This is a genomic window from Streptococcus pluranimalium, assembly GCF_047785745.1.
In the GTDB taxonomy this organism is placed as follows: domain Bacteria; phylum Bacillota; class Bacilli; order Lactobacillales; family Streptococcaceae; genus Streptococcus; species Streptococcus pluranimalium_B.
On record NZ_JBLOJT010000006.1, the window covers coordinates 1 to 48,723 of the forward strand.

42 protein-coding genes, 2 tRNA genes and 2 pseudogenes are annotated in these 48,723 nt (G+C 36.0%); 17 read left to right on the forward strand and 29 right to left on the reverse strand.

What is annotated here, in order from left to right; translation table 11 throughout:
- Positions 1–78: 78 nt before the first annotated feature.
- From ftsH to ACMZ6U_RS01885, 7 genes are read right to left on the reverse strand one after another with little or no spacing between them, the layout of a single operon-like run.
- Positions 79–2,037 (reverse strand): ATP-dependent zinc metalloprotease FtsH, encoded by a 1,959-nt coding sequence (gene ftsH / locus ACMZ6U_RS01855; protein ID WP_416105960.1) that lies wholly within the window; start codon positions 2,035–2,037, stop codon positions 79–81.
- A 24-nt stretch (positions 2,038–2,061) separates the two neighbouring features.
- Complete coding sequence (gene hpt, locus ACMZ6U_RS01860) at positions 2,062–2,604, reverse strand: hypoxanthine phosphoribosyltransferase (protein ID WP_416105961.1); 543 nt, start codon at positions 2,602–2,604, stop codon at positions 2,062–2,064.
- Positions 2,585–3,889, reverse strand: coding sequence for a tRNA lysidine(34) synthetase TilS (gene tilS / locus ACMZ6U_RS01865; RefSeq protein ID WP_416105962.1), 1,305 nt, complete (start codon positions 3,887–3,889; stop codon positions 2,585–2,587). The genes hpt and tilS overlap by 20 nt, the downstream gene beginning before the upstream one ends.
- Complete coding sequence (locus tag ACMZ6U_RS01870) at positions 3,886–5,169, reverse strand: serine hydrolase (protein ID WP_416105963.1); 1,284 nt, start codon at positions 5,167–5,169, stop codon at positions 3,886–3,888. The genes tilS and ACMZ6U_RS01870 overlap by 4 nt, the downstream gene beginning before the upstream one ends.
- A complete protein-coding gene (locus ACMZ6U_RS01875) occupies positions 5,170–5,289 on the reverse strand; it encodes an SP_0009 family protein (protein WP_104967028.1) in 120 nt (39 codons plus the stop codon).
- Positions 5,289–5,660: an FtsB family cell division protein gene (locus ACMZ6U_RS01880; RefSeq protein ID WP_104967027.1), complete on the reverse strand. Its 372-nt coding sequence runs from the start codon at positions 5,658–5,660 to the stop codon at positions 5,289–5,291. The genes ACMZ6U_RS01875 and ACMZ6U_RS01880 overlap by 1 nt, the downstream gene beginning before the upstream one ends.
- Positions 5,647–5,919 (reverse strand): RNA-binding S4 domain-containing protein, encoded by a 273-nt coding sequence (locus ACMZ6U_RS01885; protein ID WP_104967026.1) that lies wholly within the window; start codon positions 5,917–5,919, stop codon positions 5,647–5,649. Before ACMZ6U_RS01885 ends, ACMZ6U_RS01880 begins: the two co-directional genes overlap by 14 nt.
- Positions 5,920–6,481: 562 nt before the next feature.
- On the opposite strand from ACMZ6U_RS01885, the gene ACMZ6U_RS01890 reads away from it, so the two are divergent.
- Positions 6,482–7,702, forward strand: a complete 1,221-nt coding sequence (locus ACMZ6U_RS01890) for a replication initiation protein (RefSeq protein ID WP_416105964.1) — start codon at positions 6,482–6,484, stop codon at positions 7,700–7,702.
- A gap of 36 nt (positions 7,703–7,738) precedes the next feature.
- On the opposite strand, the gene ACMZ6U_RS01895 is transcribed toward ACMZ6U_RS01890, so the two are convergent.
- The 10 genes and pseudogenes from ACMZ6U_RS01895 to ACMZ6U_RS01940 form a co-directional block, all read right to left on the reverse strand.
- Positions 7,739–8,290, reverse strand: a complete 552-nt coding sequence (locus ACMZ6U_RS01895; RefSeq protein ID WP_416105965.1) for a helix-turn-helix domain-containing protein — start codon at positions 8,288–8,290, stop codon at positions 7,739–7,741.
- 137 nt (positions 8,291–8,427) lie between these two features.
- A complete protein-coding gene (mfd, locus tag ACMZ6U_RS01900; RefSeq protein ID WP_416105966.1) occupies positions 8,428–11,946 on the reverse strand; it encodes a transcription-repair coupling factor in 3,519 nt (1,172 codons plus the stop codon).
- Positions 11,939–12,508 (reverse strand): aminoacyl-tRNA hydrolase, encoded by a 570-nt coding sequence (pth, locus tag ACMZ6U_RS01905; protein WP_416105967.1) that lies wholly within the window; start codon positions 12,506–12,508, stop codon positions 11,939–11,941. The genes mfd and pth overlap by 8 nt, the downstream gene beginning before the upstream one ends.
- A 66-nt stretch (positions 12,509–12,574) precedes the next feature.
- Positions 12,575–13,690, reverse strand: coding sequence for a redox-regulated ATPase YchF (gene ychF / locus ACMZ6U_RS01910; protein WP_416105968.1), 1,116 nt, complete (start codon positions 13,688–13,690; stop codon positions 12,575–12,577).
- Between the two features lie 82 nt (positions 13,691–13,772).
- Positions 13,773–14,230 (reverse strand): annotated as a pseudogene (locus ACMZ6U_RS01915) (helix-turn-helix domain-containing protein).
- Between the two features lie 119 nt (positions 14,231–14,349).
- Positions 14,350–14,553, reverse strand: a complete 204-nt coding sequence (locus tag ACMZ6U_RS01920) for a DUF951 domain-containing protein (protein ID WP_416105969.1) — start codon at positions 14,551–14,553, stop codon at positions 14,350–14,352.
- Positions 14,554–14,631: 78 nt separating this feature from the next.
- Positions 14,632–15,768 (reverse strand): DNA polymerase III subunit beta, encoded by a 1,137-nt coding sequence (gene dnaN / locus ACMZ6U_RS01925; protein ID WP_416105970.1) that lies wholly within the window; start codon positions 15,766–15,768, stop codon positions 14,632–14,634.
- A gap of 153 nt (positions 15,769–15,921) precedes the next feature.
- Positions 15,922–17,289 carry a chromosomal replication initiator protein DnaA gene (gene dnaA, locus ACMZ6U_RS01930; protein ID WP_416105971.1) on the reverse strand — a complete coding sequence of 456 codons (1,368 nt, stop codon included), beginning with the start codon at positions 17,287–17,289 and terminating at the stop codon, positions 15,922–15,924.
- A 201-nt stretch (positions 17,290–17,490) separates the two neighbouring features.
- On the reverse strand, positions 17,491–18,258 hold the full coding sequence (locus ACMZ6U_RS01935) for a ParB/RepB/Spo0J family partition protein (protein ID WP_416105972.1): 768 nt from the start codon (positions 18,256–18,258) through the stop codon (positions 17,491–17,493).
- Between the two features lie 50 nt (positions 18,259–18,308).
- The gene (locus ACMZ6U_RS01940) at positions 18,309–19,457 is read right to left on the reverse strand and encodes a S1C family serine protease (RefSeq protein ID WP_416105973.1); all 1,149 of its coding nucleotides are present in this window, start codon (positions 19,455–19,457) and stop codon (positions 18,309–18,311) included.
- Positions 19,458–19,757: 300 nt separating this feature from the next.
- Between ACMZ6U_RS01940 and rlmH the strand changes: the two genes are divergently transcribed.
- On the forward strand, positions 19,758–20,237 hold the full coding sequence (gene rlmH / locus ACMZ6U_RS01945; RefSeq protein ID WP_416105974.1) for a 23S rRNA (pseudouridine(1915)-N(3))-methyltransferase RlmH: 480 nt from the start codon (positions 19,758–19,760) through the stop codon (positions 20,235–20,237).
- A 49-nt stretch (positions 20,238–20,286) separates the two neighbouring features.
- On the opposite strand, the gene ACMZ6U_RS01950 is transcribed toward rlmH, so the two are convergent.
- Positions 20,287–20,360: transfer RNA gene (locus ACMZ6U_RS01950), tRNA-Arg, on the reverse strand.
- Positions 20,361–20,492: 132 nt separating this feature from the next.
- Here ACMZ6U_RS01950 and ACMZ6U_RS01955 point away from each other — a divergent pair.
- A tRNA-Glu gene (locus ACMZ6U_RS01955) sits at positions 20,493–20,564 on the forward strand.
- Between the two features lie 78 nt (positions 20,565–20,642).
- Here ACMZ6U_RS01955 and ACMZ6U_RS01960 read toward each other — a convergent pair.
- The 3 genes from ACMZ6U_RS01960 to ACMZ6U_RS01970 all read right to left on the reverse strand — a co-directional run bounded on the left by ACMZ6U_RS01960 (position 20,643) and on the right by ACMZ6U_RS01970 (position 25,879).
- A complete protein-coding gene (locus ACMZ6U_RS01960; RefSeq protein ID WP_416105975.1) occupies positions 20,643–23,243 on the reverse strand; it encodes a YfhO family protein in 2,601 nt (866 codons plus the stop codon).
- A gap of 71 nt (positions 23,244–23,314) precedes the next feature.
- A complete protein-coding gene (locus tag ACMZ6U_RS01965; RefSeq protein WP_416105976.1) occupies positions 23,315–24,937 on the reverse strand; it encodes an ATP-binding cassette domain-containing protein in 1,623 nt (540 codons plus the stop codon).
- A gap of 69 nt (positions 24,938–25,006) precedes the next feature.
- On the reverse strand, positions 25,007–25,879 hold the full coding sequence (locus ACMZ6U_RS01970) for a YitT family protein (RefSeq protein WP_416105977.1): 873 nt from the start codon (positions 25,877–25,879) through the stop codon (positions 25,007–25,009).
- A gap of 368 nt (positions 25,880–26,247) precedes the next feature.
- Between ACMZ6U_RS01970 and ACMZ6U_RS01975 the strand changes: the two genes are divergently transcribed.
- The 3 genes and pseudogenes from ACMZ6U_RS01975 (at position 26,248) to ACMZ6U_RS01985 (ending at position 29,112) form a co-directional block, all read left to right on the forward strand.
- Positions 26,248–26,838, forward strand: coding sequence for a GNAT family N-acetyltransferase (locus ACMZ6U_RS01975; protein ID WP_416105978.1), 591 nt, complete (start codon positions 26,248–26,250; stop codon positions 26,836–26,838).
- A gap of 10 nt (positions 26,839–26,848) precedes the next feature.
- On the forward strand, positions 26,849–27,871 hold the full coding sequence (gene trpS / locus ACMZ6U_RS01980; protein WP_416105979.1) for a tryptophan--tRNA ligase: 1,023 nt from the start codon (positions 26,849–26,851) through the stop codon (positions 27,869–27,871).
- Between the two features lie 426 nt (positions 27,872–28,297).
- Positions 28,298–29,112, forward strand: a pseudogene (locus ACMZ6U_RS01985) (IS982 family transposase).
- A 71-nt stretch (positions 29,113–29,183) separates the two neighbouring features.
- On the opposite strand, the gene ACMZ6U_RS01990 reads toward ACMZ6U_RS01985, so the two are convergent.
- The 6 genes from ACMZ6U_RS01990 to ACMZ6U_RS02015 all read right to left on the reverse strand — a co-directional run bounded on the left by ACMZ6U_RS01990 (position 29,184) and on the right by ACMZ6U_RS02015 (position 36,251).
- Positions 29,184–30,302 (reverse strand): aminotransferase, encoded by a 1,119-nt coding sequence (locus ACMZ6U_RS01990; RefSeq protein ID WP_416105980.1) that lies wholly within the window; start codon positions 30,300–30,302, stop codon positions 29,184–29,186.
- A 98-nt stretch (positions 30,303–30,400) separates the two neighbouring features.
- A complete protein-coding gene (gene arcD / locus ACMZ6U_RS01995) occupies positions 30,401–31,810 on the reverse strand; it encodes an arginine-ornithine antiporter (RefSeq protein WP_416105981.1) in 1,410 nt (469 codons plus the stop codon).
- Positions 31,811–31,841: 31 nt separating this feature from the next.
- On the reverse strand, positions 31,842–32,789 hold the full coding sequence (gene arcC / locus ACMZ6U_RS02000; RefSeq protein WP_416105982.1) for a carbamate kinase: 948 nt from the start codon (positions 32,787–32,789) through the stop codon (positions 31,842–31,844).
- 101 nt (positions 32,790–32,890) lie between these two features.
- Positions 32,891–33,904 (reverse strand): ornithine carbamoyltransferase, encoded by a 1,014-nt coding sequence (gene argF / locus ACMZ6U_RS02005; protein WP_218653835.1) that lies wholly within the window; start codon positions 33,902–33,904, stop codon positions 32,891–32,893.
- 118 nt (positions 33,905–34,022) lie between these two features.
- Positions 34,023–35,258, reverse strand: coding sequence for an arginine deiminase (arcA, locus tag ACMZ6U_RS02010; protein ID WP_416105983.1), 1,236 nt, complete (start codon positions 35,256–35,258; stop codon positions 34,023–34,025).
- Positions 35,259–35,543: 285 nt separating this feature from the next.
- Positions 35,544–36,251, reverse strand: a complete 708-nt coding sequence (locus ACMZ6U_RS02015; protein ID WP_416105984.1) for a B3/4 domain-containing protein — start codon at positions 36,249–36,251, stop codon at positions 35,544–35,546.
- 184 nt (positions 36,252–36,435) lie between these two features.
- On the opposite strand from ACMZ6U_RS02015, the gene ACMZ6U_RS02020 reads away from it, so the two are divergent.
- The 4 genes from ACMZ6U_RS02020 (at position 36,436) to ACMZ6U_RS02035 (ending at position 40,670) form a co-directional block, all read left to right on the forward strand.
- Complete coding sequence (locus tag ACMZ6U_RS02020; RefSeq protein WP_416105985.1) at positions 36,436–37,116, forward strand: Crp/Fnr family transcriptional regulator; 681 nt, start codon at positions 36,436–36,438, stop codon at positions 37,114–37,116.
- 9 nt (positions 37,117–37,125) lie between these two features.
- The gene (locus ACMZ6U_RS02025; protein WP_104968771.1) at positions 37,126–37,611 is read left to right on the forward strand and encodes an arginine repressor; all 486 of its coding nucleotides are present in this window, start codon (positions 37,126–37,128) and stop codon (positions 37,609–37,611) included.
- A gap of 335 nt (positions 37,612–37,946) precedes the next feature.
- Positions 37,947–39,428: an IMP dehydrogenase gene (gene guaB, locus ACMZ6U_RS02030; protein WP_416105986.1), complete on the forward strand. Its 1,482-nt coding sequence runs from the start codon at positions 37,947–37,949 to the stop codon at positions 39,426–39,428.
- Positions 39,429–39,800: 372 nt separating this feature from the next.
- Positions 39,801–40,670 carry a GRP family sugar transporter gene (locus ACMZ6U_RS02035; RefSeq protein WP_416105987.1) on the forward strand — a complete coding sequence of 290 codons (870 nt, stop codon included), beginning with the start codon at positions 39,801–39,803 and terminating at the stop codon, positions 40,668–40,670.
- Positions 40,671–40,685: 15 nt separating this feature from the next.
- On the opposite strand, the gene recF is transcribed toward ACMZ6U_RS02035, so the two are convergent.
- Together recF and yaaA are read right to left on the reverse strand one after the other, a co-directional pair.
- Positions 40,686–41,783: a DNA replication/repair protein RecF gene (gene recF, locus ACMZ6U_RS02040; protein ID WP_416105988.1), complete on the reverse strand. Its 1,098-nt coding sequence runs from the start codon at positions 41,781–41,783 to the stop codon at positions 40,686–40,688.
- Between the two features lie 3 nt (positions 41,784–41,786).
- Positions 41,787–42,167 carry a S4 domain-containing protein YaaA gene (gene yaaA / locus ACMZ6U_RS02045; RefSeq protein ID WP_416105989.1) on the reverse strand — a complete coding sequence of 127 codons (381 nt, stop codon included), beginning with the start codon at positions 42,165–42,167 and terminating at the stop codon, positions 41,787–41,789.
- 84 nt (positions 42,168–42,251) lie between these two features.
- Between yaaA and yfmF the strand changes: the two genes are divergently transcribed.
- The 7 genes from yfmF (at position 42,252) to ACMZ6U_RS02080 (ending at position 48,717) form a co-directional block, all read left to right on the forward strand.
- A complete protein-coding gene (gene yfmF, locus ACMZ6U_RS02050; RefSeq protein ID WP_416105990.1) occupies positions 42,252–43,499 on the forward strand; it encodes an EF-P 5-aminopentanol modification-associated protein YfmF in 1,248 nt (415 codons plus the stop codon).
- Between the two features lie 2 nt (positions 43,500–43,501).
- Positions 43,502–44,776 (forward strand): EF-P 5-aminopentanol modification-associated protein YfmH, encoded by a 1,275-nt coding sequence (gene yfmH, locus ACMZ6U_RS02055; RefSeq protein WP_416105991.1) that lies wholly within the window; start codon positions 43,502–43,504, stop codon positions 44,774–44,776.
- A 72-nt stretch (positions 44,777–44,848) separates the two neighbouring features.
- The gene (locus ACMZ6U_RS02060; RefSeq protein ID WP_416105992.1) at positions 44,849–45,718 is read left to right on the forward strand and encodes a helix-turn-helix domain-containing protein; all 870 of its coding nucleotides are present in this window, start codon (positions 44,849–44,851) and stop codon (positions 45,716–45,718) included.
- Positions 45,719–45,724: 6 nt separating this feature from the next.
- Entirely contained in the window at positions 45,725–46,267 is a 543-nt protein-coding gene (gene pgsA, locus ACMZ6U_RS02065) for a CDP-diacylglycerol--glycerol-3-phosphate 3-phosphatidyltransferase (protein WP_416105993.1), read from the forward strand.
- Between the two features lie 11 nt (positions 46,268–46,278).
- The gene (locus ACMZ6U_RS02070; RefSeq protein WP_416105994.1) at positions 46,279–47,106 is read left to right on the forward strand and encodes an energy-coupling factor ABC transporter ATP-binding protein; all 828 of its coding nucleotides are present in this window, start codon (positions 46,279–46,281) and stop codon (positions 47,104–47,106) included.
- The gene (locus tag ACMZ6U_RS02075) at positions 47,082–47,924 is read left to right on the forward strand and encodes an energy-coupling factor transporter ATPase (protein ID WP_416105995.1); all 843 of its coding nucleotides are present in this window, start codon (positions 47,082–47,084) and stop codon (positions 47,922–47,924) included. Before ACMZ6U_RS02070 ends, ACMZ6U_RS02075 begins: the two co-directional genes overlap by 25 nt.
- Entirely contained in the window at positions 47,917–48,717 is an 801-nt protein-coding gene (locus ACMZ6U_RS02080; RefSeq protein WP_416105996.1) for an energy-coupling factor transporter transmembrane component T family protein, read from the forward strand. Before ACMZ6U_RS02075 ends, ACMZ6U_RS02080 begins: the two co-directional genes overlap by 8 nt.
- The last annotated feature ends 6 nt before the right edge of the window (positions 48,718–48,723 follow it).

The window sequence follows — 48,723 nt, forward strand, 5'->3', positions numbered from 1 at the left end:
GTAGCTGACATCAACCCACTACAGTTGACAAAGAGCCGCTTTTCTTTAAGAAGTTTAACTATTACTCAGTTTTCATTCTTATTCTTCTGCCATTTTTTCTTTAATTTCATCGTATGATAGCGCATGTGCTTCTTTTTCATCATCTACCTCTTCAGGCATTTTCCCTGTTTCATAGATTGACTTAATTTGAGCAGCATCCAATGTTTCGTATTTGAGAAGCGCTTCTGCAATTAATTTATGGGTTTCACGATTTTCATTAATGATATCTGCTGCTTTATTACGAGCATCATTAAGGAGATCACGGACTTCATCATCAATCATCTGTGCCGTCTCTGGAGAGTATGATTTTTCTGGGGATAATTGTCCAGCCATCATTGAATGGCTACCTTCATATTGAACAGGACCAAGTTTATCACTCATACCATATTCAGTTACCATAGCACGAGCCATTTGACTAGCTTGTTCAAAGTCATTAGATGCACCAGTCGTTTGAACGTTGAAGATAATTTCTTCAGCAACACGTCCACCCATGAGTCCCGCTAATTGCTCTTTCATATCATCTTTAGAAAGGAGCATCTGATCTTCTTTAGGAAGGGCAATCATGTAACCACCTGCACGTCCACGAGGTACAATAGTAACCTTATGAACCACACGAGCATTTGAGAGTACCAAACCAACAATAGTATGACCAGCTTCATGGAAAGCTACCAACTCACGATCACGTTGTGATACTGACTTATCTTTCTTAGAAGGTCCTGCAATAACACGATCTTCAGCTTCATCAATATCTGAAGCATCAATAACCTTTTTATCGCGACGAGCAGCAACAAGAGCAGCTTCATTAAGGACATTTTCGAGGTCTGCACCGACAAAACCAGGTGTTTGTTGAGCAACAACTTTCAAATCAACATCATTTGCTAACGGTTTATTTTTAGCATGAACACGTAAAATTGCTTCACGTCCCTTAACATCAGGTTGTCCTACAAGAACCTTACGATCAAAACGTCCTGGACGTAATAGCGCTGGGTCAAGTACATCACTACGGTTTGTGGCAGCAATAACAATAATGCTTTCATTACCTTCAAAACCATCCATCTCAATCAACAATTGGTTAAGGGTTTGCTCACGCTCATCGTTTCCACCGCCCATTCCGGCACCGCGACGACGACCAACAGCATCAATTTCATCAATAAAAATGATTGCTCGTTCAGCTTTTTTAGCATCTTCAAACAATGAGCGAACACGGCTAGCACCAACACCAACAAACATTTCAACAAAATCAGATCCTGAAATGCTAAAGAAAGGTACGCCTGCTTCACCAGCAACAGCTTTAGCAAGAAGCGTTTTACCAGTACCTGGAGGACCCTCTAATAAGACACCTGCAGGGATACGTGCTCCAAGGGCTTTATATTTTCTAGGATTTTTCAAGAAATCAACAACTTCTACAAGTTCTTGTTTTTCTTCTTCTGCACCAGCAACGTCTGAAAATCGGACTTTAACGTTACCTTCACTTTGAGTTTTAGCTTTATTTTTACCGAAACTCATTGCTCCTCGGGCACCACCACCTTGATTCATCATCATGCTAAAGAAAGCAATCACAATAACCAAGGGTAAGAAACTCATAATAATAGAAATCCAAGTTCCACTAGAGCTCTCTTGTTTTACTTTGATATTAACGCCTGCATCATCTGCTGCCTTTTGAAGGGTATCCAAAGCAGAATCGCTGTACAAAATGGTGCTTGTAAAGTTTTTAACATCACGACTAGCATTACCTAAAAAGGATAAGTCTGTAGATGATTTTACTTCCTTGGCTTTTTTATATTGACCAGTTACTTCTAATACAGTTCCACTAGGTTGATAGGTAATTGTTTTGACATCACCTTTTTTTAATTGCTTAACTAAATTTGAGTAGCTAATACGTTGGGTTTGAGAATTACTTCCACTGAAATAATATTGAAAAGCTGTTACAACTGAAACAATAATAAATATATATAGTAGGGAATTCTTCACAAAACCGTTATTGTTTTTATTATTCATTAAACGGAGTGACTTTCTAACTTTTTAATTAGTGTAGATTTCTTCTTTAAGAACACCTACATATGGGAGATTGCGATAATTTTCATTGTAGTCTAAACCAAAGCCAACAATAAACTCATTTGGAATGTCGTAGCAAACGTAGTCGGCTTCAATCTCAACAATACGTCCTTCTGGTTTATCAAAAAGAGTAGCAATTTTAACAGAATTGGCTTTACGATACTTAAACATATCCCGTAAATAAAGAAGTGTACGACCTGTATCAATAATATCTTCTATAAAGATAACATCACGACCCTCAATATTGGTGTCCACATCTTTAAGGATTTTTACTTCACCACTAGATGTTGTTCCGCCATGATAACTAGAAACAACCATGAAATCAACTTCTACGTGGGCATCGATATGTTTGATGAGTTCTGCCATGAAAGGAACAGCACCCTTTAATACACCGACAAGCAAAGGATTTTTTCCTGCATAATCTTTCGTTAATTGCGCACCGAGTTCTTTTGACTTGGCTACAATTTCTTCTTCTGAATAAAGAACTTTTTTAATATCTTTTTCTAACATAATCGTTCACCATTCTACATTTTTGAATATACAATTTGCCTTTCATTATATCATGATAATAGGGATTACTCAAATATGTTTTTCCTTGGCATATCACTGCTACAATAGACTTATCTTGTTCAATAATAATTGTCTTTTGTCGATCTTTTTTATTTATTTTCTCATCAATGAAGAATCGTCTCAATTTTTTAGAAACATTTTTAACCAGAATCCTATCACCTGGTTTACGATGTCTTAGAATAACTGGATTTTTTGATGGTAATAAAATAGAGTCGGCATAGCCTTCTTGTTTTTCATCATAACAAAAAAAATAATCTTCTAAAGTTACCAATGAGCCATATTTTAACAAAACTTCTGACGGCTGACTATCAGTCTCTGGACTGATTTTAGAGATACTAAACCGCTCCTTACTTTTTTTAAAGTGATAATTATTTTTCAAGTGAAAATCGTAGCTCTTGTCATTCCTTAGATTAGACAATAGTTGCTTAAATTGCAATTGTCCAATTTGTAGATCAGGAAACTTAGCTAAGTATTCTTCTAATAAAAAATGTTGGACAGCCGGTGTTTGTTTCTGAAAAACGTTACAATTTTGCGTATCCATATCCTTTGTCAAATCTTGTAAAGCTTTCGTTAGCAGGTCTATTTCTTGACCATGCTTTAACAGCGCTTGCTTGATATTGGAATTTTCTTGCTTTAGTTGGGGTAGATAGTGATTCCTAATACGATTTCTCAAATAGTCATTTTGTTGATTACTATTATCTTCAAAATGAAAAATATTTGGAAAGTCTTTTTTAGAAAAGTTTAGTAGGGGTCTAATCAATTCTCCGTTAGCAAAGATTTGTTTTTCTTTTATACCTGATTGGTAACGAATCTTGCTTCCACGGAGGATTCGCATAAAAATCGTTTCTGCTTGATCATCTGCATGGTGAGCAGTCACCAATGCCGTGTAGTTATCTTTTTCCATGATTGTTTTAAAAAAAGAATACCGATAATCACGCGCTTTTTTCTCAGTAAACGTCCCCTTAAAATGACCTAAGTAAAAGGGAACATGGTGTTTTTTCGACCAAGCTTTTAAATAATTCTCTTCAATCTCGGATGCTTCTCGCTGATGATGATTGACATGAGCAATAGCAATAGCAATACCTAGTGTTTCACGTGAAACATATAAAAAATGCAGTAAATTCATTGAATCTACCCCACCTGAAACAGCTATGAGAACTTTTTGATGAGTGGTGAAAAATTGCTTTTCTTGAACGTGGTTTAAAAAGTCTGTTGATGTAATCATTTTAAAATCTCATAAATGTCGTCTGCAATCGCCGTTATATCATCATAATTTGCTTTATTGGTCATTATTGTTATGATAAATGGCGATTTTGTGTAGATAATGGCTGCATCGTGTTTGTAATCGTAGGCATCTCCAATTTTGTGAGAAACTTTATCTGAAATATTTTTTGAAATCCGCTTATCATCAAACTCCGTTTTCGATAAATAATTAAGAACAAAACCATTTTGACGATAGAGAGCTTCTAATATTTTATTGATTGTTTCTGGTGAAACATCACGTTTTTTCATATCCCAAGATGTTCCTGAAATAGCCATCATTTGGTTTTGAAAATCTGCTCCAAACTGATCTGTAACATAGTAAGCCAACATGTTGCTAGCAACATTATCCGATTGTTGAGCAACTTTCTTCATTAACTCATCAACAGTGTATTCTTTGTTGTCAGCTTTTTTAGGAAGGCTACCGCTACCACTTGGATCATAAGCTCCATAAAAGTCATTAACTTTCGAAGTATACTTAAACGTCGTTTCCTTGTTAATTTTGCCTTGATTGATTGCTTCTTGTGTGTAATACAGGATAGGTAGTTTGGCTAAGCTAGCCACATACATGGATTTATCGGCATTAATACCTGCCATCTGTCCTGTTTCCAATTGTTTAATACTAATACCATAGTCAGCTTTTTGATATTTTTGAGTCAAAAGTTCCTGAACTTTTTCCATTCTAGTATCTTGGATGGAAATCAGATGCCCTTCAACCCAACCATATTGATCCAATTGATAGTAAGTACCTTTATGAGTCGTGGCTACGGCAGTTACAATGACTTGTGTATAGTCCTTAGGTTTCTTAGTGACTTCTTTGGTCCCTTTAACAAAAGGGCTGTCATAAATCTTATCAATCTTTCGCGTCCAATAAGTAGCTGACATTGGCGTTTGGTCTAATACCACATCTTGGTAATAGTGTGTTTCGTCTGCTAACATGTAGGTTTGATCCGTTAAGTGGAACACAGGTAAACCAAATTGATTCACTTCAATAGACTGAATCTGTAAGGAATCATCTGGTGATAATGTTTTAGCAGGAATTTTTAAATCAGAATCCTTGTAAACTGGTATAGATGTTTTCAAGACTGGATTTTTAGGTATTTGCAGATTCGTTTTTGGTGAGGCTGCTGTCTGTGACAATTGATACCTTTGGGCATCAGTTAGCTGTAAATCAACCTCAGTACTAATAACCGGAAGTGTTTGAAAGAAAAAAGGAAGTAGCATAAAAAGGACTATTTTCTTCATTTAATCTTTCTCTTCCTCACTTTCTACCTGTCTTAAAGCATTATTTTTTGCTGAGAGTTCCTCTAGTTTTTCATCAGAATACTGTAAAAACTTCTCGATTGTTTCAATTAAATTTTCCATTATTTCGGTAATAAGTCTGGAACAGGGAAAATCATCTCCCCTTCCTTAGAATAATAATATTTTGCCCGAGCATACTTAGCGGCAAAGTCATTGTCTTTTAAACTATCAGCTAATTTCTTTTTATCTTCAACGTCTTTAGAAATGGACTGGTAATCCTTTTTTAACTGGATGACACGGTCTTTTTTTTCTTGTAACTTATGATAGCTACTTATGAGATTATAAGTTGGTAATATGAAAAGAAGCATTACAATGAGCAACAAACCACCCATAAAGCGATGACGTTTGGCGTTTTCTTCCAATTCATAACGACGTTTTAGTTTTTCATCTTTAATATAATGATTGTTAAGTTGTACAACATTAGGTTTCTTCATTGGCTTCTACTCGCTTTTCGCTAATGATTTCGTACATTTTTTCAGCATCTTCTTTTTTAGTGCTGTCTTTCATTTCTAATACCCTAACGGTTAAGAGTTTATTTCCAAAACGAACTTCTACTTCATCGTTTAATTTTAAATCTGTAGAGGATTTTGCTAAAACACCGTTAACTTTGATACGTCCTTTATCTGCAACTTCTTTAGCCACAGGACGACGTTTGATAATCCGTGATACTTTTAAATATTTGTCTAAACGCATACTCTTCTCCTTTTGAGACTGTCTCTTACATTTTATCATTTTTTTGGAAAAATAGTAGAAATTGTCCTGATAGTAACTGAAAATAATAGCTTTTATAGTTGTTAATAATGTTTTGATCTATTCTCTGTGTTTTCTATGTTTATTAGTTCTATTGACAAGATTGTTTAGTATAACTGAGATTGTTTGATCATAATAAAACTACCAATCTCTTTTTCGTCACTTTTAATATCCCATCTAGATATAATATTTACTTTTAGAAAACAATAATTAACACTTTAAACTCTTACATTGGCTAATAACTAACTTTTCTTTGATGATATGCACTTTAAATTACCTGATTGTTTATTTCTTCGTACAGAAGAATATAAGAGAAAAATAGGCTGATTTTTTCTGATTTAACCCATTTTTTGCAACTTATATTACCAAAATTGGAGGTAGAAATAACTTTAACACATCTTAAATTACCCAAAACAATGAAAACTAAACCTTAATTTACCCTCAAAATCCATTGTGACGTCTTTATGGCCTATGCTATAATCGAGTAACTTGGAAGGAGTATCTCATGAAAAAATACAATCAAATCACTTTATTTGATAATGATAATCTCATTGAAAAAAGTAACGCTCTTTCTTTAGCAAATACTGATATAAAACTGTCATTAACACAGATGCAGCTACTATCATTGGCTATTTTGAGTCGAGAAGAAAATCAAACTTATTCTAAGTTTACGTTGAAAGAATTTGAACGCTATGCTGATATCACTAAATATCAAAAAATACGCGCTTTGAAGGATACAGTTATTTTAAGAAAAGTTGGTTTTACTTTTATGGATTCTGATTTTCTAGAAGCTGAAACTGCTAGTGGTCGGATGATTACTTATAATATTATTGAATCTATTGAATATGATAATGGTCTCTTTCAAGTTTATTGGACCAAAAAAGCACAGCCACTTTTGCAAAATATGCTTGAGAAATACATGCAAATTGACTTAACAATCACACAAAAATTCACCTCTCAATACTCTTGGATTCTCTATGAATTTTTAAAATCACACTATCAAAGAAGACGATTAAAATCGTTAACAATCTCTTTAGAAGATTTAAAAAGAGCTTTTAAAGTTCAGGATATTACTAGTTATAATCGTAACTTTTCTAATTTTAGACAAAAAGTTTTGGACTTAGCTGTACATGAAATCAATCTCTATAGTGAGCTGTATGTCAATTATACTCCCTATTATGTTGGCAAATCTGTTCGAGACATCGTTTTCGAATGGCAATCCGCTAGAATCGATTATTTAGCAACTAGAAAACAAATTAAACATTTAGAAGAGTTGCACAGAGAATTAGAAACTTATGATTCATTTGTAACTAATATTAAGTACAGTAGTTTTCGTCAATTACTAATGGAAAGTGATTTTAAACAGTTTACCAGAAACGTGGCTAACGCCAACATAAAAAGAGCGCAAACCGTTTTAAAAGAATTAGAGCGATTAGACGATTTCGATGATTCAAGTGTTTCTCAACCACTTATTGAAGATTTGTCTAGTGCTCCTCATCAATTAGAAGAATTAGTCTATCAAGCAGTTCGAGAAAAATTATCTCAAAATCACACAATATTTAAGAAGATGTCTTATGTTGACATTGCCTTAATGCTCTTTTTTAATAGCCATTATAGCCAACAAAAATTAGAAAATGATAATATCAATATTCAAACCATTAACACTATTTGCCGTAAAATAGAAGCTGATTTTACTAAATACATGCAAATGCATCATAAAAAATAGGATAAAAAACAGCCGACTTCTCATCAGTTGTTGATATTACCAGAAAAGAAAAGTTGAGGTCACAATCCCAGCAAAGAATATAAAAAATGTCAGCACTAGAAAGATAAGTAGCCACCAGATTTCTCGACTGAGATTGAATGGATGCTCTTTTTTATCTAAAAAGTTTATAATATCGGTAAAAGTATTGATTTTGTTATTACCAAGGATATAAAAAACTTGAAAAAGACTAAAAAATAATGACATGCCAATCAAAGGGAAGTAAATTGAAAAGATACTACTATCAGGTAAATATCTGGTTGGGTAAATCACTGAAAGAGCAAAAAATAAAATCCCACTTAAAATGATCCATGTCTTAAACTTCGACTGATTGACTTGATGTTTCATAATGTCCACATCTCCTTTGATAAGATAATCTAAAGAAACGCTAAAATAGATTGAAATCATCAAGAGGCTATTGATGTCAGGATAAGTTTTACCTCGTTCCCAGTTGGATATGGTCTGCCGTGACACGTAAAGCTTTTCAGCCAATTCTTCCTGAGAGATGTCTTTATTTTTCCTAAGGTCAACTAATCTCTTGTGAAAATTCATTTGTGCTCCTTTGTGACTTCAGTCTAGCTCTTTTGAGTTTAGTTTACCATAGAATATCTTTGACATGACCATTTTTTATTGCAAAAAGTCTTTGACATCTTGAAATAATAGCATTAAAGAAGAGGTTGACAGTATTGTCAACCTTCTTTTTTTGCTTGTTTTCTGTCTTTGATTTCAGCAAATCCTTGTCCAAACTGAATCAATTCTTCCAAAATCTCATAATCTTTTTTGTTACGAATATCAAAAATGACTTCAATTTTTCCTTGGTGTTCACTGATGCGAGCCTTGAGATTGGTTTTTGATAGGGCTTCAAAATAATCTTGGGTTAAAAAGAGGGTCTGTGTGACTTTTTCAAAACGAACAACCAACTGATTGTCTTTACGGTCAACTAATTCTGTAAAGACGCTGTCAAGGTAAGCTTTGACAAGGCCAATTTCTAGTAAATAGGAAACTTGATCTGGATACTCTCCAAAACGGTCAATTAACTCATTTTGAAGTTCTTCATAGGTAGCGCGAGAATCAATTTCGCGGATACGTTTGTAGATTTCAATTTTCTGACGTTCATCTGAAATATAATCCATCGGTAGATAGGCATCAATCTGTAAATTAAGCTCGGCGTTTCCTTTTTGACGCACTTGCGATTTTCCTTGTTTCTTCAAAATGGCATCTTCTAAGAGTTGTGAATACATTTCAAACCCAACAGAATCAATAAAGCCACTTTGTGAGGCACCTAAGATATTACCAGCACCACGAATAGACAAGTCACGCATGGCAATTTTAAAGCCTGAACCCAGTTCTGTAAAGCCTTTAATGGCATCCAAACGTTTTTCTGACACCTCCGTTAAAATCTTGTCAGGTCGATACATGAGATAGGCATAAGCAATCCGATTAGAACGGCCAACACGCCCACGAAGTTGATACAATGTTGACAGTCCCATGTGGTCTGCATTTTCAATAAAGAGGGTATTGACATTAGAAATATCAACTCCTGTTTCAATAATAGTTGTAGCTACCAAGACATCGTAAACACCGGCAATAAAGTCTAATAAGGTGTTTTCTAGTTGAATTTCACTCATCTGACCATGGACAAAACCAATGCTTGCCTCTGGGATAAGTTCTTGTAACTCTGCTACTTTTTGTTCAATAGTGTCAACCTTATTGTAAACATAAAACACCTGTCCTCCACGGTCTATTTCACGCAACATGGCTTCACGGACCATACCGAGATTGGTTTCCATGACATAAGTCTGAACAGGATAACGATTGGTCGGAGGTGTTTCAATAACTGATAAATCTCGAATCCCTAGCATTGACATGTGAAGGGTTCGAGGAATCGGTGTTGCTGTCAGAGTCAAAACGTCAACTTTAGTTTTTAATTCTTTCAATGTCTCTTTGTGCTTGACACCAAAACGTTGCTCTTCATCAATGACAATGAGACCCAAATCTGAAAAGGTAACATCCTTAGAAAGCAAGCGATGGGTTCCAATAATGATGTCAACTTGACCTTTAGATAATTCTTCTAAAACAGCTGTTTGTTCTTTCTTACTTCTAAAACGACTGAGTTCCTCAATGTTGACAGCTTGATTGTCAAAACGTTCTTTAAAGTTGACATAATGTTGATGGGCTAGGACTGTCGTTGGTACTAAAATAGCAACTTGCTTGCCATCGTTGACAGCTTTAAAGGCTGCTCGCATGGCCACTTCTGTCTTACCAAAGCCAACATCACCAACCAAGAGACGATCCATGGGCTTGTCAGCTTCCATATCTTTTTTAATTTCAGCAATTGACCGGAGTTGATCTTCTGTCTCAGCATAGGCAAAATCATCATCAAACTCTCGTTGATTATCATCGTCTGGAGAAAAAGCAAAACCCTTTAACTGACTGCGTTCAGCATAGAGTTTTAGCAAATCGTCAGCAATATCTTCTACCTGTTTGGTGACTTTTTGTTTGGTCTTTTGAAAACGACCATCATTAAGTTTATTAATTTTAGGTTCTTTGCCATCAGCTGAAACGTATTTTGATAGACTTTCAATCTGCTCAATTGGTAATGAAATCTTGTCAGAATTTTGGTATTGAATGGTTAGGTAATCACGATGGACACCCTTTATTTCTAGCGTTTCGATTCCCAGAAATTTCCCGATACCATGAACTTGATGGACCACATAGTCACCTTTTTCAAGCTCATTATAATCTTTTAGCCGTTCAGCATTAGAAATGTTAGAACGACGAGCACGACGTTTGATTTTTTTATGGAAAATCTCACGTTCGGTGATTAAGACTAATTTTTCATCAGCTAGATAAAATCCAGTTGATAGATTCCCAATAATGAATTGTGCTTGATGAGGAACAATCTCCTGGGAATCTGTAATTAGTAGTTCCAGATTATATTCTTTTAACGTTTCTTGTAAACTGTCCAGAGATTTTTGGGAATCTACTTGTACTAAAATCGTTGCTTTTTGCTTCTGATAGCGATGAATTTCATCGACCAAAATTGGAAATTGATTGAAGAATTCCTGCATAGGATATTGCGTCATGTTATGCAGGGCATCAAATTTGATATTTCCTAGACCTTTATGAAAATTAGAAAAGAAACTTGCCGGTTGATATTGTCTTAACGTTTGATAAGTATCAGCAAAATAGATTTGACTTGACAGAGATTTACATTGTTGTAAATCATCTGTCAAAAGATTAGCCACTTCCATTTCAAAGCGAGCATGACGATCCATCAACTTTTGAAAATCATCAATAAAAAGAATCGTATCCTTGGTGAAATAATCAAAAAGACTATAGTTTTTTTGATAAAAGAAACTCAAGAAACGACGAATATCCTTATGACGATACCCATCTTTTGTCACTGATAAAATATCACTAAGATAATGTTTCAAGTCATCATTGAGACTCTTGTCAAGTTCCTCTTCTAGTTTAATTGTCGCACGTTCAAAATCACCTTGCTCTAAAATAATATCAGTCGCTGGTGAGATTATCACTTTTTCTAAACTATCCAGAGATTTCTGACTTTCAATGTCAAATGTACGAATACCATCAATTTCATCCCCAAAAAATTCAATCCTAAAGGGATAACTTTCAGTAACTTCATAAATATCTAAGATGTCACCTCTACGACTATACTCTCCTGGACTCAATACTTGATTAACACGTTCATATCCCATTTGGGATAGATCTTTGACAATATTGTCAATTTCTTTGTCAACTCCAATTGACAACTTTATCTGTGCTCTGTTGTATGCTTTAGGATTTGGTAATAGTATTTTAGTACCAATAATAGAAGTCACCAAAATACCTGTTGAGGTCTCGTTCTGGAGAAAGTTTAAACTCTCTAGACGAGACAAAGTTCGATCAAGTGATGAAAAGATGAACTCTGCAGCGGCGACATCATCAGCAAAAAAACTATAGATATATTTTTCATCTAATAGTGCTGACAAGTCACTTATTAGCTGCTCCGCTTCATTCTGGGTTGAGGTTACGATAACCATCTTTCCTTGATGATACTGATACTGAAAAGCTGTTGCAATGGCCAGAGCTTTACTAGAAGTAGAAAGGCCCATGACCAATTGCCTACCTGTTTCTAACTGTCCAAGCCAATTTTGAATGGTTTTATTTTGTGCTAATAAATCCGTTAATCCTAATTTAGCCATTATATCGTCTCATCGTTGCTTCAAAATCATTGTTTTCTAAATAATAATTGACAGCCTTGTCAACTTTATCAAGTGTAGTGTCAATTGTAATCATTTCATCTGGTGAGAATTTTCCTAAGACATGTTTGATGACTGTCATACCATTTTGAGGTCGCCCGATACCTATTTTGATACGGTCAAATTCTTGTGTACCAATATGAGCGATAATTGATTTGATACCATTATGCCCTCCGGCAGAACCTTTTTGACGGAAGCGAATTTTTCCTACTTCCATATCTAAATCATCATAAATGACAATTAAGTCTTCAATAGCAATATTATAGTAGGTTAAAAGTGCTTTAACAGCAATACCACTATTATTCATAAAAGTGGTTGGCTTGATAAAATAAACTTTTTCACCATTAATAAAGCCACTTGTGACATAAGCTTTAAAGGTTTTATCTTCTGTAAAGTTTAAGTCAAGTTCCTTTACAAGGATATCAATCGCCATAAAACCAACATTATGACGGGTTTGATCATATTTTGATCCTGGATTTCCCAATCCTACAATTAATTTTGTCATTTTAGTCTCCAATACAAACACAAAAGGACTGGAAGTAACTTCCAGCCGGTTGTTATTTTTAAAATCTTAAACGTTGAAACGAAATTCCATAACATCGCCATCTTGAACGATGTATTCTTTTCCTTCTTCACGCAGGCGTCCTGCTTCTTTGACTGCTTTTTCAGATCCATATTGAACCAAGTCATCATAAGACATAGTCACAGCTCGAATGAAGCCTTTTTCAAAGTCTGAGTGGATGATTCCCGCTGCTTGAGGGGCTTTAATCCCATGCTTAAAGGTCCAAGCACGGACTTCTTTTTCACCTGCAGTGAAGTAAGTTCCAAGACCCAAGAGATGATAGGCTGCACGTGTTAATTTGTCAACTCCTGATTCTGTAAGACCAATCGCTTCTAAGAATTCTAGTTTATCCTCATCGTCAAGTTCAGAAATTTCTTCTTCAGCACGCGCTGAGATCACAACAACTTCAGCATTTTCAGTAGCTGCAAACTCACGAATGGCTTTGACATAATCAATATCATCCGGTTCTGCGACTTTATCCTCGTCAACGTTGGCGACATAAAGCACTGGTTTAGTGGTCAAGAGGAAGAGACCTTTAACCACTTTTTGCTCTTCTTCAGTAAAGTCAATGGTGCGGGCTGATTTGCCATCTTCCAAAACTGGTTTGATTTTTTCCAAAACGTTAAATTCAGCTACCGAATCTTTATCTTTTTGAGTACGAGCCATTTTTTCAACACGCGCATAACGTTTATTGATAGACTCCAAGTCAGCTAAAATCAACTCTAAATTGATGGTTTCAATATCAGCAATCGGATCAACAAAGTCTGATTCACGCCCTTGCTCACGCATAACATTTTCATCATCAAAAGCACGAACAACGTGGACAATAGCATCGACTTCACGGATATTAGCCAAGAATTTATTTCCCAAACCTTCTCCACGAGAAGCTCCTTTAACGATACCGGCGATATCTGTAAATTCAAAGGTTGTCGGAACTGTCTTTTTAGGTTTAACCAATTCTGTTAATTTATTAAGACGTTCATCTGGCACTTCAACCATCCCAACGTTTGGGTCAATAGTAGCAAATGGGTAGTTGGCTGCTTCTGCTCCAGCCTTTGTAATTGCATTAAATAGTGTCGATTTCCCAACGTTTGGTAAACCAACAATACCTGCTGTTAAAGCCATAGTTTATAACTTCCTTATCTTTTTTCAATCATAACCATTATAGCAGAAAATAAAAGAAAAAGCCTAGCATCTGCTAGACTTTTTATCCAAAGACATTTGCAAGGATATGTGGCAAAAACCAAGATAGATATCCTAATATTGATAAAAGTAGCCACCAATAACCTGCGATAAATTCCCAGAAGGTCATTGGTCTCTCTGCTTCTCTTGTTTCGACTACTCGCTCAATTTTAACCTGTGGTTCTTTGCCTAATATGAGTTGATCCAGACTAACCTCTAAAATCTCTGCCAACTTAATTAAATTCTCCAAATCTGGTGTAGCATCACCATTTTCACAATTGGCGGTAAGACAGAAATCTATGATTTCGTTGTCGCACCCCCGCAAGGCTGATTAGTTTGGCAAGAAGTTCTATACGCCCTTGGCCAACAATCAGCTACTGCGAAAATAGATTGTCTAGAGATGAAAAGTTTTTCAGCCAAAGTATCTTGTGATAGTTTTTTCTCTGTTCGCAGTTTTTTGAGCTGTTCAGCAAAAATAGTCATGGTAATACCATCCCTTCTTTAATTTTCAACATCAGTATAAACTGGAATCCTTAGCTTTACCAGCACTTTTAGGCGCAACTCATGGTTGCAAAAACCTTCAAAATGTTAATTTGACAATCTTATTCTGGTTGCGAGAGTATTTTTTTGAGTTTACGTTCAAAATCATGACGACTCATCATGACAACATGCTGACAATTAGTACATTTTAATTTAAAGTCTGCTCCCAGGCGCGTAATTTCCCAAGAATTGGCCTTTTTGCCAGTTTCTTTGATGATACAGGCATGAGGTTTTTTCATCTCAACCTTACTTCCGATTTGGTACATGATTCTTCTCCTTCTTTGCTTATTATAACAAATTTCGAAACGAAAAAACCATCTAGACAAACTAAATGGTTCTTGATACTAGTTCGTACGAACTGGTGTAATTAATTGAATGAAGTTTTCGCTATCATCTCCTGGAGTTAAGGTAAATGGACGTACTGGAGATAGGAAACGAACACGAACAGTCTCACTTTTGAGAGCTTTAAGAGCTTCAATCAAGTAAGTAGGATTGAAACTAATGGTCAAATCACTACCTGAAACAGTTTCAGTATCTAATTCTTCGTTAACTTTTCCGACTTCTGGTGAGTTTACATGAGCACTGACTGCATTACCAGTAATTTCCAATTTTACCGTTCCGTTTTGTGTCGCATTTGACACTAAAAAGGCACGTTCCATAGCTTGGCGAAGATTGGCCGTCTTAAAGACAACCTCTGTCTCAAAATTAGGGGTAAGAAGGCGGTCAGTATCTGGATAGGCTCCTTCGAGAAGACGTGTGTAGAAGCTAATATTTTCACTTCTGAAGAGAATTTGACTTGAAGAGAAGAAGATCTCTACGTTTTCAATATCGTCCGTAAAAACGGCTGAAAATTCACGTAGTGAGCGACTAGGAATAACAACATCAAAATCAGCTGATTTTTTCTCTAAATTTAGTTGACGTTGACTCATACGATGAGAATCTGTTGCTACAGCTTTAAATACTTGATTATCCTTAAGTATGATGTGAACACCAGTTAAAATAGGACGACTTTCTTGTGTACTAGCTGCAAATGATGTTTCTGTGATGACTTGCTTAAGTGTTTTCGTTTCCATACTTAAAGGATTATTAGTATCAACTTCTTGAAGACGTGGGTATTGTTCAACATCCTTACCTTTAAGAGTGATTTCTGATTTACCACTTGTTATTTGAACTTGGTAATTATCCATTTCTTTAAAGTCAAGAGTGACGTCAGGAAGACTTGATACGATATTGATGAAGAAATTAGCTTCCAGAAGAATAGCTCCTAGAGAAGTTATCAACAAGCCAGCATTATCATTTTCGACTGAAATGAAATGTTCAATTGAAATTTGACCATTAGATCCTGTTAAAGTGATTCCAGAAGTCGCAACTTCAATTTTAATTGTTGATAAAATAGGAATAGCATTTTTAGTAGAAATAGCTCTTTTTGTAGCATTAAGAGCGTGTAGGAAAAATGCTTTGTTAATCGCAAATGAAATCATAGATACTCCTTTATATCTAAAGTATAATATATAGTATTAGTAATAGGCACTGTTGATAATGTGGAAAAGTCTTAAAAAGCAAGTAAAATCAATCAATAAGACTTGTTCACAAGTTGTGGATAAACTTGATTAAAAATCGAAACTTATCCACAATTACTTGATTTTGTTTTTGATGCTTTCCAGTTCGATACGAAGTCCTTCGTCTTGAGCCAGCATATTTTTGATCTTATTATAAGCGTGTAGAACGGTTGAATGGTCACGTCCACCAAACTCTTTGCCAATTTTTGGAAGAGAATTATCCGTCATTTCACGCGCCAAATACATAGCAACTTGACGCGCTAAAACAATATTTTGTGTTCTCTTGGTTGCTTTGATTTCTTTAACAGTGACACCATAGAACTTTCCAACAGTTGTTTGAATATCCTCGATTGGGATGACAGTAACTTCGGGGCCATCTTTTTTACGAGCTCTAATAGCTTCAGCTGCAACTTCAACTGTAATCACTTTTAGTTTTTTAAAGTTAGCGACAAGGCTGATATCTTTTAAAGCGCCTTCTAGATCACGCACGTTTGAATCAAACTGGCCAGCAAGGTATTCAATGGTTTCTGTAGGGAAATCAAAATCATACTCTTGAATCTTATTCGTCAAGATTGCTACACGTGTTTCAAAATCTGGTGGTGTAATGTTGACTGTTAATCCCCACTTAAAGCGAGTAACCAAACGATCTTCCAAATCATTGAGATGATCAGGATTACGGTCACTGGTTAAAACAATTTGTTTGTTATTGACATGAAGAGCGTTAAAAGTGTTGAAAAATTCTTCTTGTATCCCTGCATTAGTGGTTTTTTTAGGTAAGGATTGGATATCATCGATAAGAAGAACATCAAGTGTTCTGAAATTATCTTTTAATTCATCCATAGTATTGAGTCTGAGATGCTTGGTAAATTCGTTCATGAAATTTTCAGCTGTAATATAACGAATACGAGCATGCGGATTATCCTGTAAAACGGTATTTCCAATGGCATTTAATAAATGGGTCTTACCTAACCCTGGTCCACCATAAATAAAGAGAGGATTGTAGGTAGTACCTGGCCCTTCTGTAACTGCGATAGATGCTGCTACTGCCCAGCGATTTTCATCACCTTGAACAAAATTTTGAAAACTATATTTATCATTAAGGTTTGATTCAATATAGGGTAAAGTAGGTGTTGTTTGAACGACTTCTGTCCCATAGTTGGCAACTTCGTTAGCTGTTTTAGGCTGTAATTCGTCTTCTGAGAAAATGTAATGATTTGTAATTTCTGCGTTGAAAATTTCAAACCCAGCTGTCAGTGTGAATGGTTGAAGATTCTTTTGCCAGAAGAGTTCTTTTATTTCACTATCTAATAGGATAGTTGCTATGTTATGTTCAATCTTGATTAATCTTGCATCGGTTACAAAAAAATCAAAAGTTGCTTGCTTTAGCTGGCTATGAGCCAATTCTAAAACCCTATTCCAAAAGATCCGTTCATTTTCGGTCATAGCTGTCTCCTTTTTTAGTCTCGTCTTGCTAACATTCTAACATAAAGAAGATGAGTTTTCCACAAGTTTAAAAAGAAAATCCACAATGTGAAAAGAAGTTTTCCACAAGTTGTGGAAAATAAAAAGAAGCCTGTATTAATAAGGACTTCTTTTATTTTTTATTGTGTATAAGTACTATTTTTTTATATTGAAACTAACAATCTATTTTAGCTTGTTGATAATTCTGTTGAATTCTTCTTCATTTGCGAAGCTAATCGATAGTTGTCCTTTTTTTTGTTGAAATCCTGAGATGCTAACTTCTAAACCAAGTGATTTTTGCAGTTCTTTTTCGAGATAATCTTGAAAAATGACTTTTTCTTTGGAAGAAGACGGATGGCGGTCTTGTTTTAACTTCTTTTCTAGCTGATGTACACTTAATTGTTGACTAATTATATCATTTAGCCAGATGTCTTGCTCTTTTTGTGAGAGGTTTAGAATCAATCGTGCATGGCCTGGCATGACTATTCCTTCTCTTATAGCATTCTGCCAAGATTTAGAGAGTTGGAGTAAACGTAATTGATTGGAAATATAAGGGCGAGATTTTCCGACACTGATAGCTAATTCCTGGTGTGTAATTTCTAATTTATCAAGTATATTTTGGTAAGCCTTAGCTTCTTCAATGGGATTCAGGTCAGCTCTTTGAAGGTTTTCGATAAGAGCTTGCTTCATACTTTCTTGATAATTTTTATCGGTAATAACAGCTTTAATAGATTTTTTGCCAAGATATTGATGCGCTCTTAGACGCCTTTCTCCGGCAATCAGTTCGTATCCAATAACATCAGAAGGTCTAACGATAATAGGTTGGATCAGTCCATTATTGGCTATTGATTCAGCAAGTTCTTTAATCTCTTCTTCATTGAAATGGTGTCGAGGTTGATTAGGATTTGTTGTAATATCATTGATTTGTATGTCTTTTAAAATATCTTCCATAGTATTATCCTAAGGTTATGAAATATTGAAAAAGCCCATCAGGGCTTTTCTTAGTTGTTTTCTAAATCTTGTGTTGACTTACTTAATTTAATGTCAGTGGTCTGTTTATCTTTACCACGGTAGTAGGTAATTTTAATGGTATCACCAATTTCGTGACCATAAAGAATACTTTGTAGATCACTGGTTGAGGTTACTTCTTCACCGTCAATTTCAGTGATGACATCATATTGTTTCAGTTTACCTGAGGCAGGCATTTTATCTTGAACAGAGGCAACAACAATACCTCCAGTGAGCTTATTCGGAATATTAAGCTCTGAGATTGCACTTGTTGAGAGATCACTAAGATTTGCCATAGTAATACCTAGTGCTGGGCGAGTCACTTGCCCACTTTTTTCTAACTGATTGATAATTTTGATGACATCATTGGATGGGATAGCAAATCCCATACCTTCTACGGCTTCGCGAGCAGCTGAGGTAGATGAAATTTTACTTGAATTGATACCAATAACTTGTCCTTCAATATTAATCAAAGCACCACCAGAGTTACCAGGGTTGATGGCAGCATCTGTTTGGATAGCATTGGTTGAAGTGGTTTCACCATCCTCATTTTTAAGCGTTACTGTACGGCTAAGACTTGATACAATTCCTTGTGTAACAGAGTTAGCATATTCACTTCCTAGAGGACTACCCATTGCAATCGCTACTTCTCCAACGTTTAATTTATCAGAGTCTGCGAACTCCGCAACTGTAGATACTTTTTCATCAGAAATTTTGACAACAGCTAAATCAGAATAAGTATCAGATCCAACAAGTTCTCCGACGATTTTTGTTCCATCAGCAAGCATAATTTCGATATTTTCAGCTCCATCAATAACGTGATTGTTAGTGACGATGTAAGCTGAACCACCTTCTTTTCGATAAATAACACCAGATCCTTCGCTGTAGACCCTGAAATCATCCTCAGAATGCTTGTTCTTATCGCCACCAAACATTTGACTGTAAAGATCATTTAAAGAAGAATCGGTATTCTTTTTGTAGTTAATAACTGATACAACAGCATCTTGGACTTTTTTGGCTGCTTTAGTCGTGTTGGTAGTATTATTGTAAACCACATTGCTTGTTTTGGCTTTGGATTGCGGATTATTCAAAGGAGTTGACAGGTTATTGGAAAAATAGAGCATGAGATAAGCTCCTGCCATGCCTGAGAGTATTGCTACTAGGATTATTAGAATTATCCTTTGAAATCCATTGTTATTTGATTTTTGTTTCAAATGAAATCGCCCCTATCTATTTTTAGATTACTAATGTATTGTTTAAAATGATAATTTAAGTGTCTTAATTATATCTTAAAGATTTGAAAAAGAAAAGTATCCACAGGTTGTGGATAAGTTTTGAAAAATTGTGGAAATCCTTTAAATAAAAGGTAAAGTCTTAGTTTTATTGGGAAATTAGTATGTGGATAAGGTGTTAAAAGTTTGTGTATATGTTATAATCAGATCATGAAAATAAAGATTATTTGTGTAGGGAAATTAAAAGAAAAATACTTAAAAGATGGTATTGCAGAGTATGTTAAACGTATGGGACGTTTCACTAAATGTGAAATTATTGAATTACCCGATGAAAAAACGCCAGATCAAGCAAGTTCAGCGGAAAATAACAACATTTTAGCAAAAGAAGGCGATAAAATTTTAGCTAAAATTGGTGATAGAGATTATGTTATAGCTTTGGCAATTGAAGGAAAACAATCGTCATCGGAAGATTTTGCTAATCAGATGTCTAAAGTTACTTTAGCTGGTAGTTCCACCATTACTTTTATCATTGGTGGTAGTCTAGGGCTAGATGCGCGTGTTAAAAAAAGGGCTAGTCATTTAATGAGTTTTGGTTTGTTAACATTACCCCATCAACTAATGCGCCTAGTACTTGTTGAGCAGATTTATCGTGTTTTTATGATTCAGCAAGGCAGTCCCTATCATAAATAAAGGCTAGAAATAAAAAGCAATCAGAATTTTCTTCTGATTGCTTATTTTTTGATCCCAGCAGGATTCGAACCTGCGACCGTTCGCTTAGAAGGCGAATGCTCTATCCAGCTGAGCTATGGGACCTTTATCAACCACATTAGTTTATCAAAAAATAATCTAATCTGCAATAGTAAAAAAATAAAAAAAGTTGAAAAAAGGACTAGACAAAAAAAAATTATTTGCTATAATAATAAGAGTGTTAAAGATAACACCTACGGTCCGTTGGTCAAGGGGTTAAGACACCGCCTTTTCACGGCGGTAACACGGGTTCGAATCCCGTACGGACTATCTTAAGCTGAGTGTACTCAGCTTTTTGTTTTTATAAAATAAAGAACAGGAGTTAGGATTTTTCCTAGCTCCTGTTCTTTATTGTGATACTTTTTTATATTTAGCAGAGATTAGCTTAGTTATTACGTTATAACAAGTAAATAATCCTAGTCCTAATAGTGATAATAGGCTACCTTCTTTTAGACCTTGCGGAGTAAAGCTAAGTCTAATAGTTCCCTCACCTTGAGGAACATCAACAGCCATTAATCCTCTTTGAACCCGTCGAATTTTTTCTCTTTTACCATTAACTGTTGCTTGCCATCCTTTATCAAAAGGTATGGTGTAAACTATTGAAGAGTCACGCTTAGCATGATAAGTTGTTAAAACAGTATTGGCTTCTGTCTTTGTTTGCGTTTTTTGCTGCTCAAGGCTTTTTATAGCTTTTTGATAAGAAAATGTATCAAGACCATAAAAATTGGGAGAATCAAAACTAACAGTACTATTAGCAGGAAAAGTTAGGGTAATAGTAGCTGTTTGCGCATTTTCAAAATAACCAATGTTAAAGAAAGTATAAGCACTATCAGTTGTGAAGGTTTGTGAGTTATCCTTATGAGAAACAGTTACCTCTTTTTGATTGTTATCTGAAATGTTAAGATTTGGAAGGCTAACATAGACTTGCTGGTGGGAAGGAATTGTGACTTGATAGCTTATCTTTGTTATATTAGATTGATCAGGTTTGAGATTAATAGTATTTGATAAAGTTGTCAATGACGTCAAGGGTTGTTTATTTAAGCGCTGAAAATAGTCTTCTGATAGACCGGATAATTGATTTAAAAAACTTGCTTGATTGTCAAGTGTGTTTACAGTTAACTTGACATCTCTGTAAATATCATTGGTAAGAATACCTAATGGTAAAGTATAGATATTTTTGTAAAGTGAAGTATCATTTGATGTTTTTTCTTTGGTAAAACCAAATTTTTGAGGATCCGATTGACTAAGATTATATTTCACAGCAAACAGGCTATCTGCAATGATAGTATTATTCTGGTAACGCAGATTGAGATTTGTACCATTTGATTGAAATCCTAGTCGATCAAGTAAACTACTAGATGATCGATTACGTATGGATGAAAATTGAGAGATACCATTATAGTTAAACTTCATGCTATCATTTCCCGTTTGGGGGAGAAGACGCTCTGTTCGGTAGAAATCATTTTCTTTAGATTTTGAGTAATCGACAAGGGCAGAGATATCAGTCATATGCTTTTCGTAGCCTTCTCTTGTAGGAAATACCCACTCATCTCCTAAACTACTAACGACTAAGAAGGTATTCATAAATATTTCAAAGAGTGTAAAGGTTAGTGTAAAGCTAAGTAAAAATCCTTTTGGCAACAGAGGATTGTTATTGTTAAGAAGTATTACCAGATAAGCGATTAGAAAAATGAAGGTTAGGATAAATTGAGAGTTTTCTAGGAAAGGATACTCTCTTTGAAAACTGGTTATTGCTGAGAATCCTAAGAATAAAATGATGACTATAAATAGGATATGTTTCGCGTGTAAAGATTTCCAATAACTAAGTGTTTCTGCAGCCATAAAGACAATTAGTAAGGATAGGAGCCAAGAATAGCGGTGTAAAAACATATTTGGGGCATGCATGCCTTGCCATAGAAGATCCAGTGGTTCAAGATAAAATGAAAGAACAATAATTCCTAGAAGTAGACAATAAGCTAGGCGTACTTGCCATTTTATAGTAGGAAGGATTAAGAATAGAAGGCTTAAAATGAGGGGAAATAAGCCAACATAAATCATTGGGATAGAGCCAAATTTGGTTGTGTCATAAGCTCCAACAATATTTTTAGCAAATAGATCTAGGTACCAGGCATCTTTTGATATCCATTGACTAAACGTTGAAAATTCTTCTCCATGAGTTGAAAGATCTAAATAGGCTGGTAGCAACATAATAGCACTGGATAAGGCTGAGAATATTGAGATGAGAGAAAAATCTAACGCTTGTTTCAGCAATGTTTTAAAAGAGAAGGACCTACTTTGTTGAACAAGAAAATAGAGGATTAGAAAGATAGACATCATAAATCCAAAATAATAATTTTGAATAAATAAGGTTGTCAGAGATAAGTAATAAATCCCAAATTGACGTTTTTTAAGGAGTAGGTGTAAGCCGAGTATGATAAGTGGAGCGATGATAAAGACATCCAACCAAGTATTAATTTCTAATTGGCTAATGGCGAAACTCATTAGCGCATAAGAAGTGGAAAGAGATAAGAGTAAAAAATTATTGACAATCTTGTAAAGTTGTCGTAAAGCTGTGAACATACTTAGCCCAGAAAAGCCAAATTTTAGTAAGGTGAAGAGATAAACAGCATCAGGAATAGTTTCTAGAGAGAAAAAATAGTAAAAGGGTGATAAAAACGATCCTAAATAATAACTCATCAATGCATAGAAATTTAACCCTAAACCGCTAGTAAAGGTGTAAAAAATACTGTCAGACCCGTGTAAGATATTTCTGAGATTTTGTGCAAAAATAACGTACTGATGAAAACCATCGCTAGCTAGAACGGTTCGATCACTTCCCCACCAAATCTCATTGGAGAGAAGCACAATAACCATGATGAAGACAGGAAATAAGAATGCTAGAAAATAGGAAAATGCTCTTTTAACTGTAACTGTAAATGTAGAAGTCATAGATTCAACCTTGTAAACTTTTTGTAAAGGATAGTAGAAAACTCAGTTGATAAACAACTGAGTTTTGTGATTTAGTCTTTCCAAAGTTCTTGAACTTTTGCCTGAACTTCTTTATTGTCAAGGAATTCATCGTAGGTTTCATCGATACGGTCGATGACGCCATTTTTAGAAAGAACGATGATATGATTAGCAAGTGTTTGAATAAACTCATGGTCATGGCTGGCAAAGATAATGGATTCTTTGAAAGTTTTAAGACCGTCGTTAAGACTTGAGATAGATTCCAAGTCCAAGTGATTGGTTGGATCGTCAAGTACTAAGACATTTGATTTTAGAAGCATGAGTTTTGACAACATCACGCGCACTTTTTCGCCCCCTGACAAGACGTTGACAGACTTGTTAACCTCATCACCAGAGAAGAGCATACGACCAAGGAAACCACGAAGGAAGGTATTGTCATCCTCCTCTTTTGCTGCAAACTGACGTAACCATTCAAGGATGGTCTCACCATTTTCAAAATCCTTGGTATTGTCTTTTGGTAGGTAAGATTGGCTAGTTGTCACGCCCCACTTAACAGTACCTTCATAAGGGATTTCGCCCATGATAGCACGGATAAGAGCAGTGGTTTGGATGTCATTTTGACCGATAAGCGCCGTTTTATCGCCTGGACGGAGGATGAAACTGATATTGTCGAGGATTTTTTCATCATCGATGGTGACGGATAAGTTTTCAACGGTTAGCAGGTCATTTCCTATTTCACGTTCAGCTTTGAAATTGATGAATGGGTATTTACGACTTGATGGGACAATTTCTTCAAGTTCAATCTTATCAAGCATTTTTTTACGAGATGTCGCTTGTTTTGATTTTGAAGCGTTGGCAGAGAAACGGGCAACGAATTCCTGCAATTGTTTGATTTTTTCTTCAGCTTTAGCATTACGGTCTGCTTGGAGACGTGCAGCCAACTCAGATGATTCTTTCCAGAAATCATAGTTACCAACAAAGAGTTTGATTTTACCAAAATCAAGGTCAGCCATGTGTGTACATACTTTATTTAAGAAGTGACGGTCATGGGATACGACGATAACGGTATTTTCAAAATCTATCAAGAAATCTTCCAACCATGAGATAGATTGGATATCAAGACCATTGGTAGGCTCGTCTAGAAGAAGCACATCTGGTTTACCAAAGAGGGCTTTAGCAAGGAGAACTTTAACCTTATCACCATTTGCCAACTCACTCATGTTTTGATAGTGAAGGTCTTCTGGGATATTAAGGTTTTGAAGTAGTTGAGAGGCTTCTGATTCAGCTTCCCAGCCACCTAGCTCTGCAAATTGGCCTTCTAACTCAGCGGCACGTACACCATCTTCATCAGAAAAGTCTGCTTTCATGTAGATAGCGTCTTTTTCTTTCATGATGTCGTAGAGTTCTTGGTTACCCATGATAACAACATCGATTGCACGTTCTTCTTCATAGTCAAAGTGGTTCTGACGAAGGACAGATAGGCGCTCGTCTGGGCCAAGTGAAATATGGCCTGTAGATGGTTCAATATCACCAGCTAGAATTTTCAAAAACGTTGATTTCCCAGCACCATTGGCACCAATAAGTCCGTAAGTATTTCCTTCTGTAAATTTGATGTTAACATCATCAAAAAGTTTGCGATCACTAAAACGTAAAGATACGTCTGAAACTGTAAGCAATGTGATTACCTCATTTTATCTATATTATGCTACTTCATTTTACTTAAAAAATGCTTATTTATCAATCAATTACATTGGCATAAGAATATCGTCGTCAAAGCGTCCATGGCTTTTTTGAAGGCTAAATCCTCGTCCTAGAGCTTGAGAAGCAGGGGTAACAGTAATAAAGGCAGTTTCATCAATCTTTAAAATAGCTTCTTGTAATTTTGTGAATTCATAACCAGCGATAGTTGTCATTAACATGATATGATTTGTGCCAGAATAGCCACCTTTAACTGGAATCTCTGTTACACCACGATCTGCAGTAGTCGTAATATAATGTTTGATTGGCTGATAATTTTGTGAAACGATAAAGACAGTTACCAGTGTTGTAACACCTGTTTGAATTGTATTAATGACATAACTAATAGTGATTAAACCAATAATGGAATACATAACAGTGTCACTATCAAAGGCAACAAAACCAATAACCGTGACAATACCATCAATTAAAATAACACTTTTACCAAGGCTAATACGAGTATATTTTCCAAGTAATTGAACGATAACGCCTGTTCCTCCAGTTGATGAATCGCTCCAAAAAACGATACCTAAACCAGCTCCTACGATAAGACCACCAAATAATGTCGCAAGTAGGGGTGTTTCAGTGATTGTCGGTAAAAATTGCGTTAGTTTTATGAAGATAGGAAGGATCCATGAACCGTAAATGGTTTTTACAAAGATAGATTTTCCCAAGCAAAAATAGCAAATTAGTAGCAGTGGAATGTTTGATACCATCATAAATGTGGCAGTGTCCCAACCAAAAATTTCGTGCAAGCTGATAGCAAGCCCACTCATTCCACCAGTAACAATATTATTGGGAAAGAAAAAAGCATTAAAACCAACTGCAGTGACTAAGGAACCGATATTTAGCAATATAAAGTTTTTTATTTTTTTTGACACCTTGTTCTCCTGTCGTTTTTAATCATTATTTTGAGTCTATTTATATTATCTATTAGCTTGCATATCAAGTCAATATAACTTTTTAAAAACTTGACATTTGGAAGTGTTTTTTTTAGAATAAACCTATTCAGATAAGTAGTTAGGTTTAGTCCTTTTTAGAGAGCTGGTGGTTGCTGTAAACCAGTAGGACAACTTAATCAAGTGGGCTGATGTTTCACATGAAACCAAATGGTATCATGCTTCTTAATTCTTAATAAGGTAAGAGATGACACAACTGTGTTAATTGAGGTGGTACCGCGTCAGATTAGTAAACGCCCTCACGTAGATTTATCTACGTGAGTTTTTTGATGTTAAAAGTAGGGTGATGAATGGAAAATGTTTATCAAAAGTTAGATCGATACCGAGTTCTGGAAACAGAGAGATTACTCCTTCGTCCAGTAACCTTAGCAGATGCTGAGGAAATGTATGCTTACGCTTCCGATGAAGAAAATGTGCGTTGGACTTTTGCTGCCAATCAATCGCTGGAAGAAACCAAAAACATTATCGCTAGCATCTATCTAGCTCATCCTTTGGGACGCTGGGGTATTGAGTTAAAAGAGACTGGCCAGTTTATTGGCACCATTGACATGCATCATTTAAAAGAAGACGTAGGTCGTGCTGAATTTGGCTATACCTTAGATAAACATTTTTGGAATCAAGGTTATATGACAGAAGCTGCAAGAGTTTTTGCAACCCTCTTTTTCGAAAAATTCGATATGAATTGCTTGATTGCTCGTCATGATAAAGAAAATCCAGCATCTGGTCGGGTCATGCAAAAGATTGGTATGAGATTCAGTCATGAAGACCCTTACGCTAAGCTTGATAAGAAAGTTCCCAATCGTGTTATCACTATGATGCATTACACCCTCACTAAAGAAGATTATTTTAAAGAAATTGACAGTATTGTCAATGAACTGTAAAGGAGAAAAAATGACTAGACCAATTATTTTAACAGGAGATCGCCCAACTGGGAAATTACACTTAGGACACTATGTTGGCTCCCTTAAAAATCGTGTCCTTTTGCAAAACCAAGATAAGTATGACATGTTCGTTTTCTTGGCTGATCAACAGGCTCTTACGGACCATGCTAAGGAATCAGAGATGATCAAAGATTCTATAGGGAATGTAGCCTTGGACTACTTGTCAGCGGGTCTTGATCCAGAAAAATCAACCATTTTCATCCAAAGTCAGATTCCAGAATTAGCTGAATTGACCATGTACTACATGAACTTGGTATCGTTGGCACGTTTGGAACGCAATCCAACTGTTAAAACAGAGATTGCTCAAAAAGGCTTTGGAGAGTCTATTCCATCTGGCTTCTTGGTTTACCCTGTTTCACAAGCAGCTGATATCACAGCTTTTAAAGCTAATCTTGTACCTGTCGGAAATGATCAAAAACCGATGATTGAGCAGACACGTGAAATTGTTCGTAGTTTTAACCACACTTACAAGTGTGATGTTTTGGTCGAACCAGAAGGTATGTATCCAGAAAACGAAGCTGCTGGTCGTCTGCCAGGTCTTGACGGTAATGCTAAGATGTCTAAATCCCTTGGTAATGGGATTTATCTTTCTGACGATATGGATACTGTCCGTAAGAAAGTCATGAGCATGTATACAGATCCTAATCACATTCGTGTGGAAGATCCAGGACAAATCGAAGGGAATATGGTTTTCCATTATTTAGATATTTTTGGTCGTGAGGAAGATCAGGCGGATATTACTGCTATGAAAGAACACTATCAAGCAGGTGGCCTTGGAGATGTTAAAACCAAGCGTTATCTTTTGGACATTTTGGAGCGTGAATTATCACCAATCCGTGAGCGTCGTTTAGAATTTGCCAAGGATATGGGACAAGTCTTTGCCATGCTTGAAAAAGGTAGTGAAAAAGCACGCGCTGTAGCAGGACAGACGCTATCAGAAGTGAAAGAAGCGATGGGAATCAATTATTTTTAAACATTGATAAAGAGTAGATAGGAAAAAAGAGCTTAAAAACAAAAAAGGCTTAGAATGATGTTGGCAAGAAACGTTGATTCTAAGCCTTTTAACATGGTTCGATGTTCAAACAGAAAACCTAATACTCATTAAGAATAAAAATCTGACGTTGTCTAGGTTACCTTGATGAATTTCAGTTCTATCTGCATCTCTTTTCCTAGTCAGATTGTGATTTTCTTCGAGTATAACATTGAGTTTCTAATCAGTTTTTTTATAGTTTTGAGAAATAATTTAGGATAGTCACAGATTGTCTATCAATCACCAATAAGTTAAATCATGCCTGCTGTTAGAATAATGATTACTCGTGGTGCTAGTTGATTTTCAACGACAATAAAAAGCCCAAAAGGACTATACTGTAAGTGACAAAACAAACAGGAGGTAGTCCTAATGAGCCGCTTACAGTATACCGCTAAATCCCATCATTTACAATGGAATATCAACCAATTATCCCAAATTAGTTCTCAATTTTATCTGACCTACTGCCCCGATTCGTTGAAACATCGTCGTAATATCGGTTTAGCCAAAGTTTCAGATGAGTCACTTCTTGTGTTATTGCTACTTCAAGCTGAGTTAGGGATAACATCTCAACGCCGTTTTTACAGGATTTGTCACCTTTTCTTTGGTCATAATAGCTTATACTAGAAAGAAGTCGCTTTAATAGACGAACAGGGCAACTTATTTGGTTGGTTCAGCTCATTCGACAAGCTTTGAGTAAGGCAATCTCGCCAGATACTATTGTGATTATGGACAGTTTTCCATTGCCGCTTTGCCAGCCAATTCGCAATCATAGCGCCAAGATTTTCAATGAAGTCGCTGATATTTGGTATAATACCGCTAAAAACCTTTGGTTCTATGGTTTTAAAGTCCATATGTTGGTCACTTTGTCGGGGTTTATTCTCAACTATGTTGTGATACCAGCCTCTGTTCACGATATTAAAGTCGTTGATGAACTCCTAGAAGGCTGTAGGCAATCTGTCGTTCTTGCCGATTTAGGCTACCTCAGTCAAGAACTAAAAGATAGGTTAGAACAGCATAATCATTGACAGTTACTTGTCATGAGAAGAACGATCGAAACTCGCTTTTCTGAACTTTGTTCGCTATTTTATATTGAGCACACGTTGACTAGAAGCATTAGGAGACTACAATTGAGAATCGAACAAATCATACTGGCTTATCATTTGAGATATTTTGAAATCAACTAGCACCACGAGTAATGATTAGTATTAGCTATAGATAGAGAGCTTTAATCTCTCTGATATTTGTGTTACAAGAATTAATCAAACTCTCTCAAAAATTCAGATAGTTTTTCTAATCCTTTTTGCAAAGTCTCTGTATGAGTACAGTAACCGAGCCTAGCATAACCAGGCATATCAAAACGATTTCCAGGAACGAGAAGAACGCCTTTTTCTTTGAGTAAACGAATGCAAAAATTTTCTATCTCTTCTGGAATATCTAACTTAATAAAAGAGGTTGACACGTGTCTTGGAAAGATTAGTGATACTCTTGGCTCATTAGCTACCCAATCTTTTACTATTTTTAAATTACGCGATACAATGTCGTGATTTCGTTTTAAAACAAATTCCTTATGTTTTAAAACATGTGTGGTGATCAAATCATCAAAAACACCTGCACAAATCATTGTGTAATCACGGTATTTGCGAAAAATATCAGCTAATTGATCATTTGACACAATCCATCCAACACGAACGCCAGGAACAGAATACGTTTTTGATAAGCTATTAGTTGAGATTCCCTTGTCATAGAGGTCAACAATAGCTGGAACGTCTATATTGTCTTCCAGTGGTTTATAAACTTCATCAGAAACAATATAGGCACCAATTTGATTGGCGATGGACACTAATTCTTCCAAAAATGCCCTGTCCATAACAGCACCAGTAGGATTATTGGCATTATTGATACAAATTATTTTGGTATTTGGTTTTATCAATTGGCGTAGGTTATCTAATGACGGTAACCAATTGTCTTCTTCATGAATTTTCCAAAGTGAAACATCGGCACCAAACGAACGTGGAATGTCATAAAGTTGCTGATAAGTAGGGTAAAGCGAAATGACATGATTTCCAGGTTCTATCAAACTATAGAGAGCTAAAAAGTTAGCTCCAGTAGCTCCATTGGTCTGCAGTATTTGACTTGGTTTAACAGTTTGATACAGCTTAGCAACTTCTTTTTTGAATTCTGGAGATCCCTCAATCCAACCATAATTCATTTTTTTCTGAAGTAATTCGTTGAGTAAGCTTTCTTTATTTTCGGGATTGAGTTCCAAAATTTCTTCAAGGGTCATCGAAGCAATCGAACTACCAGCAATATCATAGATGGCATCATTTTCCCAGACATTTAACCATTCTTCAACACCAAACGCATTGATTTTCATAATTGTATCCTTTCTGACATTATCATATCATTTTTTATTTCAGAATGGTAAAAAGAGACAGGTGCGCCCCGCCTCTTTTTACCAGACTTTTGTGTCTATTAAAATGAAATTTGTCCTGTTACTAATCTAAAGATAGCAAGAAGGGCACCGGCAACAAGAAAGACTAATAAAATTAACTCAGCTTTTGAAAATACTTTTTTGACGCCTTTTTGTTTACGTGCTTGGATATAGAAGAATATTCCTACTAAGTAAGCAATTAAACAAAGTAAGAAGTAGTCGATACCAGAAGCCCAAATGACCCAAATGAAGAACACAGAACCAATTAGTCCTAGAAGCATTTGTTTAGTGTCATTTAAGGATTTGGATAATTTTGTCTGATAGAGAACGACATATAGCCAAGAGATAAACATGGCAGCTGTACAGAGAGCATAGGCAAATTGGTAAGCAGATTCAGTGAAGAGCAAAGTAAACATGAAAACTTGTGTTAAGGCTGTCATGAAAAAGAGTGAGTAGGTAGGAACACCTTGACCATTTAATTTACCAAATTTAGCAGGCAATAGGTCTTTTTGGGCCATGATTAGGGTTGTTTCAGCGGGAAGCATTGTCCAAGACAACCAAGCACCGAAAATAGAAATAATTAATGCGATGTTGACAACAATTGGGAACCAGCTTCCAACATTTTCTGCTAGGACATATCCCATAGCTGGATTTGGAAGTCCAACAATTTGTTCACGTGCTAGGATACCATAGGGTAAAATGGAAGCAGCAATATAAACCACCAGAAGTCCAATAAGTCCAAGGACAGTTGATTTTCCAACGATTGCTTTACTACTAGCTCGATCAGACATCATGGCAGCTCCTTCAATACCAACAAAAACCCACATAATAACCATCATTGAGCTTTGAATTTGCTTAATAACAGATGATAGTTCGAAACTGCCAGAAGTTGTTCCCCAGAAATTATCCATAAATGTATTAACATCAAAGAAGAGTATAGCTAAAATAATATAAAAGGCAAGGGGAAGAAGTTTACAAAGAGTAATAATAGTGTTTAAAGAAGCGGCAGACTCTACACCACGATTAACTAAGAAATAAAGTCCCCATAGAATAACAGAAGCAACTAGAATAGATAATAGATTGCTACCGTCACCAAAGGCTGGGAAGAATCGTCCGATTGTCTTCATCATCATAGTTGCAAAGGCAACGTTACCTAACCAAGCAGATAGCCAATACCCCCAACCACTGATAAAGCCATTAAAGGGTCCAAAACCGTCTTCAGCGTAGCTAACAATACCTGAGAGCTCAGGTCTTTTATTAATGATATTAACGATAGATAGGCATAGAGTTAGTACCCCAAGACCAGCAATAAGCCAGGCCATTAAAGCCCCACCAGGTGATGCAGCATCAGCCATATCTGTAGGGATAGCAAAAATACCAGCGCCAATGGAAGAACTGATAATGAGGGCTGTTAAAGCAATAATCCCTAATTTTTTGGGTTCGTTAGACATAAGAAATACCTTTTCTTTCTGTTGTATTTAATTAATCTTTCACTATAATTGTACCACTTTCAGAAGCAATAAGCTCACCTAGATTTTCTAAAGAAGTAATAACAGCTTTAGAGCTTGGTTTATTATTAACAAAAGCCATAGCAGCTTCAACCTTAGGTAGCATTGAACCTGGTGCAAATTGTTCTTCTTTGATGTAGTCTTCTAATTCTGCTACTGATACACGTTCTAGTTTAGTTTGGTTTGGTTTGTTGAAGTTTACAAAGACGTAGTCCACTCCTGTCAAGACTATGAAAAGGTCCGCATCTACTGATTCAGCAAGTGTTTGCGAAGCAAAATCTTTATCTATAACAGCTTCAACGCCAGTTAAGTGACCGTTATCTTCTTGAATGACAGGAATACCACCACCACCAGCAGCAACAACCACAGAACCTTTATTTAAAAGAGTACGAACGGTGTCAATTTCTTTGATTTTGACAGGTTTTGGAGAAGCGACGACTTTACGCCAACCACGACCAGCATCTTCTTTAAAGGTAGATCCTGTACGTTCTTCTTCAGCTCTAGCTTCTTCTTCCGTATAGAAAGGTCCGATTGGCTTAGAAAGATTGTCAAAAGCAGGGTCATTTTTATCAACAATAACTTGTGTAATAACAGATGCTACTTCTTTTTCAATACCTTCATCTAGTAAAGCATTTTGTAAGGCATTTTGTAACCAGAAACCAATAGATCCTTCTGTCATAGCTACGAGACTGTCTAATGGAAAGGCAGGGTTTTTATCGGAATCAGCAGCGATATTTTGAAGTAAGAGATTACCAACTTGTGGTCCATTACCATGAGTGATGATCAACTCATCGCCATTTTTAATGAGTTTAACGAGGTGTTTAGCAGTATCTTCTAGAGCCTTTTGTTGTGCTTGAGCACTAGGGTCACTAGAAAGAATAGCATTTCCTCCCAAGGCTACAACGATTTTACGATTTGTCATGTTTTTCTCCTTAAAGTAACATTTTTGCCAATGATGAAAGGGCTGGGCTTTAGCCAGTCCAGCCCTTATAATAACGGTAGATAAATTAGTCGCTTAACTGTTTAAACTTTTGGAATAAAGAGATTTCCAAGAGTGGCTGCCATAACAGCTTTGATAGTGTGCATACGATTTTCAGCTTGATCAAAGTGACGACCATATTTACTACGGAAGACCTCATCTGTAACTTCCATTTCTTTAACACCGAATTTTTCTTCGATATCTTTACCATAAACGGTATTAGTGTCATGGAACGCAGGGAGACAATGTAAGAAAATTAAATCTTCGTTGTCAGCTTTTTTGATAAGATCCATATTGACTTGATATGGTGTCAATAATTTAACACGTTCTTCAAACTTATCTTCTTCTCCCATCGATACCCAAACATCGGTATAGAGGACGTCAGCTCCCTTAACAGCTTCGTCGGCATCTTCAGTGATGACTAATTTAGCGCCACTTTCTTTAGCGTAGCCTTCCGCAAGTGCAACAACTTCGTCTGAAGGGAATAGTTCTTTTGGTGAGAAGATGCGCACGTTAACACCGAGGATGGCACCAGTTACCAAAAGAGAGTTTGCCATGTTATTGCGGCCATCTCCACAGTAAACCAAAGTGATTCCTTCAAGTTTACCAAAGTTTTCTTTAACAGTTAGATAGTCAGCCAACATTTGAGTTGGGTGCCATTCGTCTGTAAGTCCGTTCCAAACAGGAACACCAGAGAATTCAGCAAGTTCTTCAACCATTTTTTGGCTGAATCCACGGAATTCAATACCATCAAACATACGTCCCAATACTTTAGCAGTATCTTCGGTTGATTCTTTTTTCCCTAATTGAATATCATTAGCACCTAGATATTCTGGATGAGCACCAAGATCGATGGCAGCAGTTGTAAAAGCAGCGCGTGTACGTGTAGATGTTTTTTCAAATAAGAGGGCAATATTTTTACCTTCTAGGTAACGATGTGGGATACCTCGTTTTTTAAGGTCTTTCAAATGAGCTGAAAAATCAATGAGGTATTCGAGCTCTTCACGGGTAAAATCTTTTTCTGCTAAAAAACTACGTCCTTGAAATACTTGAGTCATAAGTGTTATTCTCCTATTCTTTTTGTCTATTTGCTATAAATTAATTTTGAGTACAATAGGGTTAGTATATTTGACTATAACTGTATACCGACCCTATATCTAGCTGCCTTAGATTACATTAAATTTCTTCACGTTCGAAAGGCATTGACATACAACGTGGTCCACCACGACCACGAACCAATTCACTTCCGTGAATCTTGATTAATCGAAGACCTTTAGATTCAAGGATTGCATTAGTGATAGTGTTGCGATTGTAAACAACGACTACCCCTGGAGCAATTGTCAATGTGTTTGATCCATCGTTCCACTGTTCACGACCAGCAGCGACGAGATTGTCTCCACCACAGCGAATGAGTTCAACTTTTTCAACACCAAGATTTTCAGCCAGTACTTCAGCTAAATCACCAGTTTCTTCAACGATTTTAAGAGCTTCATTTTCATAAGTAACAGAGTAAACTCTCAAATCTCCTTCGATTTCTGGATGAATAGTGAACTTATCGTAGTCAACCATTGTAAACACTGTGTCAAGGTGCATGAATTTACGGTTATTGGCAAATTCGAAAGCCAATACTTTCTTGAAACCAAGGTCCTTTTTAAAGATGTTAACCAATAATTTTTCAATAGAAGCAGCATCAGTACGTTGAGAGATACCGACAGCTAGAACATCTTTTGAGAGTACTAACTCATCTCCCCCCTCAATACGTGTGTTTTCATCACGGTCGTACACCATAGGAACTTTTCCGCCACCATAGATTGGATGATGCGTAAAGATATATTTACCGTAAAGTGTTTCGCGATTACGTGTTTCAGCAAACATATGGTTTAGTGACACACCGTTACCAATAGTTGCAAAAGGGTCGCGTGTGAAGTATAGATTTGGCATTGGATCGATAGCAAATGGGTAGTCAGATTCAACCAAATCAGTCAATCCTTTTTCTTCATCTGGAATGTCAGGAAGTTCTGATTTTTGAATACCTGCCATGGTTTTTTCAACGAGTTCTTGGTTATCTTCGATGGACAAGAGCAACTCGCAAATTGCTTTTTTAGTAGAACGGCCACGGATATTAGCTTCTGAAAGATACTCGTCAATGAAAGCTTCTCTAATTTCTGGAGTTGTTAGAGATTCAGCAGTTAGAGTCTCTAAGTAGAGTACCTCCACGCCTTCATCACGAAGAGCTTGAGCAAAGGCGTCATGCTCTTTTTGAGCATCTTCTAAAAATGGAATATCATCAAATAGAAGACGTTCAAGATAATCCGGCATAAGGTTTTCAATTTCTTTACCTGGACGATGCAACATGACTTTTTTGAGTTTTCCAATCTCTGAGAAAACATGAATTGGACTTGTGTGAGACATACTATTCTCCTTTCATGATGGTGAGATTATAAATGCTATCTCAGTTTGTTTACGCTTTCATTTTACTATTTTTTTAAAAAAAAGAACGGATTATTTCACAGCTAAACTGTTAAAAAGTTAACAGTTTCTAGGTGGAAAATGTATCATTATATAAATGTAAGTGTTTTCTATACGTTTTTAAACGTATTTAATTCAAAAATGATAATTTATCAATTCAAAAAATCCTTAAAAAATGAAAATAGAGATCTCTATTTTCATAGGCGACTATTTTGGAAAAAAGATTATTTAGCTCAGATTTATTTTAGTATGTTTTTGATCTAAAATTATTTGTTGTGTTTTAGCCGATAAGAAATAGTTAGCTTTTTCTTCAATAAAATCTAAAGCATTTTTAAATTCTGCTTCTTTTGTGATATCAATCAATTCAATGACTAAAAAAGCATTGACGGTTTGATCCGTAATCATGGTCCTGGCTCCATCCCGCCAATTAAAGCAGCGACAAACTGCACCAGCATTATCAATATAAGCCAATTCACCTGGTAGAGTAGGCTTATTTTCATCATCTCCGATAAGGAAGAACTCATCCCCACCATTAGTAATGGTTAATCTCAAATCCCCTTCAAATGTATCAAAATCTTCTGCACCAATAGGTAAAGCAAATTGGAGACTGGCAGCATTGTAGATATCAACCAGAGGGCTTATTGATGTGACAGGATTGCCTGAATCAACACGTTTTAGAAGTGCTTCAATGCTCGAACGGGCCCCTTTTTTAGTTTTAAATTGTTGGTAAGCTTTTCGATAAGTTTGGATGACATCATTCTGGCTAAATTGCTCTTCTTGGAGATGTTTTTTTGCTAGGTTATTACTAAGGGATAGTAGCTGTTCTAGTTCGTCTACTAGGTCTTCATTCATTTGGTAGTTATGGATTAATATAACTCCAATTTTAGAATGGGGAAACAACTTCCAGTAACTATCATCAACAATAAATTTTTTCATGTGAAGTCTCCTTTTTAGATGATATGTAAGCACATTATGTCATAAGAAAATTAAAAAAGCAATAATATTTAAGCTATTCAAAATACTTAACTGGTAAAAAAATAGTCTTGTCTTGTGTTTTTTGATATAATATCTATAAGTTGCTGTAGACAAATAGGCTGAAAGGAATGTTTCGCAAACCAGAGTGATTTCAAAAGAACAGTATATCTATTTAAGAGGATTAGAGGATTTCAAACATTTTACTATTGAGCAGTTTGATCACATTGTTGCTCATATTAAGTATCGTAAGGCCTTAAAAAATCATACCTTGTTTTTTGAGGGAGATAAACGTGATACCTTATTTTTGATAGAAACAGGGCATGCTAAGTTAGAGCAAGTAGATGTTTCGGGAGATTTTATTTATACTGATTATGTGAGACAAGGAACCATTTTTCCGTATGGAGGGCTCTTTCTAGAGGAACATTACCATTTTTCAGCTGTTGCTATTACAGATGTCACTTATTTTTTAATCCCTGTGGCACTGTATGAAGAATATTCACAGAACAACATGAATCAGATGAGACACTTGTGTCAAAAATACTCACGCTTACTACAAATTCATGAAATAAGATTACGAAATATGGTTACTTCAAGTGCTAGGACACGTGTTGTTCAAACCTTGGCGACTCTTCTATTAGAAGTACCAACTGAAGAAGGTTATCTACCGTTTCCCATTACAACAACTGAGATCGCTAGCATGAGTGCGACGACTCGTGAGACAGTAAGCCATGTACTTAAAGAATTGCGGAAGCAAGATATTGTTGATTTGAAGGGAAAAAAATTATTATATAGCAATAAGCATTATTTTAAAAAATTTTTGGAATAAGGAACTGATATGAATAAAAAAGAGGCACGACATCAATTGATTCGTTCGTTAATCACAGAGACAAAGGTTCATACTCAGCACGAGTTAAGAGAGCTCCTTGAAAAAAATGGTATTTCTGTAACTCAGGCTACGCTATCACGTGATATGAAAGAACTCAATCTCATTAAAATTAATGATATTAATCATGAATCAACAGAAACTTATTATGAAATTCATAGTATTTCTCAAGAACGTTGGGAAAAACGTTTACGCTTCTATATGGAAGATGCGCTTGTGATGTTGTTTCCTGTACAACATCAAGTTGTTTTAAAAACACTACCGGGTTTGGCACAATCTTTTGGTTCTATTTTAGACTCTATTTTATTACCGGAAATTCTAGCAACCGTTTGTGGCGATGATACTTGTCTGATTATTTGTGAAGATAATGAGAAGGCACAACAATGTTTTGAAAAACTAAGTCAATACACACCTCCATTTTTCTTTTCAAAACGGTAGGTCCTTTCTTTATAAAAGGATGCTTAGATAATCATAGGTATTCGTTTTAAGATAAGATGAAAGTAAGCTGTATTGACAATGATATGTCAGATTATTACGCTTATTACTAGTGAAGAAGCAAGTTCTATTAGGAACTTGTTTCTTTTCGTAAAGGAATAACTCTTATAAAAAGCAGATTTTAAATGAGATATTGCAATTAAAAGTTCGTAAAAATACAGAAACTTTTTATTTTTAATTTTAAGAGGTTCTTGTTGAAATATCGGTTGACAAAATATTTTAGCATGATATGATAGTAAAAATAAAATTTAATTACAAGCATAAAAGGAGAATATTTCATGTCAAATTGGGAATCTAAATTTTTGAAAAAAGGCTTTACCTTTGATGATGTCCTACTCATTCCAGCAGAGAGTCATGTTCTACCAAATGAGGTGAACATGCAGACAAAATTAGCTGATAATTTGACTTTGAATATTCCTATTATTACAGCAGCCATGGATACAGTCACAGACAGCAAGATGGCAATTGCTATTGCACGTGCGGGTGGACTTGGTGTTGTTCATAAAAACATGTCAGTTCAAGCTCAAGCAGAAGAAGTACGTAAAGTTAAACGTTCGGAAAATGGCGTTATTATTGATCCATTCTTCTTAACGCCAAATCAAAAAGTTCATGAAGCGGAAGACCTCATGCAACGCTATCGTATTAGTGGTGTTCCTATTGTAGATTCTATGGATAACCGTAAATTGGTGGGGATTATCACTAACCGTGACATGCGTTTTATCTCAGACTATAATTCCTTTATTTCAGAACATATGACAAGTGAGAATCTTATTACTGCAGAAGTTGGTACTGATTTGGCTACAGCCGAGCGTATCCTCCATAAGCACCGCATCGAAAAGTTACCACTTGTTGATGAGCAAGGTCGTCTTTCAGGATTAATTACTATTAAGGATATTGAAAAAGTTATTGAGTTTCCTAATGCTGCTAAGGATGAATTTGGTCGTCTTTTGGTTGCAGGGGCTGTAGGTGTTACGTCAGATACGTTTGAACGTGCTGAAGCTCTCTTTGAGGCAGGTGCAGATGCTATTGTTATTGATACAGCACATGGTCATTCAGCAGGTGTTCTTCGTAAAATTGCTGAAATTCGATCACACTTCCCAACCAAAACATTGATTGCTGGTAACATCGCAACAGCAGAAGGAGCTCGTGCTCTTTATGATGCTGGTGTCGATGTGGTTAAAGTTGGTATCGGACCAGGTTCAATCTGTACAACGCGTGTTGTTGCGGGTGTCGGTGTTCCTCAAATCACAGCTATTTATGATGCTGCTAGTGTTGCGCGTGAGTATGGTAAAACGATTATTGCTGATGGTGGCATCAAGTATTCAGGGGATATTGTCAAAGCTCTTGCAGCTGGCGGTAATGCTGTCATGCTTGGATCAATGTTTGCTGGTACAGATGAAGCACCGGGTGAAACAGAAATTTTCCAAGGTCGTAAATACAAATCATACCGTGGTATGGGGTCGATTGCAGCCATGAAGAAAGGCTCAAGTGACCGTTACTTCCAAGGTGCTGTTAATGAAGCTAATAAACTTGTTCCAGAAGGTATCGAAGGACGTGTTGCTTACAAAGGTTCTGCAGCCGACATTGTCTTCCAAATGCTTGGAGGAATTCGTTCAGGAATGGGTTATGTTGGAGCTGCTAACCTTCAAGAACTTCGTGAAAATGCTCAATTCGTTGAAATGTCAGGTGCAGGCCTCAAAGAAAGCCATCCACATGATGTTCAAATCACAAATGAAGCTCCTAACTACTCTGTCCACTAGGAAATAGATATTCAAAGAGGGTGCAACAAAAAATCAGTAATTTACAGCGGTTGATTTCTTTGTTTCACGTTTGCAGAGTGGTGTAGAACTGTAAAAACTGATAAAATTAGCGCAATAGAACCCACTTAACCACTGAATATTGATTAGCTATTTAATAAGAATTGAGAGACTAGGATTTTTACTCTAGTCTCTTTTGGTGACTTACAAAAATAAGAAATGTTTTGACATTAGAAATAAATAAAACCATTGACAAGGCGAGTAAACTTTATTAAAGTATTTTAGTTATGATTTTTATCATAATGCTTAGTCATGGTTTGCCTATGATGTTAAGAGCATATATTTAATGACATTTTTTAATGAAAGGTATCTATTGTGGAAGGTATTATTTTTGCATTGGTTCCTATGTTTACATGGGGATTGATTGGATTTACATCAAATAAGATTGGTGGTACTGCCAATCAACAAACACTTGGTTTAACAATCGGAGCACTTTTATTTGCACTTGTTTCTTGGATTGTTGTCAGACCTGAAATGACGTGGACGCTCTGGATTTTTGGTATTATTGGAGGTTTACTTTGGTCTGTTGGGCAAAATGGTCAATTTCATGCCATGAAGTATATGGGTGTTTCTGTAGCACAACCTCTTTCAAGTGGTTCTCAGTTGCTATTAGGTAGCTTAGTTGGAGCTCTTGTTTTTCATGAATGGACGAAAACAATTCAATTTGTTCTTGGTTTATCAGCGCTTGTGATTTTGCTTGTTGGTTTCTACTTTTCAAGTCGTCAGGATAAATCAGAGTCTATTGAAGGTTTGGCAGAGAGAGATTTTCCAAAAGGTTTTAGAGCTTTGACTTATTCAACACTCGGCTATGTTTCTTATGCTGTTTTATTTAACAATATCATGAAATTCGATGCCCTTTCTGTGTTACTGCCAATGGCAGTTGGAATGTTTTTAGGGGCGCTCTTCTTTATGAGAGGGAATGTTGCTTTTGAACGTGTTGTTCTAAAAAATTCTGTTGTTGGTTTGCTATGGGGAATTGGTAACATCTTTATGTTACTTGCCGCCGCTCAAGCTGGCTTGGCAATTGCTTTTAGTTTTTCACAATTAGGAACGGTTATTTCCATTGCAGCAAGTATTCTCTTTCTTGGGGAGAAAAAGACTAAAAAAGAGCTCCAATGGATTTTTATTGGCACAGTTTTATTTGTTATTGGAGCAGTCCTATTAGGTATTGTAAAATCATATTAAAAAATCAGGTTCTGTTTAGGAACCTGATTTTATTGTACCTTGATTAATGGTAAAGACAGTCATATTCTCTGGAACTTGTTTAAGGTGATCTAGACTTGTTGTAGTGATAAAGGTTTGCACGTTTTCTTTTAAGACAGCTTCAAGTAATTTAGCTTGTCGGTAGTTGTCAAGTTCACTCATAACATCGTCAAGTAAAAGAATGGGATAGTCTCCTGTTGACTGTTTAATCAGTTCAATTTCAGCCATTTTTAAGGAGAGAATCAAGCTACGATGTTGACCTTGACTACCGAAACTAGCATTCATATTATTGATAAAAAAAGCTATGTCATCTCGGTGTGGACCGATACCAGTATTTTTTTTGAAGATATCACGTCGATGTTGATTTGTCAGTTGTTGCAAATAATCTTGACGCAATGTTGACAAATCTGTAAACTTCACAGAAGAATTGTAAGTGATTGTTAGTGTCTCTGTATCTTCTGAAATAGTGGCATGATGCTTAGCTGCCTCAATTTCCAAATCTTTAATGAACTGATGTCTATGTATTATAACGCGACTACCAAAGTCAGCCAGTTGTTCATCTAAGACTGATAAAAAGGTGGTGTCAACTTTCTCAGTATTTTTTAAATAGGCATTCCGTTGTTTTAAGACATGATTGTATTGGCTTAGATCTGATAGATAGATGGTTTTAATCTGTCCTAAATCAATATCTAAAAATTTTCGCCTTAAGCTGGGTGAGCCTTTAATCAGCTGAAGATCTTCAGGAGCAAATAAAACGACTGTTAAATTCCCGATATAATCTGACAGGCGATTTTGTTTTAAATGATTGACCTTTGTGATGCGCCCTTTATCTGATAGGTGAATTTCTAAAGGCACTTTACCATTTTGTTTATGAACAATGCCAGAAAGATGAAGATTATCTTGATTAAAAGCAATCAATTCTTTATCGGAGCGCGTACGATGACTACGTGTCAGGGATAAAAAGTAGATAGCTTCTAAAAAGTTCGTCTTTCCTTGGGCATTGCGACCAATAAAAACATTCAAATTCGGAGAGAAGTTAGCTGAAATATCTAGGTAATTACGATAGTGGTTGAGAGTAATGCTTTCAATCCACATGATTTACATACCAGGAAAGCGCACAGGTTTTTTAGTTTGTTTGGCAGTTTTTGCTGTTTTATTAGCTTTTTTGACCTGTTTCTTATTGTCTTTATTCATGTTTTTTACTAATTCAGCTACCCGATTTTTTTCATCTAAATCAAGCTGGTGCTGTTTAAATTCTTCTTTACTTGGCTGAATAAGAGTAATCGTGATCCCCTGATTAAGCAGTTCAACTTTGTCCCCACGACGTAATTTTTTCCCACGACGTTTTTCATCTTGACCATTAAATAGGACAGTATTGTCAGCCAAATAGCCCTTTATAGCACCTCCACTTTGGATGATGCTAGTTTCTTTTAAAAGAGCTTGTAGGGTAATATAGTCGTCAAATAGTTTGTAATCCATTAGTCTCTCCATATCTTATTTGAAGCCATTATACCATAAAAAATGGTATAATTTATGGAACTACTCTTTCTCAAAGGAGCCTAAATGGAAATTGTCAAAGGTGTCAATTTGCACCTCATTAAGAATGAATCTTTGAAAACTGTTCAGGTCAAATGCCGTTTTAGTGGTTACTTGGATAAGAAAAATGTAGCAAGAAGAGTTTTAGTTGCTCAGATGCTAGAGACTGCCAGTAAAGCTTACCCAACCAATCGCCATTTGCGAAAAAAATTAGCTAGTCTTTATGGTGCAAGCTTGTCAACTAACGTTATGACAAAAGGGTATACACATTGCGTTGACATCGATGCCTCTGTGATTAGTGATGCCTATAGTTTTGAATCGCATTCGTTATTAGAAGAATTACTAGATGTCTTTAAAGAGATTTTGTTCAATCCTTTAATCACGACAGAGCAATACCAGCCTGCTAGTTTTGAATTAGAAAAACAAAATGTTATGGCAGCGATTGACACTGAAAATGAAGATTTATTTTATGTAGCTGACCAAGAACTTAAAAGACAATTTTTTGGTGATGATTGTCAGGCTTTGTCAACATTGACAACTAAAGAACTCTTAGAAAAAGAAAATTCTTTCACAGCCTATCAGGAGTTTCAACGCATGTTGCAACATGATCAAATTGACATTTTTATTGTCGGTGACTTTGATGATTATGAAGTCATCAAGATTTTTCACCAGTTTCCATTCAAAGAACGTCATTTAGATTTAACTCTACTTTACAAACAAGATTATACTAATGTCATTTCAGAATATCTGGAGCAAAAAGACAGTAAGCAAAGTATTTTAACGATTGCCTATCATCTGCCTTTTAACTATGGTGATCCGGAAATGGCATCAGTCGCCGTTTACAATGCGTTGTTAGGGGAGCTACCTACTTCCAAATTATTTGTTAATATTAGGGAGAAGAAGGGATTGGCTTATGCTATCGGAAGTCACTATGATTCGTTTTCACAATTATTCACAATCTATGCGGGGATTCAAAAAGCGAATAAAACCTTAGCTTTACGACTGATTTTAAAACAGACTAAAGAATTGCGTTTAGGAAAAGTGACAAAAGCTGAAATTGAGCAAGCAAAAATTGTATTAAAAAATCAACTATTAGCTGCTCAGGATTACCCTAAACAATCCATTGAGCTAGCCTATCATCACCACTACTTTAATAGAGATAATTCAATTGACAACTTGTTGACAGAGATTGACAATGTTAGTAAAGAGTCTATCATTGCCGTTGCTAAAAGAATGAAGTTACAAGCCATATATACTCTAGAAGGGAACGCTTAAGATTGCAGAGAAATAATCGCGAATATCCAGATTTGAAACTGTTAGTTCAGCATGTAAAGCTTGACTGTGGTTTACAGTTGGTCTTGATACCTCGTCCAAACTTTAATGAAAAGCAAGTGATGATTGCAACTAATTTTGGATCTACTGCTAGCTCCATTAAACTTGCTGATGATCAAGTAGATTATCCTTTTGGAGTGGCTCATTTTTTAGAACATAAGATTTTTGAAATGAGTGATGGTAAAGATGCTTTAGAAGATTTTACAGCTCTGGGAGCAGAGGCCAATGCCTTTACGACTTATCAGCAAACAGTTTACTATTTTTCAACAGTTAATGAGATTAAGGAAGGTATCAAACAACTGATTACTTTAGTCAGAGAAAGGCATATGACACAGGAGAGTGTTAATGAGGAACGGCCAATTATTCAAAATGAAATTTTGATGTATGAAGATGATAGTGATTATCAAATGAATAAAGCCCTTTTAGCTAACCTATATCCCGATACAGCTTTGAGTGAAGACATTGCAGGAAATGAACAGACTATAGAACAAATTCGTTTGAGTGATCTGACTTCCGCCCATGATTATTTTTATCAACTGAATCAATTAACAATGGTTATTGTAGGTGAAATTGAAATTGACAACATTGTCAATGTAATTGACAGATTTGTAAACAAGGATATCGATAACACGCCAATCACTATTATGCCGATTCAAACACTTCCTATTGTCACATCAAGTCGCTTGTCAATGGATGTCACGCAACCTAAGCTAGGATTGGGCTTTAGGGTCGTAGATGAGCTAGAAGGAATGACTTGTCAGTACTATAAGACAGGCTTGAGGTTGTTTTTATCTATGTTACTGGGATGGACCTCTGAGACCTATCAAGCTTGGTATGATAACGGGCTAATTGATTATTCTTTTGATTTTCACCTTGAAGTCACTTCACAATTTAAATTTGTAACGATTACTTTTGATACGGATCAGCCGATTGCTATGACTGGAAAAGTGAAGAGATTGTTCCAAACATTTGCAACTAATGCTGACTTTTCAGAAGAGCACCTGATTCTTTTGAAAAAAGAAATGTATGGTGATTTTATAAAATCTTTAGATTCGATTGATCAGTTAGCCAATCAAGTGACACTTGCTTTGGCGGATGGTACAGATTATTTGGAAACAGGAGAACTTATCCGTAAGATATCATTGGAAGATATCCATAAGATAGCAAACCATTTTGTGTCTCATATGGAAGCAACCACTGTTACTATTTTTCCAAAATAAGTCATGGGAAAATAATGTATTTTTTGATATACTAGAGATTAACAAAAAGGATTAGAAATGAGGGGATAGTACGTGATAAAAAAATCAGTTGGAATGCGACTAAGAGATGGTCGTGAATCTAAGCAATTTGGCCTTGATGATTTGGAGTCAGTAACTGGAATTAAGTCCTCTTATCTTCTATCCATGGAAATGGATCAGTTTTCACTTTTACCAAGTAAATCTTATGAAATTTCCTATATCAAAAAATATGCTGAAGCGGTTGATTTAGATCACGAGGAATTATTACGTGATTATCATATTGCTGTCGCTGAAAAGCAAGAGAGATTGGCAGCTCAAATAGTTTCTAACGATGAAGAAACGAAGAAGGATACCGCGTCTTACAGCCGATCAGATGGTGGGCAAAAATGGACTAGTCATCGTCAAATAAAAACATCGTCAACAAGAAAGAACTTTTTCTTTCCTATGGTGTCTATGCTAGTCTTGATTATCTTGGTTAGCTTAATGTTCTTTGTTTTTTGGAAACATGATGATTTGAATGTCAACCAAGAAGAAAGTCAAACATTTCAGCAAAGGTCAACAAGCCGTGAATCCTCAACGAGTCCATCTAGTGAATTACCGATTCTTGAGGTTACTCCATCAGTAGATGGTATTAATCTGACAGCACACTTATCTAAAGCCAGAAAACCTATAGATATTGTTTTTAGTTTGTCAGATGGAGCACAAGAAATATGGTTTTCGGTATCTAATTCAAACTATGAGTCAGGAGCAACTCTTAGTCAAGAAGTTCCAACGACTCGTGTAGTCTTGTCTGAGACTACTAATGGAACCCTTATAACGCTTGGAAACACTTCTGGCATAAAAATCACTGTAAACGGTCAGGAGCTTGATTTATCATCATTATTAGCCAATACAGTAGGCTACATCACATTAACGATTGAGTAAGGTACAATGACAAAAAAAGAAAATATTCCTAATTTATTAACTGTAATTCGCATCCTCATGATTCCTCTCTTTTTACTACTAACCTCTTTTTCTAATAGTCTATTTGGTCATACCGTAGCAGCGATTATCTTTGCAGTAGCAAGTTTTACAGACTACCTAGACGGTTATTTAGCGCGTAAATGGCGCGTGGTGACTAACTTTGGTAAGTTCGCTGATCCATTAGCTGATAAGATGCTTGTGATGAGTGCCTTTATCATGCTTGTTGGTTTGGGAATGGCGCCAGCTTGGGTATCAGCAGTTGTTATCTGTCGTGAGTTGGCTGTAACGGGACTTCGTTTACTTTTGGTTGAAACTGGTGGTGAAGTTTTGGCAGCAGCTATGCCTGGTAAGATTAAAACAGTGACTCAAATGTTAGCAGTTATTTTATTACTATGTCACTTAAACTTTCTAGGAACAGTCATGCTTTATATCGCTCTGTTCTTTACCATTTACTCAGGATATGATTATTTCAAAGGTGCTGGTTTCTTGTTTAAAGACACTTTTAAATGATGAGTGAGCTTATGATTGAGGTTTCAAATTTATTTTTTAAATACCAGGAAGATCAAGAAGATTATACTCTAAAAGATGTTTCGTTTCACGTGAAACCTGGAGAATGGTTGTCTATTGTAGGACATAATGGTTCAGGAAAATCAACAACAGCTCGGTTACTCGATGGTTTGTTACTAGCAGAATCAGGTGATATTCACATTTCTGGTAAAAAGTTAACTGAAGAAAATATTTGGGAAATTCGACAAGATATTGGTATGGTTTTTCAAAATCCTGACAATCAATTTGTTGGTGCCACTGTTGAAGATGATGTTGCATTTGGTCTTGAAAACAAGGGTATTAGTCATTCTGAAATGACCAATAGAGTCACAGAAGCTTTGGTATTAGTTGGGATGACGACATTTAAAACACGTGAACCTGCTAGACTTTCTGGGGGACAAAAGCAACGCGTAGCTATTGCAGGTGCTCTGGCAACTCGACCTAAAATTTTAATCTTTGATGAGTCAACGAGCATGTTGGATCCAGATGGACGTCATGAATTGTTAGAGACTATTCAAAAAATTCGCCAGCAGTTTGATATGACAATCATTTCAATTACCCATGATTTGGATGAAGTTGCTCTTAGTGATCGTGTTATTGTCATGAAGTCGGGTGAAATTGAGTCCATTTCAACGCCTAGAGAACTCTTTTCACGAGGTAATGATTTGGTGGCTCTTGGTTTAGATTTACCATTTACCGTTCGTCTGCAGGAATCTTTGCAGGACATTGGATGGCAACCAAAAGAATATAGAACAGAAACAGAATTGGAAGATGACTTATGGGAATTTCTCTCAAAAATGTAAGTTATACCTATCAAGCTGGGACACCCTTTGAAGGGCGTGCCCTTTTTGATATTGATTTGACGATTGAAAAGGGTTCATATACGGCTTTTATTGGACATACTGGTTCAGGTAAATCAACGATTATGCAGCTTTTAAATGGTTTGAATATCCCAACTGAAGGGACAGTTTATGTTGATGATTTTGAGATTGCTTCGTCTTCCAAACCTAAAGATATCAAGTCAGTAAGACAAAAGGTCGGACTGGTTTTCCAATTTCCTGAAAGTCAGTTATTTGATGAAACTGTTTTAAAGGATGTAGCTTTTGGACCACAAAATTTTGGTGTGTCTGTAGAAGAAGCTGAAGACCGTGCTCGTCAGAGTTTGAAACAAGTAGGAATTTCTGAAGATTTATTTGATCAAAATCCATTTGATTTATCAGGTGGGCAAATGCGTCGAGTTGCCATTGCAGGTATTTTAGCTATGCAACCAGAAATACTTGTTTTAGATGAACCGACAGCTGGTCTAGATCCTAGAGGGCGAAAAGAGTTAATGACCTTATTCAAGGAATTACATGATCTAGGAATGACTATTGTCTTGGTAACGCATTTGATGGATGATGTTGCTGATTATGCTGATTGTGCCTATCTTCTTGAAAAAGGGCAAATCGTCGCTCAAGGAAGACCGATTAATCTTTTCCAAGATGTTGCTTTTTTAGAAGAAAAGAAGGTTGGAGTGCCTAAAATCACAAAATTTGCTTATCAGTTGCAAAAAAGAGGTCTCGTATTACCATCATTACCGATCACAATAGAACAGTTTAAGGAGGCAATTAAACGTGGATAAGTTAATATTAGGTCGTTATATTCCTGGTGATTCTCTTGTCCATCGCTTGGATCCTCGCAGTAAATTGATCGCAATGATGTTGTTCATTATTGTTGTCTTTTGGGCAAATAATGTAGTGACTAATATCATCATGCTAGTATTTACTTTGATTGGGGTTGTTCTTTCCAAGATTCCAGTCAAGTTCTTTATTAACGGTGTCAAGCCGATGATTGGGATTATCTTATTTACCACTTTGTTTCAAGTTTTCTTTACGACACAGGGGAATCCATTATTTACTTTTTGGGTATTTAAAATTACGGACTTTGGCTTGGCTCAGGCTTTGTTGATTTTCATGCGTTTTGTTTTAATCATTCTGATGTCAACGATATTGACCTTGACGACAATGCCTTTAAGTTTAGCTGATGCAGTGGAGTCTCTTTTAAAACCTTTACGTGTTTTCAAACTACCAGCACATGAAATAGGTCTAATGCTATCGCTTAGTTTACGTTTTGTTCCAACTTTAATGGATGATACGACGAGAATCATGAATGCACAGAGGGCGCGTGGTGTTGATTTTGGTGAGGGAAACCTTATGCAGAAAGTTAAAACGATTATTCCTATCCTGATACCCTTATTTGCGTCAAGTTTCAAGAGAGCCGATGCTTTAGCTACTGCTATGGAATCACGTGGTTATCAAGGTGGAGATGGTCGGACAAAATATCGTCAACTCAAGTGGCAGTTATCTGATAGTCTAACGATTTTAGCCTTTCTGCTACTTGGTGTCACATTATTTATGCTAAAAACAACTGTTTAAAAAAGG

Bases quoted from the DNA above. Each gene is read 5' to 3' on its own strand.
- ftsH (WP_416105960.1), bottom strand. From the start codon at position 2,037: ATGAATAATAAAAACAATAACGGTTTTGTGAAGAATTCCCTACTATAT.
- hpt (WP_416105961.1), bottom strand. From the start codon at position 2,604: ATGTTAGAAAAAGATATTAAAAAAGTTCTTTATTCAGAAGAAGAAATT.
- tilS (WP_416105962.1), bottom strand. From the start codon at position 3,889: ATGATTACATCAACAGACTTTTTAAACCACGTTCAAGAAAAGCAATTT.
- ACMZ6U_RS01870 (WP_416105963.1), bottom strand. From the start codon at position 5,169: ATGAAGAAAATAGTCCTTTTTATGCTACTTCCTTTTTTCTTTCAAACA.
- ACMZ6U_RS01875 (WP_104967028.1), bottom strand. From the start codon at position 5,289: ATGGAAAATTTAATTGAAACAATCGAGAAGTTTTTACAGTATTCTGAT.
- ACMZ6U_RS01880 (WP_104967027.1), bottom strand. From the start codon at position 5,660: ATGAAGAAACCTAATGTTGTACAACTTAACAATCATTATATTAAAGAT.
- ACMZ6U_RS01885 (WP_104967026.1), bottom strand. From the start codon at position 5,919: ATGCGTTTAGACAAATATTTAAAAGTATCACGGATTATCAAACGTCGT.
- ACMZ6U_RS01890 (WP_416105964.1), top strand. From the start codon at position 6,482: ATGAAAAAATACAATCAAATCACTTTATTTGATAATGATAATCTCATT.
- ACMZ6U_RS01895 (WP_416105965.1), bottom strand. From the start codon at position 8,290: ATGAATTTTCACAAGAGATTAGTTGACCTTAGGAAAAATAAAGACATC.
- mfd (WP_416105966.1), bottom strand. From the start codon at position 11,946: ATGGCTAAATTAGGATTAACGGATTTATTAGCACAAAATAAAACCATT.
- pth (WP_416105967.1), bottom strand. From the start codon at position 12,508: ATGACAAAATTAATTGTAGGATTGGGAAATCCAGGATCAAAATATGAT.
- ychF (WP_416105968.1), bottom strand. From the start codon at position 13,690: ATGGCTTTAACAGCAGGTATTGTTGGTTTACCAAACGTTGGGAAATCG.
- ACMZ6U_RS01920 (WP_416105969.1), bottom strand. From the start codon at position 14,553: ATGTACCAAATCGGAAGTAAGGTTGAGATGAAAAAACCTCATGCCTGT.
- dnaN (WP_416105970.1), bottom strand. From the start codon at position 15,768: ATGATTTCATTTGCGATTAACAAAGCATTTTTCCTACACGCTCTTAAT.
- dnaA (WP_416105971.1), bottom strand. From the start codon at position 17,289: ATGACCGAAAATGAACGGATCTTTTGGAATAGGGTTTTAGAATTGGCT.
- ACMZ6U_RS01935 (WP_416105972.1), bottom strand. From the start codon at position 18,258: ATGGAAGATATTTTAAAAGACATACAAATCAATGATATTACAACAAAT.
- ACMZ6U_RS01940 (WP_416105973.1), bottom strand. From the start codon at position 19,457: ATGGCAGGAGCTTATCTCATGCTCTATTTTTCCAATAACCTGTCAACT.
- rlmH (WP_416105974.1), top strand. From the start codon at position 19,758: ATGAAAATAAAGATTATTTGTGTAGGGAAATTAAAAGAAAAATACTTA.
- ACMZ6U_RS01960 (WP_416105975.1), bottom strand. From the start codon at position 23,243: ATGACTTCTACATTTACAGTTACAGTTAAAAGAGCATTTTCCTATTTT.
- ACMZ6U_RS01975 (WP_416105978.1), top strand. From the start codon at position 26,248: ATGGAAAATGTTTATCAAAAGTTAGATCGATACCGAGTTCTGGAAACA.
- trpS (WP_416105979.1), top strand. From the start codon at position 26,849: ATGACTAGACCAATTATTTTAACAGGAGATCGCCCAACTGGGAAATTA.
- ACMZ6U_RS01990 (WP_416105980.1), bottom strand. From the start codon at position 30,302: ATGAAAATCAATGCGTTTGGTGTTGAAGAATGGTTAAATGTCTGGGAA.
- arcD (WP_416105981.1), bottom strand. From the start codon at position 31,810: ATGTCTAACGAACCCAAAAAATTAGGGATTATTGCTTTAACAGCCCTC.
- arcC (WP_416105982.1), bottom strand. From the start codon at position 32,789: ATGACAAATCGTAAAATCGTTGTAGCCTTGGGAGGAAATGCTATTCTT.
- argF (WP_218653835.1), bottom strand. From the start codon at position 33,904: ATGACTCAAGTATTTCAAGGACGTAGTTTTTTAGCAGAAAAAGATTTT.
- arcA (WP_416105983.1), bottom strand. From the start codon at position 35,258: ATGTCTCACACAAGTCCAATTCATGTTTTCTCAGAGATTGGAAAACTC.
- ACMZ6U_RS02015 (WP_416105984.1), bottom strand. From the start codon at position 36,251: ATGAAAAAATTTATTGTTGATGATAGTTACTGGAAGTTGTTTCCCCAT.
- ACMZ6U_RS02025 (WP_104968771.1), top strand. From the start codon at position 37,126: ATGAATAAAAAAGAGGCACGACATCAATTGATTCGTTCGTTAATCACA.
- guaB (WP_416105986.1), top strand. From the start codon at position 37,947: ATGTCAAATTGGGAATCTAAATTTTTGAAAAAAGGCTTTACCTTTGAT.
- recF (WP_416105988.1), bottom strand. From the start codon at position 41,783: ATGTGGATTGAAAGCATTACTCTCAACCACTATCGTAATTACCTAGAT.
- yaaA (WP_416105989.1), bottom strand. From the start codon at position 42,167: ATGGATTACAAACTATTTGACGACTATATTACCCTACAAGCTCTTTTA.
- yfmF (WP_416105990.1), top strand. From the start codon at position 42,252: ATGGAAATTGTCAAAGGTGTCAATTTGCACCTCATTAAGAATGAATCT.
- pgsA (WP_416105993.1), top strand. From the start codon at position 45,725: ATGACAAAAAAAGAAAATATTCCTAATTTATTAACTGTAATTCGCATC.
- ACMZ6U_RS02070 (WP_416105994.1), top strand. From the start codon at position 46,279: ATGATTGAGGTTTCAAATTTATTTTTTAAATACCAGGAAGATCAAGAA.
- ACMZ6U_RS02075 (WP_416105995.1), top strand. From the start codon at position 47,082: ATGGGAATTTCTCTCAAAAATGTAAGTTATACCTATCAAGCTGGGACA.